Below are 49,611 nucleotides of genomic sequence, written 5' to 3' on the forward strand. Positions count from 1 at the left end.
CTGGTGGCCCCGCCCCACCCCCGCCCGATAGCGTGGGCGCATGCCGGACTACCTCGACGACCTCCGCCTCGCCCACGTCCTCGCGGACGCCGCAGACGCCGCGACGATGGACCGCTTCAAGGCCCTCGACCTGAAGGTCGAGACCAAGCCGGACATGACCCCGGTGAGCGAGGCCGACAAGGCCGCCGAGGAACTCATCCGCAACCACCTCGCCCGCGCCCGCCCCCGCGACGCCGTCCTGGGCGAGGAGTACGGCACCGAGGGCACCGGCCCCCGCCGCTGGGTCGTCGACCCGATCGACGGCACCAAGAACTACGTGCGCGGCGTCCCCGTCTGGGCCACGCTCATCGCCCTCATGGAGGCCGGCGAGGGTGGTCACCAGCCCGTCGTCGGCCTGGTCTCCGCCCCCGCCCTCGGCCGCCGCTGGTGGGCCGCCAAGGACCACGGCGCCTTCACCGGCCGCAGTCTGACCTCCGCCTCCCGGCTCCAGGTCTCCGAGGTCTCCACGCTGTCCGACGCCTCCTTCGCGTACTCCTCGCTCAGCGGCTGGGAGGAGCAGGGCCGCCTTGACGGCTTCCTGGACCTGACCCGCGAGGTGTGGCGCACGCGCGCGTACGGGGACTTCTGGCCGTACATGATGGTCGCCGAGGGGTCGGTGGACATCTGCGCCGAGCCCGAGCTCTCCCTCTGGGACATGGCCGCGAACGCCATCATCGTCACGGAGGCCGGCGGCACCTTCACCGGCCTCGACGGCCGCCCCGGCCCGCACAGCGGCAACGCCGCGGCGTCCAACGGCCGGCTCCACGACGACCTGCTCGACCACCTCGGCCGGCGCCGCTGAGCCGGCACGCCGAACCGCCCCCGCACGCCCGCCGACTCGCCCTCCGCGCCCCCTTGTTGACCCCCGCTTTACCTGCCACTCTGAGAGTCCCCCCACTTGTGAACTTGTGAATCCATGAACTAACTCATGGATCACCGGCAGGAGGTGGCTCCACCCATGCTCGTCCGCGAAGCCATGAGCTCGGTCGTCCTCATCATCGGCCCCGCCCACACCCTGCGCCAGGCCGCCGCGCTGATGTCCGCCCGCCGCGTCGGCGCGGCCGTGGTGCACGACCCCGACGCCGGCGGCATCGGCATCCTCACCGAACGCGACATCCTCAACTCCCTCGGACGGGGCCAGGACCCGGACACCGAACGCGCCCACGCCCACACCACCACCGACGTCGTGTTCGCCGCGCCGTCCTGGACCGTGGAGGAGGCGGCCGGGGCGATGGCTCACGGCGGCTTCCGCCATCTCATCGTGCTCGACCGTGACGAGCCCGTCGGCATCGTCTCCGTCCGCGACATCATCCGCTGCTGGGCGCCGGTCAGGCAGGCACCGGCACAGCAGGTGCCCGCCTGACCGTGACACGCGAAACGGGCCGGACCCCCGTTCCCGGGGATCCGGCCCGCCGCCACGACAAGCGGTCCAGTGCTGGACGTCAGCCGCGCAGGGCCTGGACCGCGGCCTCCAGCCGCTTGCCGAAGTCGCCGTCCGCCTGACGGAAGTTGTTGATCGCGCGGTCGACGATGTCCTCGCGCGAGACCTGGGAGATGGCGCCGGCCAGGTTGCCGACCAGGCGCTCCTTCTCCTCGTCCGTCATCAGCCGGTAGAGGTTGCCCGCCTGGACGAAGTCGTTGTCCTCGGCGTGCACCGGGGCCACGGTCTCACCGGTGACGCCGGAGACCGCGACCGGCTGCCACAGCGCCCGGTCCGTCTGGAACGGGCCGCCGAAGCTGTTCGGCTCGTAGTTCTTCGCACCCTTGTGGCGGCCGTCGTACAGGTAGCCGTCGCGGGAGTTGGTGCGCGCCTCGGTGGCGTGCGGGCGGTTCACCGGCAGGTGGTCGGCGTTGATGCCGACGCGGTAGCGGTGGGCGTCGCCGTAGGCGAAGAGGCGGCCCTGGAGCATCTTGTCCGGGGACGGGCCGATGCCGGGCACGAAGTGCGCCGGGGAGAAGATCGACTGCTCGACCTCGGCGAAGATGTTCTCCGGGTTGCGGTTGAGCTCCAGCTTGCCGAACCAGACGATCGGGTAGTCCGCGTGCGGCCACACCTTGGTCAGGTCGAACGGGTTGAAGCGGTAGTCCGCGGCCTCGGCGACGGGCATGATCTGCACGCCGACGGTCCAGGACGGGAAGTCACCGCGCTCGATGGCCTCGCGCAGGTCGCGCTGGTGGGAGTCGGGGTCCTCGCCGGCCAGCTTGTCGGCCTCGGCCTGCGTGAGGCACTTGATGCCCTGGTCGGTCTTGAAGTGGTACTTGACCCAGAAGGCCTCGCCGGCCGCGTTGTTCCACTGGTAGGTGTGCGAGCCGAAACCGTCCATGTGGCGGTAGGACGCCGGGATGCCGCGGTCACCGAACAGCCAGGTCACCTGGTGGGTGGACTCGGGCGACAGGCTCCAGAAGTCCCAGACGTTGTCCATCTCGGTCGAACCCGTGTAGGGGTCGCGCTTCTGGGTGTGGATGAAGTCGGGGAACTTGATGGCGTCCTTGATGAAGAACACCGGGGTGTTGTTGCCGACGAGGTCGTAGTTGCCCTCTTCGGTGTAGAACTTCAGCGCGAAGCCACGCGGGTCGCGGACGGCGTCCGCCGCACCCAGGTTGCCCGCCACGGTCGAGAAGCGGAGGAAGGTCTCCGTCTCCTTGCCGACCTCGGAGAGGAAGGCGGCGCGCGTGTACGGGGTGACATCGGCGGTGACCGTGAAGGTGCCGTAGGCGCCGGCGCCACGGGCGTGCACGACACGCTCCGGGATGCGCTCACGGTTGAAGTGGGCGAGCTTCTCGAGGAGGAGCTGGTCCTGGACGAGCACGGGGCCGCCGACGCCCGCGGTCTCGCTGTTCTGGTTGTCGGCTACCGGAGCACCGGCTTCCGTAGTGAGCGGTCCCTGAGTCACGTACGCCTCCTGCGCCAATCCTGCAAAACCTGTCCCTTGGCTAATGCCGAACACGATCCTACAATGGACAATGTCTAAGTCAAGTAAGGCTCCAAAGTCACACCCGTTCGGGACCTGGTCCCCCTTGCTGTTAGGCTGGTCTGTATGAGTGACCTACTGGAACGCCTGCGTGGTCGCGGATGGCGCATGACCGCGCAGCGACGGGTCGTGGCCGAGGTTCTCGACGGCGATCACGTCCATCTGACCGCGGACGAGGTGCACGCCAGGGCGGTCACGAAGCTGCCGGAGATCTCCCGGGCGACCGTCTACAACACCCTGGGCGAGCTGGTCTCGCTCGGTGAGGTGCTGGAGGTCGCGACGGACAAGCGCGCGAAGCGGTACGACCCGAACGCGCACCGGCCGCACCACCACCTGGTGTGCGCGCAGTGCGGCGCGATCCGCGACGTCCACCCGACCGGCAATCCGCTGGCCGATCTCCCCGACACGGAGCGCTTCGGCTTCACGGTCTCCGACGTCGAGGTGACGTACCGCGGCACCTGCCCGAACTGCGCCGCGGCGTAGCACGGTTCACGCGAGAGCCCCGGCACCGATGGGTGCCGGGGCTCTCGCGTTGCGCCGGGCACGGGGCAGCCGCACGCCGAACGCACCGAGGGCCGGAACCCTTTCGGATTCCGGCCCTCGGCCTTCAGTAGCGGGGACAGGATTTGAACCTGCGACCTCTGGGTTATGAGCCCAGCGAGCTACCGAGCTGCTCCACCCCGCGTCGATGAATGGAACACTACGTCACTCCCACGACAAGAAGCAAATCGCCGCTGCTCCCGGGCCCCGGAACGGGTCCGGGCCCAGCGCGGAGCTAGGCCGAGAGCTCCTGCCGCAACGCGTCCCGCAGCCGGGCCGCCCGCTCCGCCACCTCCCGCGGCCCCAGCGACACCGCCCGGTCGGCCCACCGCTGCCCCTCGTCCAGCTCGCCCCGGCGCGCACACACCAGCGCCAGCCGCAACGCCGCCCGCCCGTGCCCGGCGTCGGCGGCCCGGCGCCACCACACGACGGCCTCGGGTTCGCTGCCCTCCCGGGCCAGCAGCAGCCCCAGGTTGAAGGCGCCGTTGCGCGAGCCGGCCTCGGCGGCCTCCCGGTACCACCGCGCCGCCTCCACCACGTCGCCCCGGGCCGCGGCCAGCATCCCGACGCGCACCTGGGCCCGGCGGTGCCCCTGCGAGGCCGCCCGCTCGTACCACTCCTCGCACTCGGTCTTCTCGTGCGCGGGCTCACCCAGCTCGTGCGCGGGTGCCGGCGGCCGGCGCGCGTCGAGCAGCGTGGCCAGGCGGTACGCGGCCTCCGGGCTGCCGCCTCCCGCCGCGCACCGCAGGAACCGCTCCGCCTCCGGCTCGTCGCCGTCCCGCAGCCGCGCCATCCCGACCTGCAGCGCCGCCTCGGTGTGCCCGGCGGCGGCGGCCCGCTCGTACCAGCGCAGCGCCGCGGTGTCCTCGCCCCGTCCGGCGTGCAGGATCCCGAGGTTGAAGGCGGCGTCCACGCTGCCCGCCTCGGCGGCCTTGGAGAACCAGGGCTCGGCGCCGACCGCGTCACCGCCCCGGAGCAGCAGGATGGCCAGCGCGTTCGCGGCCTCCCGGTGCCCGGCGTACGCGGCGCGGCGGTACCACTGCTCGGCCTGTGCCGTGCGTCCCTGCTCGGCGCAGAGCAGCCCGAGGTTGTAGGCGCCGTTGTCGTCCCCGGCGTCCAGCGCGGCCCGGTACCACCGCTCGGCCGTCTGCGGCTCGCCGCGCTCGGCGTGCAGGGCGCCCAGCGCGTTGGCCGCGTTGCCGTCGCCGTCCTGCGCGGCCCGCAGCCACCACACGGCGGCGCTCTCGGTGTCCCCGGCGTCGCGCAGCAGGAAGCCCAGCGCGCAGGCCGCGCGCGGTTCGCCGTCCTTGGCGGACGTCAGGTACCAGCGCCCGGCCTCCCTGAGCTCGCCCCGCCGCTCCAGGATCGCCCCGAGGTGCAGCGCGGCCCGCCGGTGTCCGCGCGCGGCGGCCTGCCGGTACCACTGCTCGGCCTCCTCGCTCCCTTCGGCCGGGCCGGCCCGGTCGGTCACGGAGCGCAGGACACCGTCACCGCCGTCGCCGTCGCCGTCGCCGTCAAGGTCCCGGCCTGCCCGCCGGTCCAGCGTCCGGGCCAGCCGGTACGCGGCTTCCCGGTGCCCCCGCTCGGCCGCCGCCCGCATCCACCGCTCTGCTCCGGCGGCGTCGGCACGGTGCTCCAGCAGGTCGGCGAGTGCGTAGGCCCCCAGCACGTGTCCCTGCTCGGCGGACTGGCGGAGCCAGTACTCGGCCGCGGGCTCGTCCCCGCGCTCGCGGAAGTGCCGCCCCAGCGCGTGGGCGGCCGCGCAGGAGCCGGCGACGGCGGCGATCCGCCACCATCCGGCGGCTTCGTCGGCGTAGCCGCGCTGGTGCAGCAGGACTCCCAGGTTGTTGGCGGCGGCGCGGTCACCGGCCGCGGTGGCGGCACGCAGGTGGGACTCGGCCCCGTCGAGATCACCACGGCGCAGCAGCATGGCCCCGAGCACGCTCATCGCCTCGACGTCGCCGGCCTCGGCGGCGATCCGCCGGCGCACCTCCTCGGCGGCCTCGTCGGCGGCTTCCTGAGCCTCGTCCCCGGTTTCCTCCCGGCCGGACGGCTGTACAAAACGCCCCGTCTCGAACAGATTTGCCATGTCCCCCATAACGTCCATCGTCGCACCACCCGCAACCCGGGTACACCTGGTATACCGCAGCCATTGAGGTCACTTCAGCGTTTTGTCGACATGCCCACAGGGAGACAAGTCAAACACGGATCGCCCCAACTCCCCCTATCGGCGCGGCCGTCACGGCGATCGGCACATGCGTTCGCACATCACGAAGGCCCGGATCCCTCGGGGGGATCCGGGCCTTCGTTGTCGTCGCACGTAGCTCACGACTTCAGTAGCGGGGACAGGATTTGAACCTGCGACCTCTGGGTTATGAGCCCAGCGAGCTACCGAGCTGCTCCACCCCGCGCCGTTGTGTTCACCATCGTATCACGGCGCGGGATGGCGTTTGACCAGCTCAGCCGCTGCCCGACGCTCCGGCGCTGCCGGTCGGGGACGGGCTCGGACTCGCCTTGCCGTCCGGGCTGTTGCCGCCCTCGTCCTGGCCGGTGCTCTTGTCGCCGTTCTTGTCGCCACCGCTCCGGCCGGCCTGCGCCTGCGCGTCCTCGGCCTGCTGGAGGGCCTTCTCCAGGTCCTTCTGCGCCTTGCCGTACGCCGTCCAGTCGTTCTGCTTGAGAGCTTCCTGGCCGGCCTCGAAGGCCTTCTGGGCGTCGTTCAGCGCGTCCTGGACCGTGGGGTTGGTGGACGTCGGCGGCGGTGTGGTGGTGTCGTCGTCCTGGTCCGGCGGCTCGGTGGCCGAGCCCTTCGCCCCGAAGACCTTGTTCAGGGCTTCGTCGAGGGTGTCCTCGAAGGCGGTGTTGCCGCCGTAGGACACCAGCACCTTCCGCAGCAGCGGGTACTTGAGGTCACCACCGCGCACGTAGACCGGTTCCACGTAGAGCAGCCCGCCGTCGAGCGGCACCGTCAGCAGGTTGCCGTACTCGACCTCCGAGTCGCCGCCTCTCAGCAGCCTGATGGACTCGGCGATGTCCTGTTCGGAGTTGAACTGGCTCTGGACCTGTTTGGGTCCGTTCACGGTCGTGCTGGTCTGCAGCTTCAGGACTCTGATCTTGCCGTAGTCCTTGGTGCCCGCTTCCGCGTCGACCGCCATGAATGCGCTGAGGTTGTCGCGCCCGATCGGCGTGAACGTCGTCGTCAGCGAGAACGCCTGCTGCTTCTGGTCCGGCATCTTCATGCTCAGGTAGTACGGCGGCACCGCGTCGCCCGACTTGTTGGTCGGGTCGTCCGGCACCTGCCACACCTCGCTGCCGCTGAGGAACGTCGTGGCGTCCTTCACGTGGTAGCGGGTGAGCAGCTCGCGCTGGACCTTGAACAGGTCCTGCGGGTAGCGCAGATGGGACATGAGCGCGTCGGAGATCTCGCTCTTGGCCTTCACCGTGTTCGGGAACGCCTTCATCCAGGTCTTCAGGACCGGGTCCTGGGTGTCCCACTGGTACAGCTTGACGTCGCCCGTGTAGGCGTCGACGGTCGCCTTCACCGAGTTGCGGATGTAGTTGACCTGGTTCTGCTGGGCCACCACCGCACGCGAGTCGTTGCGCGCGGTCAGCGAGTCGGCGGTCGTGTCGCCGAGCGTCGTGCGGGAGGCGTACGGGTAGCCGTTCGTCGTCGTGTAGGCGTCCACGATCCACTGGATCCGGCCGTCCACCACGGCGGGGTAGGCGTCGCCGTCGATGGTCAGCCAGGGGGCGACCGCCTCGACGCGCTCCTTCGGCGTGCGGTTGTAGAGGATCTTCGACCCGTCGCCGATGGCTCCGGAGTAGAGGATCTGCGGCTCGCTGAACGCCACCGCGTACGCGGCCCGGTTGATCGGGTTGGACAGGTCCACCCCGCTGTCGCCCTTGTAGCTGGTGGTCTTCTCACCGTTGTCGTCGGAGTAGTCGATCTCCTTCTGGGGACCGCCGACGATGGAGTAGGTGGTGGTCTTCTCGCCGTAGTAGACCCGCTGTTCGTACGTCCCGAGGTCGCCCTTGGACGGCAGGTCCGACTCGGTGAAGACCGGGCGTCCCTCGGAGTCGACCTGGGTGCCCTTGGCGGCGACCACTCCGAAGCCGTGGGTGTAGCGGAAGTGGTTGTTGATCCAGTTCTTCTTCGGGATGCCGGCCAGGTTCAGCTCGCGCAGACCGATGACCGTGTCCTGGTCCTTGCCGTCCTTGGAGTAGCGGTCGACGTCCAGGTTGTTCGGGAACGCGTAGTAGTTACGCATCTGCTGGAGCTGCTGGAACGTCGGCGAGATGATGTTCGGGTCCATGATCCGGATCGATGCCGTCGCGTCGACGTCGTCGCGGAGCTGGGTCTTGTCCCCGGTCTTGCTCTCGCCCGCGTACTCGGTGACCTGGGTGCCCTCGATGTCGTAGGCCTTGCGCGTCGCGTCGAGGTTCTTCTCGACGTACGGCGCCTCCTTGGCCTGCTCGTTGGGCTGCACCTCGAACTTCTGGACCAGCGCCGGATACAGACCGCCGATGAGGATCGCCGACAGCACCATCAGGCCGAAGCCGATGACGGGCAGCTGCCACGTGCGCCGCCACAGGGTGGCGAAGAACAGCAGCGCGCAGATGACGGCGATGCAGAACAGGATCGTCTTGGCGGGCAGGTAGGCGTTGGCGTCGACGTACCTCAGGCCGGTCCAGTTGTCGGTGGCCTTGAAGTCGCTGGACTTCACCGCCAGTCCGTACCGGTCGAGCCAGTACGCGACCGCCTTGAGGGCGACGAAGACGCCGATGAGCACGGACAGGTGGCCCGTGGCCGCGGCCGTGGCGCGCGCTCCCGGGCTGGTGACGCGCAGCCCGCCGTAGAGGTAGTGGGTGAGCGCGGCGGCGATCACCGAGATGATCACGGTCGCGAAACCGAAGCCGAGCAGGAACCGGTACCAGGGCAGGTCGAAGGCGTAGAAGGAGACGTCCAGCTTGAACTGGGGGTCCTTCTGCCCGAACGGCACGCCGTTGACCCACATCAGCCACGTCCGCCACTGGCCGGAGGCCGACGCGCCGGCGATCAGTCCGACCAGGGCGGTGACGCCGAGCAGCAGCCACTTCTTGTACGGGGCGATGCCCATCCGGTAGCGGTCGAGGTTCTGCTGCTCCATCGACATGGCGCTCAGCGGCGGGCGGAGCCGGTGGGCCAGCCAGATGTTGAGGCCGACGGCGAGCGCCATGAGCAGGCCGAAGACGAAGAAGAGCCCGATCTTGGTCCACAGCGTCGTCGTGAACACGGACGAGTAGTGGACCGACCGGTACCACAGCCAGTCCGTCCAGAACCCCGCGAACATGGTGAACGCCATGCCGAGCACGGCGAGGACACCGAGCGTCAGCAGCAGGGTGCGGACACGCCGGGACGGGCGGCCCACTCTCATCCGTGGCCCCGTCGGGCCTCCGCCTCGGTCCGGCATCTGGAAAGCCAAGGTGCGCACCTCGAAGTCGCTGTTGATCCGTCAGGCCCTCGGGTTCGCGGGCCCCCCGTGCGCCCCCGCAGTCGTGGGCCCACACCTATGCAACTTACTCATCGTTTACTCGGTTCCCGATTCGGCCCAGGAACGAGGCAGGATTGTGACCATGTCCAACACCCCCATGGCAGCGAGCCCCCTCACCCGGGCCGTACTGGAGATCGACGAGTACGTCTCCGGTCTCGGCTGGGACCAGCCCGCACGCCTCTTCGCCCTTGTCGACACCGCACGGCTGCGGGCCGACCAGCCCACCCTCGCGGACCGGCTCGGTCTGCAGGAGGAGACGGAGAGCTCCGGCCTCACCCCGATCGAGCAGGACGAGATTCCGACGGACCAGCCGCTGGACGAGTTCCTGGGCACCATCGCCTGGCCCGACGCCGTGGTCGGCTGCGCGCTGGCCGTGGAACGCCTGATGCTGCCGCCGTCCGCCGAGGCCCAGGTGCCGGCGGACCTGGACGGGGCGAAGCTCACCCGGTGGGTGGCGGAGCACCCGGACCGTCAGGAGGTCCGCATGACGGTCGCGGTGCTGCGTGACGGCGCCCGCGAGTCCGCTCTGCGGCTGCGGGAGAAGGATGCGGCCACCGAGGTCCTCACGGGGTCCGATCTGGTGCCCGGTCTGGCCCAGGCGCTGACGGCGACCTTCGAGGAGTAGTCACGGGCGGTCTCGGGCGGCTCGTCGGGCCGCCCGGGGCGCCGTCTACCCGGCCGTGCACTTCGGCAGGTCGGCGGTCTTCCCGGCGCGGATGTCGTCGAGGGCGCCGATGGCGTCGTCGATCGTGTCCACCTTCACGAGGGTGAGCCCGTCCGGGGTGTCCTCGGCGGCGGACGCGCAGTTGTCCGCGGGCGTCAGGAAGTACCGGGCGCCCTTCTCCCGCGCACCGATGGTCTTCATCCCGATGCCGCCGATCGGACCGACCTCGCCGGCGTCGTCGATCGTCCCGGTGCCGGCGACGAACGTGCCGCCCGTGAGGCTGCCCGGCGTGAGCTTGTCGTAGATGCCGAGCGCGAACATCAGACCGGCGCTGGGTCCGCCGACGTCGGCGAGCTTGATGTCGATGGCGAACGGGAACGTGTGGTCCGTGCCGGCGCTGATGCCGACGACGGCACGCTTCTCGCCGGCGTCGTCGGAGGTCGCGGTGGTGATCGTGACCTTCTCGGTCTTCGTCGGCGTCCGCCCCTCCTTCTCCGCGGCGGCCTGCTCCTTGGCGGGCACGACGGTGAAGACCACGTCCTGGCCGGGCTCGTGCTTCGTCACCAGGTCGGCGACGTCGCCGGGCTCCTTGACCGTCTTGCCGTCCACGGCCCGGATCACGTCACCGGCGTGCAGTTCGCCCTGGGCCGGGGATCCCTTGACGACCGTGGAGACGATCACCCAGGACTTCACCGGGATGTCCAGTGCCTTCAGGGCGGCGACCTTCGCGCTCTCCTGGGACTGGCTGAACTCCTCGGCGTTCTCCTGGGTGGCCTCCTCCTCGGTCTTGCCGTCCGGGTACAGCGTGTCGTGCGGCACCACACGGTTGTCGTGCGAGAACCACCCGTAGACGGCTTCCACCAGGTTCATCCGGTAGTCGGCACTGGTGACCCGGACCGTGGTCATGTTCAGGTGACCGCTCGTCTCGTACGTCTTGTGCCCGGAGATCTGCAGCACCGGCTCGCCGTCGTGGTCCCCGAGTGTGTTCACCGTCGGCCCCGGTGACATCTCCGAGTAGGGCACGGGGATGAACACACCCGCGCACAGGAGCGCGATCAGCATCAGGGTGGAGGCGAGCATCGTCGCGGTGCGGCGTGGCATGGGACGACATTACGGGACGCGGCTGTCGGGGCACCGTCAGGGCGGTGTCCGTCAGGCTCCGGTGCGGGACTTCTCCATCGCCTCGCGGAACCGGGCGTACCCGTCGAGCTCGGGGCCGTCGCTGCGGACCTTGCGGGTGCGGTTGGCCCAGCTTCCCCACAGCCCCGCGGCCACCGCCGACACCAGCGGAATCAGCAACCAGGCGAGCGCCGCCATGCCGACCTCCCAACCCCATGAGCTCCGCTACTGACTGATCAGCAGATTAACCATCCGCAGTGACAACGCTCACGCCGGGGGGCCGGTTACGCAACCGGAGTCGGGAGGGGGCCGGCGGGGCCGCGGGCCTCAGCAGGCACCCACCCATTCCTCGGTGCCGTCGGAGAAGGTCTGGTGCTTCCAGATGGGCACCTCGTGCTTGAGGTCGTCGATGAGCTTCCGGCAGGCGTCGAAGGCCTCGCCCCGGTGCGGGCACGAGACGGCGACGACCACGGCGAGGTCCCCGACCTCCAGGTCCCCCACGCGGTGCAGGGCGGCGAGCGCCCGTACGGGGTGGTCGGCGGCGACCTTCTCGGCGATCCGCCGCATCTCGGCCTCGGCGCTGGGATGGCACGAGTAGCCGAGCCGGTCGACGTCGGTGCCCCCGTCGTGGTTGCGCACGGTCCCGACGAACAGCGCGGTCCCGCCGGCCGCGTCGTCCCCGACCGCCCGGAAGACCTCGTCCACGGAGAGGGGTGTCTCCCGGATGCCGATCAGCTTGACGGGGTCCGGGGCGGCCTGCTCACCGGGGTGGTCGTTCGTGGATGCCATACGCCCATCGTGCCCCAGGGTGCGCACGGCGCGGAATAGCGTCATCGCCCTGCACGCGCGCGTACCGCCTTGGAGCCTCCTACAGGACGGCCCGTCTCAGATCCGCCGCCGGGCCTTCCGCGCCCGCCGCACCACCGCCGCCGCGCCCAGCAGGGCGACCGTCGCGCCCGCGGCCCCGGCCGCCGTCGCGTCCTTGCGTCCGAGGCGCCGCCCGGCGACCGTGTGGCGCCCGGCGACCTCCTCCAGCAGCTCCGCGAGGACCTCCTCGTTGGTGTACTTCGGCCGCCACCCGGCGTCGTGCAGCCGGCTGCCGCTCACCACCCACGGGTACATCGTGTAGGCCAGGTCCCCGGCCGGGGAGGGCGTCAGTCCGATCCGGTGCAGGCGGGCCGCGGCGCCCAGGGCGACGGCCGACGGAAGTTCCATCCGCCGGATCCCGCTGAGCTCCTCGACCTCCTCCTGCTCCAGCCAGCCGTCGCACCCGACGGCCAGCTCCCCCTCGGCCTTCTCCAGGACGGCGTACTCGAGGGCGCTGCACAGGTCGTCGACGTGGCAGAACTGCCAGGCGGGCCGCGACCCGGCCACCACGAGCAGCCGGGGAGACTCGAAGTACCTGGTCAGCGCGGTGTCCATGCCTCCGACCAGCACCCCGGGACGGACGACGGTCACGTTCAGGCCGGGGTGGGCGCGCGGTGCGCGGCGCGCGAGGCGCTCGATCTCCAGCAGGTCCCCGACCCCGGTGGCCTCGGCCGTGGCCCGCAGCTCGGCGTCCTCGGACAGCGGCAGCTCGTTGTCCGGCAGCGCGCCGTAGACCATCGCGGAGGTGCACAGCACGACACGGTGCACTCCGGCCGCCGCGGCGGCGGTCAGGACGGTCTGCGTCCCCCGGACGTTGTAAGCCGTCCGGGCAGCCGCGTCGGTCTCCAGGTCGAGGTCCAGGGCCAGGTGCACGACGACGTCCGCGCCGCGCAGTTTCTCGGCGATGGCGGGGTCCCGCACGTCCAGGATCTGCCAGCGCGCGTCCGCGCAGTCGCCGCGCCGCTCGTCGATGGCCACGACCTGTCTGACCTCGTCGGACGCGGCCAGCCGTGCCGTGAGCAGGGCACCGATGCCGGAAGCGGCACCGGTGACCGCGACGACGGGTCCGCGCGCACCGGGGGCGGCGGAGCTGGTTGACTGGTTTCGCGCTGCGCGAACCTGCGGATCTGGGGAACTCACCGGGCGTCTCCAGTGGTTGTCTTCAGTACGGGCGCGAGTGACGCGTACGTACCAGGTGGCATCCATCCTGCCGCAGGCCGTCAGTCGGCGAAGCACCGAGGCCCGAACCGCCGCGGGTGTCTACGCTGGGTGGTGTTGTCGGGCAGCCGTGCCGCCGGAAAGAACCGGTGGCCCTACCAGCCGAGGAACCCCGTGAGTGACACCCCATTCGGATTCGGCCTTCCGCCGGAGGAGCCGGACGACGGCGACGAAGGCAAGAAGAAGGACCAGCAGAGCGGCGGTGGTCAGGGACCGGCCAACCCGTTCGGTTTCGGGCTGCCCGGGGCCGGTGGCCTCGGTGGCCCCGGTGCGGACAACCCGTTCGCCGCCATGTTCGGTTCCATGAACCCCACCGACCTGGGCGCCGCCTTCCAGCAGCTGGGCCAGATGCTCTCCTACGAGGGCGGCCCGGTGAACTGGGACATGGCCAAGCAGATCGCCCGCCAGACGGTCGCCCAGGGCACCCCGGACGGCACGAAGGACGCGAGCGTCGGCCCCACCGAGCGCAGCGCCGTCCAGGAGGCCGTCCGCCTGGCCGACCTGTGGCTGGACGACGCGACCGCGCTGCCCTCCGGCGCGGGCTCCGCGGTGGCCTGGAGCCGCGCGGAGTGGGTCGAGGCGACCCTCCCCGCCTGGCGTGAGCTCGTCGACCCGGTCGCCGAGCGGGTCGGCACCGCCATGGGCGACGTGCTGCCCGAGGAGATGCAGGCCATGGCCGGCCCGCTGATCGGCATGATGCGTTCCATGGGCGGTGCCATGTTCGGCACCCAGATCGGTCAGGCCGTCGGCGTGCTCGCCGGCGAGGTCGTGGGCTCGACCGACGTGGGTCTGCCGCTGGGCCCGGCCGGCAAGGCCGCGCTGCTGCCGGTGAACATCGAGGCGTTCGGCAAGGACCTGGGCGTCCCGCAGGAGGAGGTGCGGCTGTATCTCGCCCTGCGCGAGGCCGCCCACCAGCGCCTGTTCGCGCACGTGCCGTGGCTGCGCTCGCATCTGTTCGGCGCGGTCGACGGCTACGCCCGCGGGATCAAGGTCGACACGGCCAAGCTCGAGGACGTGGTCGGCCAGTTCGACCCGCAGAATCCCGAGCAGCTGCAGGAGGCACTCCAGCAGGGCATGTTCCAGCCGGAGGACACCCCGGAGCAGAAGGCCGCCCTGGCCCGTCTGGAGACGGCTCTGGCGCTGGTCGAGGGCTGGGTGGACGCGGTGGTGCACGCCGCCGCCAAGCCGCGCCTGTCCTCCGCGGACGCGCTGCGCGAGACGCTGCGCCGCCGGCGCGCCTCGGGCGGTCCGGCGGAGCAGACGTTCGCCACGCTGATCGGCCTGGAGCTGCGCCCGCGCCGCCTCCGTGACGCCTCGCGTCTGTGGGCGTCCGTGACGGACGCGCGCGGTGTCGACGGCCGGGACGCCCTGTGGGCCCACCCGGACATGCTGCCGACCGCCACCGACCTGGACGACCCGGACGGTTTCGTGCACCGCGAGCAGCTGGACTTCTCCGAGCTGGACAAGATGCTCGGCGAGGCCGCGGGCCGGACCGACCTGAAGAAGAAGGATGAGAAGGGTCAGGACGAGGCCGACGGCAAGGGCGACGGCGCCGAGTGAGCCTCCACGACGACGCGGTCCTGGTCCTCAAGGACCACGAGGGCCAGGACGAGCTGCGTCAGGTCTACCTGGACCACCTGGCGGCGCATCCGGACGGCATGTGGAAGGCGTGCGCGGACGGGCACGTCACGGCGAGCGCGCTGGTGATCGACCCCTCGCGCGAGCGGGTGCTGCTCACCCTGCACAAGAAGCTGCGGATGTGGCTCCAGATGGGCGGCCACTGCGAGCCGGTCGACGAGGCGCTGGCGCGCGCGGCGCTGCGCGAGGGCACGGAGGAGTCGGGCATCGCCGGGCTGACCCTGCTGCCCGGCGGTCCCGTGCGGCTGGACCGCCACCACACGCCGTGCGCCTGGCACCTGGACGTCCAGTACGCGGCGGTGGCGCCCGAGGGTGCCGTGGAGGCGATCAGCGACGAGTCCCTCGACCTGCGCTGGTTCCCGTACGGCGAGGTCGCGGCCGTGGCCGACGACTCGGTCGTACGGCTGGTGGAGGCGACCCGGGCCCGCCTGTGACCGGTGAGGGGTGACCGCGTCGGCGGTCACCCCTCGGCGGACCGCGCCCGCGGCCCGGCGTTCAGCTCCAGACGTTGCCCTGGTTCTGCCCGCGCGCTCCCTGCTGGCCCATGCCGTACTGGGCGGCGAGGCCGGAGCCGATCTGGGCGTTCTGCGGCGGCAGCAGCTCGCTGGGCTGCACGAGCGCGAAACCGCTGCCCATGAAGCTGAGCTCCCACCCCTCGCCGGTGTTCCCGCGGCGCCGCCACACCCCGGAGGAGTGCGTCTGGGCCTGCATCTGCACGCGCAGACCGGTGGACCAGGCGACGATCGCGTCGGCGTCGCAGTTGACGTACTTGTCGGGCGTCACCTGCATCAGCAGCGGGGCGCCGGAGGTCATCAGCGCGACCCTGCCCCGGCCGGTGATGTTGAGCTGGTACTTCCCCGAGCCGGAGATGCCGTACAGGCTGTCGACGGCGATGACCTCGTGGTGCAGCGACGAGTCCATGGCCAGGACGTAGCCGCTGTCCACGGTGAGACCGTCCTGCTCGACCTCCATCACGTGGATGTACTGGGCGAGGTTGGCGAAGTAGACCGTGCCCTGCCCGTGGCAGCGCATCAGGTCCAGGCCCTCGCCGGTGTGCGCACGCGCGCGCGACTGGTTGCCGCTCCGGTACTCGGCGTCGAACTCGACGAGGCCCTGGTAGGCGACCATCGTGCCCTTGCGGGCGAGCACGTCGTCGTGGCCCTCGAGGGCGACGCGGAGCATGTGCTTGTTCTGCAGGCTCCAGCGTTCCTGGGTCTGCTGGTCGTTGTAGGCGAAAAGCGGGCTCTGCATGTTCTGGTTCCCCCTCAGCCCCGGACCCGGAGGCGGTCGGTGCTGTCCTCGCTGGGCTGGACGACGACGATGCCCTGACCGGAGAAGGCCATCTGGTAGGCCTCGCCGCTGCCACGGCCGATCAGCGACTGCGCCTTGAAGCTGCGCTTGCCCTTCACCTTGAGGTTCGGGGACCAGGCGACGAGCGCGTCCGGGTCGACGTAGGTCTCGTCCTCGCCGCCGCCGCAGTCGACGACGATCGGCTTGCCCCGGGAGGTGAGCGCGACCCAGCCCTGTCCGGAGATCCTGGTGTTCCACAGGCCCTGGCCGGCGAACTTCGCCAGTCCCTTGACCCGCTCCACGCCCCAGCTGAGGTGGGCGTCGAAGGCGAGCAGGTTGGTGGCGTTGACGCTGATCCCGTCACCGTTGAGGTTGATCACGACGACGTTGGCGCCGTAGTCGGCGAGGTAGAGCAGTCCGTCGCCGGAGCACTTCATCAGGGGCGCGCCCTCGCCGGTCATCCAGTCCTTGGCGATCTGGCGCACGGCCGGCGGGTTGGGCTCGTACTGGACGAAGCCTTCGTAGGCGACCATCGAGCCCACGCGCGCGAAGAGGTCGTGCCCGGTCTGCATGGCGACCTTCAGCATGTGATTGCCGTGGTTCTCCATGCGGGCGGTGACCGGTGCGGGGGCGTAGCCCGCGAGCGGCTGGTTCATGTCGGGCTCTCCCTCAGATCTCGTACGGCTGGACGACGACGAAGCTGCCGGGCGCGGCCCGGAACTGCAGGTTGACGCTCTCGCCCGTGTCGCCGGCGTAGGAGTTGCGGCGCATCCGGACCTGGCTGGAGACGACGACCTGGGCGGCGGCGGACCAGGCGACGACGGCGTTGCAGTCGGCGAACGTCGTGGGCGTGACCGGCAGCACCACGGGCACGCCGTGGGTCTTGACGACGATCGTGCCGGTGCCCTGGAACTGCATCGTGAACAGCGCGCCGCCGGGGATGCCGTGCCCCTCGATGCGGCGGACCTCGTACTGGAGGCTCTCGTCGAAGGCGAGGACGTTCTCGGCGGAGACGCACAGGGCGTCGCCCTGGAGCTCGATGGGGTGCAGCATCGCGGAGTTGTCGGCGAGGAACACCTGTCCCTTGCCGGAGCAGCGCATCAGCTGCATCTCCTGGCCGGTCGCGTTGCCCACGACGCGGCCGGCGAATCCGGCGCCCTTGTAGCTGAAGTCGACCTTGCCCTGGTAGAGCACCATGCTGCCCTGCCGGGCGAGGACCGGCTGCCCTTCGGCGCCGAGGTCGACGCGGACCAGCTTCTTGTTCTGCTGGGTCCAGCGCTGCCCGGTCGCCGTCTCGCGGAACTGCTGGAGCGCGGCGGCCACACCCGGGCCCTGCGGGGCGCCCTGGGGCATGGCCTGGGGTGCACCGTAGGGCGCCTGCTGCCCGTAGCCGGGGGGCGGGGTCGGCTGACCGTAGCCGGGCGGCGGGGGCGGGGACTGGGGGGCCTGGGGGTAACCGGGCGGCGGCGGGGCGGTCTGGCCGGGGACCTGTCCGTAGGGCTGCTGCTGACCGGGCTGTCCGTAGGGCGCGGGTGCCGGAGCCGGGGGCGGCACCTGGGAGCCGCCGGGCGGGGTGTGCAGGGGCGCGACGATGGTCGGCGCCGCGTGCACGTTGGGGACGGGCGCCGGGGGCGGCGTGGCTCCGGGCGGCGGCGCGAAGCCCTGCGGGGCGGGGGCGGGAGCCGGGGCGGGCGCGGGGGCCGGGGCGGGCGCGGGGGCCGGGGCGGGTGCGGGGGCGGCGGGGGCGCCGAAGGCCGGGGGTGCCGATGCCTGGGCGGGCGGGGCGAAGCCCGGGGCGGCACCGGCCTGCGGCTGCTGCGCCTGCTGCGGCGCGGGCGCCTCGTCCTCGGCCACCTCGCCGCCGAAGTTCCTCAGCAGCGCCTCGAGCCCGCCGTCGAAGCCCTGCCCGACGGCGGCGAAGCGCCAGACGTCCTTCAGATAGAAGTCGCCCAGCATCACCGCGCGCTCGGTGGAGAACTCCGACCCGCTGAACGGATACCGGGCCACCTCCTCGCCGCCCGCGACGATCCGGATGTAACCGGGGCCGACCTGCGACATCTGCCCGGCGCCGTCGATCGTCGCCGTGAACGACAGCTTCTGGATCTGCGGCGGGATCCTGTCCAGGGTGACCCGGAAGGACTCCGTGTCACCCGCCTGCGCACCCAGGAGCTGGATGGACTCCTCGGGGGTCTTCGGCTGGTTGAAGAAGACGAAGTACCGGTCGTCGGAGAGCCGTTCGTCGGCGTCGAGCCCGAAGCAGCTGATGTCGAAGGTCAGACCGGGGGCGGAGATCTGCACGCCTACGTACAGATCCGTGCCCGCGGTGAGGTCACTGATCCTGGCCTTGTGGCCGCGTTGGAATTCCCTGGCCATGCGTTACGACCGTCCCCCATCCGAATGCGAGTGCGTCGCGTCAGGCTAACGGCAAACCCTGACACCGGACGATGTCGGTACAGAGCCGGTACAGAACCCCCGCGCGCCCGTGCCGGACGCCTTCCGCGGCCGGGTCACTCGCTCCTGGCGCCGGGCACGTGCGGCAGCCGGTCGGCGGCGACCACGCCTTCGAGGTACCCGCGGGCCCGCTCGGTCCGCGGGTACGCCTCCAGCAGCCGCCAGAAGCGGGGCCCGTGCCCGGGGACGAGCAGATGCGCCAGCTCGTGGAGGAGTACGTAGTCGACGACGTACTCCGGCATGCCCTGGAGGCGGTGCGACAGGCGGATGCTGCCCTCGGCGGGCGTGCACGAGCCCCACCGCGTGTTCTGGTTGGTGACCCAGCGCACCGAGGCGGGCCGGGCCCGGCCGTCGAAGTACTGGGCCGACAGCCGTCGGGCGCGCTCGGCCAGCTCGGTGTCGCCGAGGACGCGCTTGCTCTCCTGGGCGGCCAGCTTGTCCAGCATGACGCTCACCCAGCGTCGTTCCTCCGCCTCGGACATCCGGGCGGGAATGAGCACGACGGTGCGATCGCCCTCGCGGTAGGCGGAGACCGTCCGGCGTCGGCGGGTGCTCCGGCGAACCTCGATCGCGCTCGCCCCCGTGCCGCTCGGCGGCGGACTCGTCGGCGGGCGCTGGGGCGCTCCGGCGCGGTGCAGTGGGTCGGCGGACACGCCCCGACGTTACCCGCTGCACACGGGGAAGTCCCGGCTCCGGGACGGTTCCGCGCCGATCCGTACGACAGCTCGTACGACAATCATCCACCGCCTGTGGACAACTTTCGGCGCCCCGCGGCGAGTCCGGGCATGCTGGCAGTCGCCGGCGGACGTGTGACCGACCGCACAGCCGCTTCACGTCCGGTCACCGCCGGCGCACGGGGACGTTCGAGGACTCACGGGGGTTCTGTCATGCATCCGATGGTGAAGCCCGCGCTCAGGCGCGGCTGGCGCGATCTCGACACCGTCCAGTTCGGGATGACGCCGGCGCACGCGCTCACGCTCCGCCCGGTGGACACGGCGACGGGCAGCTTCCTCGACCTGCTCAACGGCACCCGCGGGCCGGCGCTGCTGCGCGAGGAAGGGCACCGCATGGACCTGCCAGACGGCCATGTCGACCGGCTGGTGGAACGACTGGCGGGGGCCGGGCTGCTCGACGACTCCCGGGGCGGCGGGCCCGCCGCCGACGCGCTGCGGGAGAAGAAGGAGGTCCTCGACCGGCTCCGTCCCGACCTCGCGTCCCTGTCCCTGACGACCTCCCGGCCGGGGGACGCGATGCGGCACCTGGCCGCCCGCCGCGCGATGCGGGTGCGGGTGCGGGGCGCGGGCCGGGTGGGCGCGGTGCTGGCCTGCCTGCTGTCGGGAGCCGGCGCCGGCGAGGTCGACGTGCGGGACATCGGACGCGTCGAGCCGTGGGACGTCGCGCCGGGCGGGCTGCCCGCCGAGGCCGTCGGCGACCGCCGGGACGAGGCGTCCCGGCGGGCCGTGCGACGGTCCGCCCCGGACCGGCCGCCGCGCCGGGTCCCCACGTCCCCGCCCGAGGACGGCGGTCCGGGCTTCTCCCTGGTGGTCCTCGCCCCGCGCGACGACGTCGCGACGCACGCACCTGATCCGGCGCACGCCGACTCCCTCATGGCCTCGGGCACACCCCACCTGTACGCGGGAGTCGTGGAGGGAACGGGCGTCGTCGGCCCCCTCGTCCTGCCCGGCGAGACGGGCTGCGCCGGCTGCCTGCACGCGCACCGCACCGACCGCGACCCCACCTGGCCACGACTGGTCGCCCAGTGGCGCTCCGGCCGGCAGCGTCAGGTGCCCGCCTGCGATGTGACACTGGCCACGACCGTGGCCGGGCTGGCGGCGGCCCACGCCCTCGCCTTCCTCGACGGCCGGACCCCCTCCAGCGCCGACGCGCGCTGGGAAGTCTCGCTGCCCGCTCTGCGGTGGCGTGCGCGACCGGTCCGGCCGCACCCGGCGTGCCCCTGCGGAGCCGCCCGGAAAGGTAAGCGAGAACACACCTCCGGGAACGGGGGCGGGCGCGCGACAATGGCTGGGCAATGGCCGTCAGCCGAAGCCCGCCGTGAGGCAGCCGCGGCGCGGCCGGCTGGGACTTGGAGGGCGCATGTCTGATCTTCCCCGGAAGGCGGTCACCCGGACCGCCAAGCTCGCCGCGCTCCCGCTCGGCTTCGCCGGGCGGGCGACCTGGGGACTCGGCAAGCGGATCGTGGGCGAGTCCGCGGAGATCGTCGGCCAGCAGCTCCAGCAGCGCACGGCGGAACAGCTGTTCAAGGTGCTCGGCGAGCTCAAGGGCGGCGCGATGAAGTTCGGGCAGGCCCTGTCCGTGTTCGAGTCGGCGCTGCCGGAGGAGGTCGCCGGTCCCTATCGGGCCGCGCTGACCAAGCTGCAGGAGGCCGCTCCCCCGATGCCGACGCGCACGGTGCACTCCGTGCTCGCGCAGCGGCTCGGCGAGGACTGGTCCGACCTGTTCCTGGAGTTCGAGGACAAGCCCGCCGCGGCGGCCTCGATCGGGCAGGTGCACCGGGCGGTGTGGCACGACGGCCGCGAGGTGGCGGTCAAGGTGCAGTACCCGGGCGCCGGCGAGGCCCTGCTGTCCGACCTGAACCAGCTCAGCCGCTTCGCCCGTCTTCTCGGCCCGCTCGTGCCCGGCATGGACATCAAGCCGCTGATCACGGAGTTGAAGGACCGGGTCTCCGAGGAGCTGGACTACGACCTGGAGGCCCAGGCCCAGCGGGCCCACGCCGAGGAGTTCGCGGGCGACCCGGACATCGTGGTGCCGGACGTGGTCCACGAGTGCGAGCAGGTCCTGATCACCGAGTGGATCGACGGCATCCCGATGTCGGAGATCATCGCGGACGGCACGCCGGAGCAGCGGGACCGGGCCGGCCAGCTCCTGGCCCACTTCCTGTTCTCCGGTCCGGCCCGCACCGGCCTCCTGCACGCCGACCCGCACCCGGGCAACTTCCGGCTGCTGCCCGGCGGGCCGGAGGGCGACGACGACTGGCGGCTGGGCGTTCTGGACTTCGGCACGGTCGACCGCCTCCCGGGCGGGCTGCCGGAACCGATCGGCGCGGCGCTGCGCATGACGCTGGACGGCGAGGCCGAGGCCGTCTACGAGATGCTCTGCGCGGAGGGCTTCGTCAAGGAGTCGATAGAGCTCGACCCCGACGCCGTCCTCGACTACCTCCTGCCGATCATCGAGCCGGCCCGGGTCGACGAGTTCACCTTCACCCGCGGCTGGATGCGCAGCCAGGCGGCCAGGATCGCCGATCCCCGCTCCCCCGCCTACCAGCTGGCCAAGCAGCTCAACCTGCCCCCGGCCTACCTGCTGATCCACCGGGTGACCCTCAGCACCATCGGGGTGCTGTGCCAGCTGGGCGCGACGGTGCGCCTGCGTGAGGAGCTGGAGGACTGGCTCGTGGGTTTCGTCCCCGAGGACGACGGCGAGAGCGGAGCCGACGCCGAGTACGAGGAGCAGACGGACGAGGTGGAGGAGGCGGCGGAGGCGTGAGCCGCCGGGGCTGAACACGCCGTGGGGGCCGGTCCGTTCGGACGGACCGGCCCCCACGGGGAAGGCTTCGCCTCCTGGACGGAGGCCACCGCTTCGGGTGTGGTCGGTTACTGCATGACCGCCATGGCGAGCGCGCGCCGGGCGCGCAGCGAGGCGCGCTCGGCCCGCCGCTGCATCCGGCGAGCGGTCACCAGGCGCATGGCCCGGCGTTCCTGCTCGGCGCCGTGCAGGCGGTCGTGCATATGCGCACGTGCCAGGGCTTCTGGGATGAGTTGCATCTCGCGGGTCCTGTTCTGACGCGAGTCCTTCGCGCCGCTGGTGGTGAAGTCTTCAGGCGTGGTGCCTGCGATCTCGTCGGTGGACGGCTTCATCGGGGCCTGCTTCTTGGGGTCGTGCGTGAGGGGGCGGTCGATCGTTCCGGTGATGTTCATGCTGTGACCGGGTTCTTGCGCGGGCGACCACGGGGCCGCTTCCGGGCGACGACGACACCCTGGACGAACAGCTCGCCACCCCAGACGCCCCAGGGCTCACGCCGCTCCTTGGCGCCGGCGAGGCAGGCCTCGATCAGCGGGCAGGTGCGGCAGAGGGACTTGGCGTACTCGACGTCCGCCGGGGACTCCGCGAAGAAGACCTCCGGGTCGTAGGAACGGCAGGGGACGGGCACGCCGAGGTTCTCGATGGCGTCGTCGAGCGCGGTGAGCGCGGTGAGCGGGGTCAAGGTGGGGTCCTCCGTGAGGCCGGGCTTGGGGATCGTGTCGGAAGGCGGTACGGACGGGGCGTGCGCTTCGAGTTGCACGGTTGGTCTTCCTCGTCTGGTCGTTCCGGCCGGTCGGCCGGGTGCGGCTGGGTACCGGGTTCTTTTCTTGTCCCGAGGCTCCTTCGTGCTGTCGTCCCCGTTCGGGGAAAACAGAAGGGCCGCGGATCCCGGGTGGGGTTCCGCGGCCCTGAAGGCGCCGGCCTGATCGAGATCAGGCTGGATCACTCCAGGGTTCTGGCCCACGGAAGGCCCACATCAGGTGGTGCTGCGTCGTCTGCTTCCGGAATCCGGCACCGGTCGCCGTAAAGGCATAGGCATGGGCCTGCGCCTCTACTGCTGCTTCCAGTGCCTTGGTCGGTCGCTCATTGCGCTCACGGACGGGAAGGCCCGCGGGAGCAAGGGAGGCAGCCGGACGCGCGGCACGAATGCCGGACAGACCGGTGCCCGGGTTGGAGACGCCGAGCGTGCGCAGGGAGACGGCCGAGCGATCGGTCAGTTTGGCGGTGGAACCGGCGGTGGTGCTGACGTTGATGCTGATCACTGGACTCGCCTCCTCTCGGCGTCTCGGGAGACCGGTGCGAACCGGTCCACGGATATGCAAGTACAACACGGATCCAGGGCCTCCGGGAAGGCCGCTGTTCCCCGTGACCAAGAACCTATGGGGATTCCCGGGGCATGCGCAAACTATTTTTTCGACGAGTTGGGATCAGTCGCCGTCGTCAAGCCCGGCAACGTCTTGGCCTGCGCAGATGGCCAGAACATCGGCCCCGTACCGGCGGAACTTGCGTGCGCCGACCCCCGGGATCCTCGCCAGCTCGTGCTCGTCCTCCGGCACGGACTCGGCGATCGCCATCAGGGTCTTGTCGGTGAACACGCAGAACGCGGGCTGCCCGCTGCGCCCCGCCTGGACCGCCCGCCACTCGCGCAACCGCTCGTAGAGGCCCTCGTCCATGTCGGACGGGCAGTCCTCGCAGCGCATCAGCTTCATCTCACCGGCCTCGGTGAGGGTCCGGCCGCAGACGCGGCAGCGGGCCGGGGTCCGCTGCGTCCGCCGCGGCGGGGCGGCCGTGGGGCCGCGTCCGAAGCCGCGCTCCACACCGCCGGGACCACCGGCCGACGTGCGGGCGCCTGTCGGGGCCGAACCCGGCCGCAGACCCTTGAGGAAGCGGCTGGCGCGGCGGTTCGGGCGGCCGCCGGGCGAGCGGGCGAGCGCCCAGGAGACGTGCAGGCGCTCGCGGGCGCGGGTGACGCCGACGTAGAGGAGGCGGCGTTCCTCCTCGATCTGCTCGTCGGTCTTTGCGTAGGTGATCGGCATCATGCCCTCGGCGACGCCCACCAGGAAGACGACGTCCCACTCCAGGCCCTTGGCGGAGTGCAGCGAGGCGAGGGTGACGCCCTGGACGGTCGGCGGGTGCTGTGCGCCGGCCCGCTCGTCCAGTTCCGCGACGAGGTCGCCCAGGGTGGCGCCCGGCCGGGCGGCGGCGAAGTCCTGGGCGAGGGAGACCAGGGCGGCCAGCGACTCCCAGCGCTCCCGGACGGCCCCGGACCCCGCCGGGGGCTGGGGCGTCCAGCCCTCCCCCGACAGCACGGCGCGCACCTGCGAGGGCAGGTCGACGGCGTCGTCGAGGAGGCGGTCGTTGCCGCCGAAGCGCGCGGCGGCCCGCAGGGCGCTGCCGGCCTTGCGCACCTCGGGGCGGTCGAAGAAGCGTTCCGCGCCGCGCAGCTGGTAGGGGACGCCGGCGTCGGCGAGCGCCTGTTCGTAGGTCTCGGACTGGGAGTTCGTGCGGAACAGGACCGCGATCTCGGCGGCGGGGACCCCCGAGTCGACGAGCTCGCGGATGCGGCGGGCCGCTCCCTCGGCCTCGGCCGGCTCGTCGGTGTACTCGGTGTAGACGGGCTCGGGGCCCGCGGGGCGCTGGGAGACCAGCTCCAGACGGTGGTCGGCGGCCCGGCCGCGGGCCTGGGCGAGCAGACCGTTGGCGAGGTGGACGACCTGGGGGGTGGAGCGGTAGTCGCGGACCAGCTTGACGACGGTGGCGCCGGGGTGGCGGCTGCGGAAGTCGAGCAGGTGGTCGGGCGTTGCTCCCGTGAACGAGTAGATCGTCTGGCTGGCGTCCCCGACCACGCACACGTCGTCGCGGTCGCCGAGCCACAGCTCCAGCAGACGCTGCTGGAGGGGGCTGACGTCCTGGTACTCGTCGACCACGAAGTGCTGGTACTGGGCGCGGACCTGCTCGGCGACGTCGTGCCGGTCCTGTAGAACGGCCACCGTGAGCAGCAGCACGTCCTCGAAGTCGATGACGCCGCGCCCTCGCTTGAGGTCCTCGTACGCGGAGTACAGCTGGGCGATCTCCGCGGCGTCGCGGGGCGTCTCGCGGCCGGCCTTGGCCGCGGCGGGGGCGTAGTCGGCGGGAACGGTCTGGGTGACCTTCGCCCACTCGATCTCGGCGGTGACGTCGCGCAGCTCGCCCCGGTCGAGTCGCAGCCGGCAGGCGGCGGCCGCGTCGGCGACGAGCTGGATCTTGCGGTCGACGAGCCGGGGCAGGGAGCCACCGATCGCTTTCGGCCAGAAGTACTGGAGCTGGCGCAGCGCCGCCGAGTGGAAGGTGCGGGCCTGGACACCGGCCGCGCCGAGCTGGCGCAGCCGGCCGCGCATCTCTCCGGCGGCGCGGTTGGTGAAGGTGACGGCGAGCACGCTGGACGGCTGGAGGATCCCGGCACGCACCCCGTAGGCGATGCGGTGGGTGATCGCCCGGGTCTTGCCGGTACCGGCGCCGGCCAGCACGCACACCGGACCGCGCAGGGCGGTGGCCACCTCGCGCTGCTCGGGGTCGAGCCCTTCGAGCACCGCGTCGGCCGAGTCCGGTACCTGCGGGAAAAGGGTGGAGTGCGTTGCTGCTGTCACACCGCCATGCTGCCAGGTCGGGGGAGACGGGTGCGTCGGTTGTCCACAGGCACGGGCTGATGGTCGTACTGGTGCGACCGGCGTCACGTGCCGGGAATGGTGGCGCCGCCACGGACGTTCCCCTCCTGCGACCTCATCCCCGAGCCGCCGAAGGAGCGCGAGAGACATGCCGGGCACTGTGACGATGTACAGCACCACGTGGTGCGGCTACTGCCGTCGGCTGAAGAGCCAGATGGACCGCGAGGGCATCGCGTACACCGAGATCAACATCGAGCAGGACCCGGATTCCGCCGCGTTCGTGGAGAAGGCGAATGGCGGAAACCAGACGGTTCCCACCGTGCTCTTCGCCGACGGCTCGACGCTGACGAACCCGTCGCTGGCGCAGGTGAAGCAGAAGATCGGCGCCTGAGCGGCTCGGTGTGTGACGGAAGGGGCGGCTCCCCCGCGGGGGAGCCGCCCCTTCCGTCGTGTTCCGTGGCGTCAGACGAAGCTGCGGGTCGGCAGCGGCTTGCCGTACCAGAGTTCGATCAGGCGGGCCGCGATCGAGATGCCGTAGGGCGGGAGCACCTCGCCGGACTCGAAGGCGGCGCCCAGCTCGTCGCGGGAGAACCAGCGGGCCTCGTGGATCTCGTCGCCGTCGACGTCGATCTCCGTCGAGGTGGCGCGGGCCATGAAGCCCAGCATGAGGCTGGACGGGAAGGGCCAGGGCTGGCTGGCGACGTACTCGACGGGGCCGACGGCGATGCCGACCTCCTCGTGGACCTCGCGGCGCACCGACTGCTCGATGGACTCCCCGGGCTCCACGAAACCGGCGAGCGTCGAGAAGCGGCCCTCGGGCCAGTGGACCTGGCGGCCGAGCAGGATGCGGTCGTCCGCGTCGATGACGGCCATGATCACGGCGGGGTCGGTACGCGGATAGTGCTCGGCGCCGCAGGCGGGGCAGCGGCGGATGTGGCCGGCCGCCGCGATGACGGTGCGCTCGCCGCAGCGGGAGCAGAACCGGTGCAGGCGCTGCCAGTTCTCCAGGGCGACCGCGTGGACCATCAGGCCCGAGTCGCGGGGCGACAGGAGCAGGCCGGCCTCGCGCAGCCCCGCGGGGCGCGCGGACTGGTCCATGCGGCCGGGCAGGGAGTCCTTCTGGAGGGCGAAGTAGCTGACGCCGTCCTCGTCGGTGCCCAGGAAGTACCGGTGCGCCTCGGTGAGCGGGGCCTCGAAGGACGGGGTCATGACCAGTTCGGTGTGTCCGTCGGGTGCCTCGTCGATGAGGACCTGACCGCCGGAGACCACGAAGCAGCGCGTCGAGGGGTGGCTCCACGCCGCCGCGAGCCAGGCCTCGTCGAGCCGGTGGTGGGCGGCTCGGTCGACGCCGTTCGGGGCGGTGAGCGAGATGGGACGGTCGGCGGTGTGGTCGGTCCAGGTGGTCACGGGTGCTTCCAACTCCCCCGGTGAGCGGTTGTGGTTCGGCAGGCGGTTCAGCGGGTCGTACGGCGGGTGGCGACCGGGCCCGGGAGGGATCGGCGGTGCGGGGCGGCCCTTTCAGTGTGCCGCGCGCGATGCCGGTCCGGATCCGGGCCGAACGGGGGCTCAGGGTGCGTGGCGCCAGTGCTCCGCCAGGTCGCCCCACAGGTGGGCGGATGTCTCGACGCCCTTGAGGAGCAGGTCGAGCTCGACCTTCTCGTCGGGGGCGTGCCAGCCGTCGGACGGGACGGAGATGCCGAGGAAGAGCACCGGTGCGCCGAGGACCTCCTGGAGGTCGGCGGCCGGTCCGGAGCCGCCTTCGCGGGTGAAGCGGACCGGCTTCTCGAAGGCGCGGCCCATGGCGCGGGCCACGGACGTGAGCGCCGGGTGGTCCAGCGGTGTCAGGCACGGGCGCGTGGCGGATCCGAAGGTGATCTCGCAGCGGATACCGGCCGGCACCTGCTCGGCGGCCCAGGCGCGGACCGCCTTCTCGATGTGGTCGGGGTCCTGGCCGGCGACCAGGCGGAAGGAGAGCTTCACCATGGCGGACGACGGGATGATCGTCTTGCTGCCGGGGCCCTGGTAACCGCCGGCGATGCCGTTGACCTCGGCGGTGGGACGGGCCCAGATGCGCTCCAGGGTGGTGTGGCCGGCCTCGCCGTGGGCGGCGTACGACTTGGCCGTGCGCAGCCACTGGTGCTCGTCGAAGGGAAGCTCGGCGAAGAGCTCGCGTTCGCGCGCGGTGAGTTCGATCACGCCGTCGTAGAAGCCGGGGACCGCTACGCGCGCCCGGTCGTCGTGGAGGGCGGCCACCAGGCGGGCGGCGGCCGTGGCCGGGTTGGGGACCGCGCCGCCGAAGGAGCCCGAGTGGATGTCCTGGTCGGGTCCGTGCAGGCGGATCTCGCACTCGGCGAGGCCGCGCATGCCGGTGCAGACCGTGGGGGTGTCCTCGGACCACATGCCGGTGTCGGAGACGATCACCGCGTCGGCGGCGAGCCGCTCGGCGTGTTCCTCGACGAGCGCTCGGAAGTGCGGGGAGCCGGACTCCTCCTCGCCCTCGATCAGCAGCTTGAGGTTGACCGCCGGTGCGGTGCGGCCGGTGGCGGCGAGGTGGGCGCGGACGCCGAGTGTGTGGAAGAACACCTGGCCCTTGTCGTCGGCCGCCCCGCGCGCGTAGAGGCGGCCGTCGCGGACGACGGGCTCGAAGGGGTCGCTGTGCCAGCCGTCCTCGCGGGCCGCCGGCTGCACGTCGTGGTGGCCGTAGACGAGGACCGTCGGTGCCGCGGCGTCGCCGGAGGGCCACTCGGCGAAGACGGCCGGGGCGCCCGCGGTGGGCCAGACCTCGGCGGTCGGGAAGCCGGTCTCCTTCAGCTTGGCGGCGAGCCAGTCGGCGCTGCGGCGTACGTCGGTCGCGTGGTCGGGCTGGGCCGACACGGACGGGATGCGCAGCCACTCGGCGAGGTCGTCGAGGAAGGTGGCGCGGTGGTGCTCGATGTACGTACGGACGGCGCTGACGGCATTGTCAACGGTGTGGCTCATGCTCACGAGCCTATCGGCCCGCGCGGGCACCCTGATCGTGCGGTTCGTCACCGACCGGCTCGCCGAGCAGCAGGCGCTCCAGTGCGGCACGGTCCGGCAGGCCGTCGGGCCGCACGGCCTCGCCGCTGCGTACGTACAGGAAGGTGGCCGTGACGGATTCCAGCGGCACCCGCTGCTGCTCGGCCCAGGCGAGGCGGTACACGGCGAGCTGGAGCGGGTCGGCGGTGCCGTCGCGGCTGGTCTTCCAGTCGACGATCTCGTACGTCGCCGCCGGTCCCTCGCCCTGCTTGTAGACGGCGTCGATGCGGCCGCGGACGACGCGTCCGGCGAGCGTGAGCTGGAAGGGCGTCTCGACGCGGTACGGGGTGCGGTGCGCGTACCCCGTGCGTTCGAAGGCGTCCTTGAGGAACTCCAGGTCGCGTTCGTCGGCGATCTCGGCCTCGCCGCCGGGCAGCTCGTCGGGCTCCAGCATGGGCAGGGTCAGTGCTTCGAAGCGGGACTCGACCCAGGCGTGGAAGCGGGTGCCGCGGCGGGCGGCCGGCTGGGGCGGGCGGGGCATGGGGCGGGCCAGCTCCTGGGCGAAGCCGTCGGGGTCGGCGGCCAGGCGCAGCAGCTGGGAGGCGGTCAGTGACGCCGGGAGGGGCACCTCGGTGACGCTCCGGCGGGCCCGCAGCAGCTCGCCGGCGAGGGCGTCCAGGTCGCGGTCCCAGGAGGCGACGGTGCGGGCCTCCTCGGGCGTGAGGCGGGAGGCGGCGGTGTCCCGGGGGGTGGGACCGGACGGCTGCCCCTGGGGTCGGGGGATGCCGGTGCGGCGTGGCTGCGGCGGGGGCGGCGCCTGGTGCGGGACCGTCGGGCGCGCGGCGGGGCGGTCGGTCGTCCAGGAGTCCCAGTCCGCGGAGTCCTCCGGCAGGCCGGGGTCCTCGTCGTGCCCGGGGAAGGGCTCGTCGTGCCCGGGGAAGGGCTCGTCGTCCTCCGGGAAGGGCTCGTCGTCCTCCGGGAGGGGCTCGTCGTCCTCGGGGGGCGGCGGCCAGTCCGGGTCGTCGTAGACGTCCGGGTCGTGCGCGGCGGCGGGCCGGCCGCCGGCCGGGGCGGAGAGGGCGTCCAGGTGGGCGAGGACCGTCTCGGCGGCGGACCGGCGCAGGGCGAGGGCGCTGTCGTCCAGGGGCAGGGGCCAGGCCCGGTCCGCGGTGTCCTCGAGGAGGGCGGGGTTCTCCTCGTCCTCGGCGGGCTCGTCCGCCCATGCCTCGATCTCGCCGTACCCGGCGGCGCAGTGGTCGTACAGGGCCTGCAGGAAGGCGGACGGTCCGCGGGGCTTCTTCTGGCTGGGGCCCCACCAGTGGCCGGAGCCCAGAAGCAGGGAGCGGGGGCGGGTGAAGGTGACGTAACCGAGCCGGAGTTCCTCGGTGTGCTGGTGCTCCTTCATGTCCTCGTGGAAGGCCTTCAGGCCTCGTGAGTCCCAGGACGCGACGTCGGGCAGGGTGTCGGCGTCGCCGCGCAGTCCGTGCGGCAGCACCTTGCCCTGGGCGGTCCACTTCTCCCGGCCCTGCCCGCTGGGGAAGGTGCCGGTGACCAGCCCCGGGACGGCGACGACGTCCCACTCGAGGCCCTTGGACTTGTGCGCGGTGAGCACCTTGACGGTGTTCTCGCCGCCGGGCAGGGCGTTGTCGAGGCCCTTCTCGTACTGGGCGGCGGTGCGCAGGAAGCCGAGGAAGGCGAGCAGGGTGGCCTCGCCGTCGCTCGCGGCGAAGGAGGCGGCGACGTCCAGGAAGTTCGACAGGGTCTCGCGGCGGCGGGCGGCGAGGGCGTGCGGGGACGCCGACAGCTCGACCTCCAGGCCGGTGGTGGCGAGGACCCGGTGCAGGACGTCCATCAGGGGGTCGGACAGGGCCCGGCGCAGGTCGCGCAGCTCGGTGGCCAGGCGGGCGAAGCGCACGCGCGCGTCCGGCGAGAAGGGCAGCCCGTCGTCGTCGCCGGTGCCGTCCAGCGGCGTCTCCAGGAAGGTGTCGAGGGCGTCCGCGAGGGAGATCACCTCGGACGGGTCGACGCCCTCGACGGCCTCGGCGAGACGCCGGTCGGGGTCGTCGTCGCCGTCCACGCGCGCGTGGCTCACGAGCAGCCGGGCACGGCGCCCCAGCAGGGCCAGGTCGCGCGGGCCGATGCGCCAGCGCGGGCCGGTGAGCAGGCGGACCAGGGAGGCGTTGGCGCCGGGGTCCTGGAGGACCTCGCAGACCGCGACCAGGTCGGCCACCTCGGGCAGGTGCAGCAGCCCGGACAGGCCCACGACCTCGACGGGGACGTCGCGGGCCACCAGCGCGCCCTGGATCGTCGCGAAGTCGGTCGCCGTGCGGCACAGCACGGCGATCTCGCCGGGCGCCTTGCCGGTGCGGACCAGGTGGGCGACGGAGTCTGCGAGCCAGTCGATCTCCTCGGCGTGGGTGCGCAGGAGGGCGCAGCGGACCGTGCCGTCGCGTTCGGCGCCGGGTGCGGGGCGCAGGGCCTCCACGCCCGCGTGCATGGCGCGCAGGGGTTCGGCGAGGCCGTTGGCGAGGTCGAGGAGACGGCCGCCGCTGCGGCGGTTCTCGCTGAGCGTCTGGCGGGTCGCGGGGCGGCCGTCGGCGTGCGCGAAGTGCTCCGGGAAGTCGTCGAGGTTGGCGACGGAGGCGCCGCGCCAGCCGTAGATCGCCTGGCAGGGGTCGCCGACCGCGGTCACGGGGTGGCCGGTGCCGCCGCCGAACAGGCCGGCGAGGAGGATGCGCTGGGCCACCGAGGTGTCCTGGTACTCGTCGAGCAGCACGACCCGGAAGTCGTCGCGCAGGACGCGGCCCACCTCGGGGAGCCGGGCCAGTTGGGCGGACAGGGCGATCTGGTCGCCGAAGTCGAGGAGGTCGCGTTCGCGTTTGGCGGCCCGGTAGCGGATCACCAGGTCGGCGAGTTCCCGGCGGGCGGCGGCGGCCTCGGGGACCTTGCGCAGGTCGGCGTTGGAGAGCTTGGCGCCCTGGAGGGTGGTCAGGAGGTCCGCGTCCCAGGCGCGCAGCTCCTCGGGACGTACGAGGTGTTCGGCGAGTTCGGCGTCGAGTGCGAGGAGGTCGCTGACCAGGTCGGCGAAGGAGCGGGTGAGCGCCGGATACGGCCCGGGCGCCTCACGCAGCACGCGCGCGGCCAGCTGGTAGCGGGTGGCGTCGGCGAGCAGGCGGGACGTCGGCTCCAGGCCGAGACGCAGGCCGTGGTCGGTCAGCAGGCGGCCGGCGAAGGCGTGGTACGTGGAGATCACCGGCTCGCCCGGCGGATCGTCCGGGTCGATGACGTCGGGGTCGGTGACGCCGGCCCGGACGAGGGCCTTGCGGACGCGTTCGGCGAGCTCGCCCGCCGCCTTGTTGGTGAAGGTGAGGCCGAGCACCTGCTCGGGGGCGACCTGGCCGGTGCCGACCAGCCACACCACGCGCGCCGCCATCACCGTCGTCTTGCCCGACCCGGCTCCGGCCACGATCACCTGCGGGGCGGGCGGCGCGACGATGCAGGCCGTCTGCTCCGGGGTGAAGGGGATGCCGAGGAGCTCCTTGAGCTGCTCGGGATCGGTGATACGGGCGGGCACGTCGAAGAGGCTAGCGGCGGACACTGACAGCGGATGCCGGATGCGCTTCGCGGGCAGGAAGAAGCGCAGGTCAGCACGTGTGGTGCGACTGGTCACACCGTCACCGTCGCGCCACGGCCGACGTCCTCGGACCCGGACCGCCCTACTCCACGACGTGCCGTCCCTCGGGCCGCGCGCTGCACGAGGCGCGGAAGGCGCAGTGCGTGCAGTGCTGGCCCGCGGTGGGGGTGAACCGTTCGTCGAGGACCTTGCCGGCGGCCGTGGCCAGCAGGTCCCCGACCCACTCCCCCTCCGGTCCCGCCAGGGAGTCCTGCGCCTGCACCTTGGGCAGCGTCTCGCCGCCGTCGCGCTTGGCCGCGCCCTGGCGCAGCTGGACGAGTTCCGCGCCGCCCGGTTCGGGGCGCACCCCGTCGAAGGCCTCGTCGACGGCGCCCTCGCGGACGGCGAGCTGGTAGACGGCGAGCTGGGGGTGGCGGGCCACCTCGGCCGAGCTGGGTGCCTGTTTGCCGGTCTTGAAGTCGACGACGTAGGCGCGGCCGTCCGCGTCGGCCTCGACGCGGTCCATCTGACCGCGGATGCGGACCTCGTAGTCGCCCGCCTCCAGGGTCACGTCGAAGTCGTGCTCGCTCGCCACCGGTGTACGCCCGGCGCGGTCCATGACGTGCCACCGGAGGAAGCGTTCGAGCGCGACGCGCGCGTTGGCCTTCTCCTGCGCCGACTTCCACGGCGCGTCGAAGGCGAGCGCGTTCCACACCGAGTCCAGGCGCTCCATGAGGACGTCGAGGTCGGCCGGGGTGTGCCCGGAGGCGACCTCGTCGGCGAGGACGTGCACCACGTTGCCGAAGCCCTGCGCGGCGGTGGCGGGCGCGTCCGCCTTCACCTCCCGGCCGAGGAACCACTGGAGGGCGCAGGTGTTGGCGAGCTGGTCGAGGGCGCTGCCGGAGAGGGTGACGGGCCGGTCGCGGTCGCGCAGCGGCACCTTGCTCTCGGTCGGGTCCCACATGCCCCACCAGCGGTAGGGATGGGCGGACGGCACCAGCGGGCGGCCGTCCTCGTCGGCGAGGGCGGCCAGGCGGGCCAGGCGGCGGGCGGCGGCCTCGCGCAGGGGGCCGGAGACGCGCGGGTCCACGGTGGTGGCCCGCAGCTCGGCGACGAGGGCCGCGACGGCCAGGGGCCGGCGCGGGCGGCCCGTCACGTCGGAGGGGTCCACGCCGAGTTCGGTCAGGAACCGGGAGGGCTGGTCGCCGTCGTCGGCCGGTGCCTTCACGGCGGTCACGACGAGGCGTTCACGCGCGCGCGTGGCGGCCACGTAGAACAGGCGGCGCTCCTCGGCGAGCAGCGCGCCGGGGGTCAGGGGCTCGGCGAGTCCGTCGCGGCCGATCCGGTCGGCCTCCAGCAGAGAGCCGCGGCGGCGCAGGTCCGGCCACAGTCCCTCCTGGACGCCCGCGACGACGACCAGCCGCCATTCGAGTCCCTTGGAGCGGTGCGCGGTCATCAGGCGGACGGCGTCGGGGCGTACGGCGCGCCGCGTCAGGGTGTCCGCGGCGATGTCCTCGGCGTCGATCTCCTCCAGGAAGTTGAGCGCGCCGCGTCCGCCCGTGCGCTCCTCCGCGCGGGCGGCGGTCGCGAACAGGGCGCACACGGCGTCCAGGTCCCGGTCGGCGTTGCGGCCGGCGGCGCCGCCGCGCCTGGCCGAGCGTTCCAGGCGGGTGGGCCACGGGGTGCCCTCCCACAGGTCCCACAGTGCCTCCTCGGCGCTGCCGCCCGCGGCGAGGCGCTCCCGGGCCGTGCGGAGCAGCGCGCCGAGGCGCTGGGCGCCGCGCGCGTACGCCGGGTCGTGCACCGCGAGGCGCTCGGGCTCGGCCAGGGCGCGGGCCAGCAGCTCGTCCGAGGGCGGCGGCAGCGGGTTGCCGGCGGCACGCTCCTCGTCGCGCAGGGCGCGTCCGAGGCGGCGCAGATCGGCGGCGTCCATGCCGGCGAGGGGGGAGGTGAGCAGGGTGAGGGCGGTCTCGGTCCCGAGCCAGCAGACGCCTCCGGCGGAGCCCTCCGCGATCCCGGCCCCGGGGGTGTCGTCGGGGCGGGGCTCGGCGGCGGGGGCGTCGCCGGGGGCGGGATCCACGGCGGGCACGGCCGCCGAGTCGGCAGCGGGCAGGGCAGCGGAGCCGGCAGCGGGCGGGACCGCGGAGCCGGGCCCGACCTCGGGCACGTCATCAGGGCCGGGCTCGGCACGGTGTACGTCGCCGAGGCCGGCAGCGGGCACGGCCGCGGGACCGGACCCGCCCTCGGGCACGCCGCCAGGGCCGGCCGCGGCATCGAGTCCGTCACCAGGGGCAGCCGCGGCATCGGGTCCGTCGCCGGGGCCGGGCTCGGCGGCGGGGGCGTCCCCGACCTCGAGCACGTCGCCGGGGCCGGGCTCGGCGGCGAGGGCGTCCTCGGGGGCGGCCGCGGATTGGGGTGCGTCGGCGCGGGTGGGCCCGGCATCCGCCCCGGAGGCCGGTCCGGCGTCCGGCTCGGGCTCCGTGCCCCGCTCGGCTTGAGCGGCCTCCTCGGCGCGGGTTCCCGGCCGGTCGTCCGCCGCCGCCGTCGCCACCGCGCGCAGCGCCGTCAGCAGCGGTGCCACCGCCGGTTCGTGCCGCAGGGGCAGGTCGTCGCCGTCGACGTCCAGCGGGACCCCGGCCGCGGTGAGGGCACGGCGCACCGCCGGGATGGTGCGCGAGCCGGCCCGCACGAGGACGGCCATGTCACTCCACGGCACCCCTTCCTCGAGGTGGGCCCGGCGCAGGATGTCGGCGATGTTGTCGAGCTCGGTACCGGGCGTCGGGTACGTGTAGACCTCGACGCGCCCCCCGTCCCGTACGGGGGCGAGCTCACGGTGGGCGCGTACCTTGCCGGCGGGCAGGCGGGTCAACGGCATGCGCTGGGTCAGCAGCCGGGTGGCGGTCAGCAGGGCGGCCCCGGAGCGGCGCGAGGTCCGCAGCACCTCCACCGGCGCCGGGCGGCCGTCCACGCGCGGGAAGGCGTGCGGAAAGTCGAGGATGCCGTTCACGTCCGCGCCCCGGAAGGCGTAGATCGACTGGTCGGGGTCGCCGAAGGCGACGAGGGTGCGTCCGCCGCCCGCCAGGGCGTGCAGCAGCCGGGTCTGGGCCGGGTCGGTGTCCTGGTACTCGTCGACGTACACGGCGTCGTACCGCGCGGCCAGCTGCGCGGCGACCTCGGGGCGGCGGGCGAGCAGCACCGCGCGGTGGACGAGTTCCGCGTAGTCGAGCACGCCCTGCAGGTCGAGCACGTCGAGATACTCGGCGAGGAAGGTGGCGGCGGCGCGCCAGTCGGGGCGGCCGATGCGCCGGGCGAACGCCTCCAGGGCGTCCGGGCCGAGCCCCAGTTCGCGGCTGCGGGCGAGGACCGCGCGGACCTCGTCGGCGAACCCGCGGGTGGTCAGGCAGGCGCGCAGCTCGTCGGGCCAGCGCACGTGCGCCAGGCCGAGCCGCTCCAGGTCCGCCTGGCCGGCCAGCAGCCCGCGGACCGCCACGTCCTGTTCGGGGCCGGACAGCAGCCGCAGCGGCTCCACGAACAGCTCGCTGTCCTGGTGGGCGCGGACCAGGGCGTAGCCGAAGGAGTGAAAGGTCGTCGCCCGGGGAGCGCGCGCGGCGCCCATGCGCAGCGCCATCCGGTCGCGCAGCTCGACGGCCGCCTTGCGGCTGAAGGTCAGGACCAGGATCCGCTCGGGGTCGCCGCCGCGGGCGATCCGGTCCGCGACGGACTCGACGAGCGTGGTGGTCTTGCCGGTGCCCGGGCCGGCGAGGACGAGCAGCGGCCCGGACCGGTGGTCAACCACGGCACGCTGCGCGGCGTCCAGACGAGGGGGAGCCACCCGCGGCGGCGGGGTACGCACCAGTCGGTAGGCGCCGGCGCTCCCCCGTCGCACTCGGGGGTGCGACGGGCGTCCGGTGGAGGAAGAGGAGCTCACGTGGTTCGCCGGTCCTGGTGGGTGTGCTGGTGGGCTGTCCGTCCCGCGGTGACGGCGGTGGCCGCCGTATGAGAGGGACGCGCGCGGCCGACGCTACGCCAGGGAATCAGGCGGAAGCAGGTCTTCCTCTTCTTCCCTCGGGTCACCCGCGACGCGTGTGTCCCCCGCCCCTCGAACGTACGTCATGCCACGAACGTGTCCGATGTGCCCGGTTTCCCTCATACGGATCACGGGTCACACACCGGCCCGTCCGATGGCGGAAGCTGTCAGGTGTGACCCTGCGCGCCTTCGCCGCCGTCCCACCGGGCCCGTCTCAGATCGATGCGCGGCAGATGGCCTTCGGCGGCTCTGCTCGCCTCCCTCAGGGGCGTGCCCTCCGCCCGGTAGTGGCCGAGCGCCTCCAGCTCGTGCCCCGCGAGCAGGACCCCGTCGGCGCGGACGATCCGCCACCAGCCGACGCCCCCGCCGTAGAGGGACATGACCCGGCCGACCTGCCGGGGCCCGCCCTCCTCCAGGTACTCGGCGACGTCCCCGTACGTCATGACGCGACCCGGCGGAATCAGTTCGGCGACGTCCAGGACCCGCTCGGCGTATTCGGGCAGCGCGTCCGCGTACTCCGGAGGGACGTCGTCCGGAAGGCTCTGCTCGCTCATCCGCCCCATCCTGCCCCACCCCACCGACAACGCGACGCGCTCCCGACGGTGCGCGTCCCTCGCCCGCGAGCGGCGCTTCGGGCAGACTGTGCCGCCCGCACAGGCACCCTGATGCCCCCGGCTGTCGGTCCGGCATGCCACCATCGTGCGGTCGGTGACCAGTGATACGAGAGCAAGAAGAGGCGATGAAGCAGCAGGGTGTGCACCCCGAGGACGCCGAGGGCACCTCTGACTCTTCCTCGCGCCCGGACGCAGCCACCGGCGGAGCCGAGCCCGTCGACGGCGACGACAAGTCCGCCGGCGACGACAAGCCCGTCGGTGACGGCGAGAAGTCGGCCGGTGACGACGACAAGTCCGTCGGTGACGACGAGAAGTCCGCCGACGGTGGTGAGCGGTCCGCCGGCACGCGCGCGAAGAGCACCGACGGCGGCGAGCAGGCCACCGGGAAGGCGGTCGACGGCCCGTCGGCGACCGCCGCCGACCCGGAGGACGTGGCACACATCGACGAGGTGGAGGGTGACGAACCGCTCCTCCCCGCGCGCGTGCACCGTCCGTCCGACCTGATGCGGCTGCTGGTGGGCGTGCTCGCGGTCGTCGTGCTGCTCGCCGTGGCGGCCTTCGCGCACGGCACCACCTCGGGTCTCGAACAGGACATCAACAAGGGCACCGGGCAGGCACCCGATCTGCTGATCAAGGTCGCGGGACTGGCCTCCAGCATCGCGATCCTGCTGGTGCCCGTGGCGTTCGCCGTCGAGCGGCTGATCAAACGGGACGGACTGCGGATCGCCGACGGCGTGCTCGCGGCGGTCCTCGCGCACGGGGTGACGCTCGCCACGGACCTGTGGGTGGCGAAGGCGGCCCCCGGTTCCATCCAGGAGGCGCTCACCCAGCCCTCACCGGGCGACATCCACGCACTCACCGACCCCGTGCACGGCTACCTGGCACCAGTCATCGCCTACATGACGGCCGTCGGCATGTCCCGCAGACCCCGCTGGCGGGCGGTGCTGTGGATCGTGCTGCTCCTCGACGCCTTCTCCATGCTCGTCACCGGCTACACGACGCCGTTCTCGATCATCCTGACCGTCCTCATCGGCTGGACCGTGGCCTACGGAACGCTGTACGCGGTCGGCTCCCCCAACGCCCGCCCCACCGGCCGCACGCTGATGGCCGGCCTGCGGACCGTCGGCTTCCGTCCCGTGACCGCCGCCCGCGAGGAGGCGCCGCCGGAGAACGCGGAGACCGGCGACCGGGGCCGGCGCTACTTCGTCACGCTGGAGGACGGCCGCCCGCTGGACGTGACGGTGGTGGACCGCGAGCAGCAGGCCCAGGGCTTCTTCTACCGCGCCTGGCGCAACCTCACGCTGCGCGGCTTCGCCACCCGCAGCAGCCTGCCCTCGCTGCGGCAGGCGCTGGAGCAGGAGGCACTGCTCGCCTACGCGGCGATCGCGGCCGGGGCCAACGCGCCGAAGCTGATCGCGACGTCCGAGCTCGGCCCGGACGCCGTGATGCTCGTCTACGAGCACACCGGCGGCCGCACCCTCGACTCCCTGCCCGACGAGGAGATCACCGACGGCCTGCTGCGCGAGGCCTGGGAGCAGGTGCGCGCCCTGCAGTCCCGGCGCATCGCGCACCGCCGGCTGGTGGGCGACGCGATCCTGGTGGATCGTTCCGGCACCGTGATCCTCACCGAACTGCGCATCGGCGAGATCGCCGCCGGTGACCTGCTGCTGCGCATGGACGTCTCCCAGCTCCTGGTGACGCTCGGCCTGCGGGTGGGCGCCGAACGCGCGGTCGCCTCGGCCGTGGACGTGCTCGGCCCCGACGCCGTGGCCGACTGCCTGCCGATGCTCCAGCCCATCGCGCTCAGCCGCTCCACCCGCGCCACCCTGCGCAAGCTGGCCAGGGAGCGGGCGGAACGCGAACGCGAGGCGGTCCTCGAGGCGTCCCGCCACGCCAAGCTGGCCCGCTCCGAGGCGGCCGGCGCGGACGAGGCCGCCGTACCCGGCAAGCCCGACAAGAAGGCCGCGCGCGCGGAGCAGCGGGCGGAGAAGCGGGCCCTGGACGATGCGCTGGAGGAGGCCCGCGAGGAGGACCTGCTCACGCAGATCCGGCACGCGGTGCTGCGGATCAGGCCGCAGGCCCCGGTCGAGCCGGCCCGGCTCGAGCGGGTGCGCCCCCGCACACTGATCAGCTTCATCGCCGGTGCGATCGGCGCGTACTTCCTGCTGACCCAGCTCACGCACATCGAGTTCGGACCGCTGATCGCGAACGCCCAGTGGGGCTGGGTCGCCGCGGCGGTGCTGTTCTCGGCGGCGAGCTACGTCGCCGCGGCGATGGCCCTGCTCGGTTTCGTGCCCGAGCGGGTGCCCTTCGTACGGACCGTGGCCGCGCAGGTGGCCGGATCGTTCGTCAAGATCGTCGCTCCGGCGGCGGTCGGCGGCGTCGCGCTGAACACCCGGTTCCTCCAGCGGGCGGGGGTGCGGCCGGGGCTCGCGGTGGCGAGCGTCGGCGCCTCGCAGCTGTTCGGGCTCGGCTGCCACATCCTGATGCTGCTGTCCTTCGGCTATCTGACCGGCACCGAGAAGACCCCCTCGCTGTCGCCCTCCCGGACGGTCATCGCCGGTCTGCTGACGGTGGCGGTGCTCGTGCTCGTCGTGACGTCGGTGCCGTTCCTGCGGAAGTTCGTCGTCACGCGCGTGCGATCGCTCTTCGCCGGCGTCGTGCCGCGCATGCTGGACGTGCTCCAGCGGCCGCAGAAGCTGGTCACCGGCATCGGCGGCATGCTGCTGCTCACCGCCTGCTTCGTGATGTGCCTGGACGCCTCGATCCGGGCCTTCGGCGACGACTCGTCGTCGATCAGCCTGGCGAGCGTCGCCGTCGTCTTCCTCGCGGGCAACGCACTGGGCTCCGCGGCGCCCACGCCGGGCGGTGTCGGCGCGGTGGAGGCGACCCTGACGGTCGGTCTGATCGCCGTCGGCCTGCCCAAGGAGGTGGCCGCGCCGGCGGTGCTGCTGTTCCGGCTGCTCACCCTGTGGCTGCCGGTGCTGCCGGGCTGGCTGGCCTTCAACCACCTGTCCCGGAAAGAGGCACTGTAGGGCGCCTGCCGGGGAGCCGCGCCGCCCCGTACCTCGTACGGCCCGCGCCCCGGGCGCACCGGCCCGCCCGGCCGCACGATGGGGGCATGCCGATTCCCGCCCGGCTGCGCGCCGCCGCCCTCACCGCCACCGCCGTACTGCTGTCCGCCCTCCTCGCGGGCTGCGGCGACGGTCCGCGGGACGACGAGGACCTGACGGAGCAGAAGCTCGCCTGGGAGGACTGCCCGGCGCCGTCCCAGGCCGAGGGCGGCGGCCCCCCGCCCTCCCCGCTGCCGAACGGCGGCGACTGGCAGTGCGCCACCATGAAGGCCCCGCGCGACTGGGACGACCCCGAGGGCGACACGATCGGCCTGGCCCTGATCCGGGCGAGGGCCAGCGGCGCGGCCGACCGGCGGATCGGCTCGCTGGTGTTCAACTTCGGCGGCCCCGGCGGATCGGGCGTCACCACCCTGCCCGCCTTCGGCGACGACTACGCGAAGCTCCGCACCCGCTACGACCTGGTCAGCTTCGACCCGCGCGGCGTCGGCCGCAGCGCCCCGGTGGAATGCCTGGACGACGAGCAGCTCGACACGTACTTCCAGCAGGACGCCACCCCGGACGACGCGTCCGAGCGCACCGAGCTGCTGGACAACACCAAGGGATTCAACGCGGCCTGCGAGAAGCACTCGAAGACCATGCTGCCGCACGTGGCCACCACCGACGCGGCCCGCGACATGGACCTGATGCGCCAGGTCCTCGGCGACGACAAGCTGTACTACTTCGGCATCTCCTACGGCACCGAACTCGGCGGCGTCTACGCCCACCTGTTCCCGAAGAAGCTCGGCCGGGCGGTCTTCGACGCGGTCGTCGACCCCACGCAGAACGCCGAGCAGAGCTCGCTCGGGCAGGCGGAGGGCTTCCAGCTCGCCCTCGGCAACTACGCCGAGGACTGCGTGTCCAAGGTCGAGGACTGCCCCGTCGGCGACAGCGTCCAGGACGTCGAGAACCGCGTCGCGCGGCTGCTGAAGGACCTCGACCGCAAGCCGATCCCCGGCATCTTCCCCCGCGACCTCACCCAGTCCGCCGCGACCGGCGGCATCCTCCAGGCGCTGTACTCCAAGGACTTCTGGGAGTACCTCACCGAGGGCCTGGACCAGGCCTACGACGGCGACGGCAGGATCCTCATGGTGCTGTCGGACTCGCTGAACGGGCGCAGCGAGAACGGCGATTACAGCAACAGCACCGCGGCGAACATCTCCATCAACTGCGCCGACGACAAACCCCGGTACGACACCGCGTACGTGGAGGGGAAGCTGCCCGAGTTCCGCAAGGCCTCCCCGCTGTTCGGCGACACGCTCGCCTGGGGCCTGGTCAGCTGCACCGACTGGGCGGTGGCCGGCGCCGCCGAGCACCCGGACGTCAGCGCGCCCGGTGCGGCGCCGGTCCTGGTCATCGGCAACACCGGCGACCCGGCGACGCCCTACGAGGGCGCGGCGAGGATGGCCGCCGCGCTCGGCAAGGGCGTCGGGGTGGAAGTCACCTACAAGGGGCAGGGGCACGGGGCCTACAACAGCGGCAGCAAGTGCGTACAGAACGCGGTGCACGGCTATCTGCTGGACGGGAAGGTACCGACGGCGGGCACCGTCTGCACCTGACCTCGTCCGCGCTCCACCTTTCGACCGAACCCGCAGGTCACAGCGTTTTCCACAGGGATCGGCGGGCATCGAGCCCGGCGCCTACCATGTTTTGACCGCCATCCGCCGCACGGCGCGGACGGCCAGCGAGGGGGGATTGCCCATGGCACGTCTCGTACGGTGGACGGCTCTGACCGCCGCCGCCGCACTGCTGACGGCGGGCTGCAGCGGCGGCTCGTCCGGGGACGACCAGGACGACAGGGACACGAGCAGTGCGCGGCCGTCCACGGCGGCGCCCGCCGGGGTGCCCGAGGCGCTGGCCTCCCAGAGGCTCGACTGGGGCCGCTGCAAGAGGACCGCGGACGCTCCCGCGCCGGGCGGCGACTGGCAGTGCGCCACGCTCGAGGCACCGCTCGACTGGGCCGAGCCGGAAGGCAGGACGATCGGGCTCGCCCTGATCAGGTCCAAGGCGAGCGGCGATCGGCGCGCCGGCTCCCTGCTGTTCAACTTCGGCGGGCCCGGCGGCTCCGGCGTGTCCACGATGCCGTCCTACGCCGACACCGTCTCCGAGCTGCACGAGCAGTACGACCTGGTCAGCTGGGACCCGCGGGGGGTGGCCGCCAGCGAGGGCATCCGCTGCCGCGCCGACGAGGCGATCGAGGACGCCGAGTCGGTGGACGCGACGCCGGACACCCCGGCCGAGGAGCAGGCGTTCTTGGAGGACGCCACCGACTTCGGCAAGGGCTGCGAGAAGGCCGTCGGCAAGCTGATGGCGCACGTCTCGACGGCGGACACCGCCCGCGACATGGACCTGATGCGGCACGTGCTGGGCGACGAGAAGATGCACTACTTCGGCATCTCCTACGGCACCGAACTCGGCGGCGTCTACGCCCACCTTTTCCCCGAGCACGTGGGACGGATGATCCTCGACGCGGTCGTGGACCCGAGCGCCGACACCATGGGCCATGCGGAGAACCAGACGCGGGGCTTCCAGCGCGCGCTGGACGACTATCTGAAGTCCACGGGGCAGGACCCCGAGCAGGGCACGCGCAGAATCGCCGATCTGCTGCGGCGGATCGACGCGGAACCGCTGCCGACGTCGTCCGCGGGGCGGAAGCTGACGCAGACGCTCGCGATCACCGGCATCGTGCTGCCGCTGTACAGCAAGGACGGCTGGCCCACCCTGACGAGTGCGCTGGCGGCGGCCCAGGACGGTGACGGCTCCCAGCTGCTGGCCCTCGCCGACGGCTACAACGAGCGCGACGAGTCCGGGCACTACGGCACGACGACCCACTCGCAGCGGGTCATCTCGTGCCTCGACGGCAAGCAGCGGCCGACGGCGGAGGAGACGAAGAAGCGGCTTCCCGAGTTCGAGAAGATCTCCCCCGTCTTCGGACCGTTCCTCGGCTGGGACACGGCCGGCTGGTGCCACGACTGGCCGGTGCCCGGGCAGCACGACACGCCGGAGGTGAGCGCGCCCGGCGCGGCGCCGGTCCTCGTGGTCGGCAACACCGGCGACCCGGCCACGCCCTACGAGGGCGCGCGCAGGATGGCGGACGAGCTGGGCAAGGACGTCGGCGTGGTGCTCACCTGGAAGGGCGAGGGCCACGGGGCGTACGGCAGCGGCAGCGACTGCGTCGACTCCGCGGTCGACGCGTACCTCCTGAAGGGGACGGTGCCGAAGGACGGCACGGTCTGCTCATGACGACGGCGGGGGTATCGGGCACCTGCGGTGCGCGAAACCCCCGCCGTTCGGAGACCGGGGCGAGCGGAGCCCGGGCTTCCCGAGCCGGTGACGGCTCAGTACACCGGCTTCTCCGGCTCGATCTGGTTGACCCAGCCGATCACGCCGCCGCCGACGTGGACGGCGTCCGAGAAGCCCGCGGACTTCAGGACCGCCAGGACTTCCGCACTGCGGACACCCGTCTTGCAGTTCAAGACGATCTTCTTGTCCTGCGGGAGGCTCTCCAGGGCGGAGCCCATGAGGAACTCGTTCTTCGGGATCAGGCGGGCGCCCGGGATGGAGACGATCTCGAACTCGTTCGGCTCGCGGACGTCGATGAGCTCGATGTTCTCGCCGTCGTCCATCCACTCCTTGAGCTGCTTGGGAGTGATCGTGGAGTCGGCGGCCGCCGCCTGGGCCTCTTCGGACACGACGCCGCAGAAGGCCTCGTAGTCGATGAGCTCGGTGACGGTGGGGTTCTCACCGCAGACCGCGCAGTTCGGGTCCTTGCGGACCTTGACCTGGCGGTACTGCATCTCCAGGGCGTCGTAGATCATCAGGCGGCCGACCAGCGGCTCGCCGATGCCCGCGAGGAGCTTGATGGCCTCGTTGGTCTGGATGGAGCCGATGGACGCGCAGAGCACGCCCAGGACGCCGCCCTCGGCGCAGGAGGGGACCATGCCGGGGGGCGGGGGCTCCGGGTAGAGGCAGCGGTAGCAGGGGCCGTGCTCGGACCAGAAGACGGACGCCTGGCCGTCGAAGCGGTAGATCGAGCCCCAGACGTAGGGCTTGTTCAGCAGCACGCAGGCGTCGTTGACCAGGTAGCGGGTCGCGAAGTTGTCCGTACCGTCGACGATCAGGTCGTACTGGCTGAAGATGTCCATCACGTTGTCGGCCTCGAGCCGCTCCTCGTGAAGGACCACGTTCACGTACGGGTTGATGCCCTTGATGGTGTCGCGGGCGGACTCGGCCTTGGAACGGCCGATGTCGGCCTGGCTGTGGATGACCTGACGCTGCAGGTTCGACTCGTCGACCTCGTCGAACTCCACGATGCCGAGCGTGCCGACACCGGCTGCCGCCAGGTACATCAGGGTCGGCGAACCGAGGCCGCCCGCGCCCACGGCGAGCACCTTGGCGTTCTTCAGCCGCTTCTGCCCGTCCATCCCCACATCGGGGATGATCAGGTGGCGGGAGTACCTGCGGACCTCGTCTACGGTGAGCTCGGCGGCCGGCTCGACCAGGGGTGGCAGCGACACGGGGACTCCGTTGGTCGGTCAAACATTACGGTTGTTCTCTCGTAACACTGCCACGGCCTTTTTCATTCCGAGACACCTGTCCCGATACGCGAGACGATGTCGTCCCAGTAGCCGGGCATCGTCTCCCAGGGGTCCACTCGCCCGGACCGGTCGGTGCGGTCGGTGAAGTAGATCGTCGCGGCGCCCTGCCAGCGGGCGATGCGCAGCGCCTCCTCCAGATGGCCGCGGGGGACGCCGTGGACGAAGTGGCAGAAGCGCTCGGGCGGGTGGTCGGCGCTCCACTCGGCCGCCTGGGACCACCGGTAGTCGCTCCAGGCGCCCGAGAACGTGACGAGCTGGTCGGCGCACTCGGCATAGCCGGGATACGGGTGGGTGCCGTGGCCGAGGACGATATGGGCGTCGTCACGCAGGACGCGGAGCGTGCCGACCGTGCGGCGGACCTCGGGCAGCGCGGCCCGTTCGGACGGGCAGCGGTCGATGAGGAAGCCGTCGGCCCGGTACCAGTCGAGGTACCGGTGGGCGTCGGAGACCAGTTCCCCGAAGCCGCGCGCTCCGTACGCGGCGTCGAGGCGGCCGAGGACGCGGACGCCCGCGTTGCGCAGCCGGCCGGACGCCTCCAGGCAGTGCGGGTCGGGCTGGGCGCCGGGTCCGTCGGCGATGTCGAGGACGACCCAGTGCAGGGGGAGGCCGGGCCCGGTGAGGCCGGCCCACTCGTCGGGGGCGACGAGGGGGTGGGCGAGGCCGGGGACACCGATGCCGGTGCGCACGCCGGTGCTCGTGGTGCCCGTCTGCGCACTGGTCAGATGCGGCATGCCGCCTCCATCCAGATGTCGGCGAGGGACTCCTCCAGGTTGATCCGGGGCCGCCAGCCGAGCCGGTCGCGCGCGGTGCGCACGTCGGCCTGCTGCCAGCCGCCGCAGCCGTCGGGGTAGGGGTGGGCGACCGGGGCCGCGTGCTCGGCGTCGGCACGGTGGTCGGCGCGGTGCACCGGGGAGTCCGGGCGGTGGTGGCCGACGGACTCGGCACGGTGGTGGGCCAGGGCGTCCACGCGGTGGCCGACGGATTCGCTGCGGGGGTGGCCGATGACCGGCCGCAGCGCGCCGGGCGGTGCGTCGAGTTCGTGCAGGGCGCCGCCGTAGCCGGCCACCCGGGCGAGGGTGGCGGCCGCGTCGCGGAGGCGGACGGCACGGCCGGAGCCGATGTTGATGACGCCCTGTGCGGCGGAGAGCGAGGCGGCGTGGACGGCACGCGCCACGTCGCGGACGTCGACGAAGTCGCGTTGGGCGCCGAGGCCGCCGAGCCTGAGCTCGCCGTCGCCGGACTGCATGGCGCGGCGCATCGCTTCGGCGAGGCGTCCCAGCGGGGAGCCGGCGGGGGTGCCGGGGCCCGCGGGCGAGAAGACGCGCAGGACGACCGCGTCCAGACCGGAGCCGAGCACCAGTTCCGTGGCGGCGAGTTTGCTGACGCCGTAGGGGCCGCCGGGCCGGGGGACGGCGTCCTCCGCGGTGGACGAACCGGGCTGGCTCGGTCCGTACTCGGAGCTGCAGCCGATCTGCACCAGGCGGGCGCCGCAGCTGCTGCGGCGCAGGGCCTCGCAGACGGTGGCGACGGCCACGGTGTTGTGGCGGGTGAGTTCGCGGGCGCCGCCGCGGGTGGCGCCGGCGCAGTTGACGACGACGCCCGGGTGGACCGCGTCGAGGAAGCGGGTGAGGGCGCCCGGGCTGCCGGTCGCGAGGTCGAAGCGGACGTCGGCGTCGTCGCCGCGGCCGAGGGCGGTGAGCTGGACGGCCGGGTCGGCGAGCAGACGGTCGGCGACGAACCGGCCGATGTAGCCGTTGGCCCCGATCAGCAGGACTCTCATCGCGCGGCTCCCGGGGCCGAGGCGTCCGGTCGGGAGGTGGTCATCTGGGGGTCTCCTTCGGGGGGTGGTGCGGGAGGTGGGTGGGGGGTTGCCCGGAGCGCGCGGTCATCGCGGCTGCTCCGTGGGTGCGTGGGCGGACGCTCTGGTGAGGCGGCGGGTCGCGTGGACGAGGAGGACCAGGGCGCCGGTGCCGCAGGCCGCCGTCGGTACGCCGGCCGGGCCCCAGGCGGCCACGAGGGCCTCCACGGGGGCGGACAGGAAGCCGCAGCCGGGGAGGCGGCCGGCGAAGAGCACGGCGACGGCGGCCGCCTCGGCTGCCGCCGTGGCGTTGAGGACGAGCCGGGAGGCGTGGGCGAAGCCGTGGACGGCGAGGAGACGGGCGGACAGCAGGAGCGCGCCGAGGGTGAGCGCCTGCGGGTAGGCGGCGGGCTCGCCGAGGACCGCGCCGGTCAGTGCGAGCAGGGCCGCCAGAGCTCCCAGGAACAGGGCGAACGTGCCGAACAGCAGGGGGCGTACGGAGGCCGAGAAGTCCGTCAGCCCGCGGCTGGCGGCCAGTTTGCGGCGGGCCCCGGCCGCGAACAGGTGGGCGCTCCCGGCGGCGGGCGCGCAGGCCAGGGCGAGGGCTACCACGGGGGCGACGGTGACGGGCCAGGGCCCGTCCGCGGTGCCGTCGGGCAGACTGTCGGGGCCTCCGGCGAGGGCTTCGCCCAGCAGGCCGTCACCGAGGAGGGCGTAGCCCATGAGCCAGCAGGCCGAGGTGCAGCCGGTCTCGGTGGCGGCGCGCAGCGGGCCCCGGCGCAGCAGGGCGCGCAGGGCCAGGGCCGCCGCGAGGGCGGCGACGACGACCACGGTCGGCCGCCACCGTCCGCCGGTGAGGCGCAGGCCGGCCACGGCGGCGGCGCACAGCGTCCCGGGCAGCAGGGCGAGGACGATCCAGGTGGCGCGCACCCGGGGCGTGGCCGGTGCGTCGGGATGCGCGGGGGCGTCGGCGTCGCGCGGGACGCGGGCGAACATCTCCTCGGCGAGGGAGAAGACGTCCCGGTGGCGGAAGCGGGCCGCGGTCCGGTCGGTGACGCCGTGCGCCTCCAGGCCGGCCGCGATCTCCAGCGGGTCCACGGCGCGTTCGCAGAGGTCGCGGTGACGGTGCATCAGGACCTTGACGGGGTCGGCGGCGCGGCGGGCGGCGGGGGCCGGCTGCTTGGCGTCCGGGGCCACCCCTCCGGCACGCCCTGCGCCGGGCCGTCCGCCGGTTGGCGCCCCCGCACCGGGCCGTCCACCGGTTGACGCCCCCGCACCGGGTCTCTCCTCGTCCAGACACTCCTGTGAGCGCTCGTCCCAGGCCCCCGGGCTGCTCGGGGTCTCGGGGCGGTCCAGTTCGCCCAGGCCGCTCATCGGGCCCCCTCGGTCGTGGAAGCCGCGGTCGCGGTCGTGGCGCGGACGGGGGCGCCCGTCGCCCAGGCGGGGCCGCCCCGGGCCACGACCCGCCCGGCGGGACGCGTCCAGCGGCCGGAGACCTGTGCCTCGGCGGGAACGGCGAACGGCAGCGGCTCCCCGGCCTCGTCGAGGACGACGCGGCTGACCGGCGTGCACGACAGGACGTCCAGGTAAATGCCGTGAAATGCCGCGACGTTCTGTTCGACGGTGAAGAGTTCCAGCGCGCGGGCGCGCGCGGCGGCGCCCAGGCGCTCACGGCGCTCGGGGTCGCGCAGCAGGGCGACGCACGCCTCGGCGAGCGCCCTCGGATTGCGCGGGGGCACGACGAGTCCGGTGCCGCCGATGGCCTCCACGACGGCGCCGACGTCCGTGGACACCGTCGCCCGGCCGCAGAACATGGCCTCGACCAGGCCGGCCGGGAATCCCTCGACGACGCTGGAGAGGACGACGAGGGCGCCCGAGGCGTAGGCGTCGGCGCGGGAGGGCAGTTCCGGTCCGCCGGTCTCCTCGAAGGACACCGGGTTGTCGCCGACCGCGTGCGGACCGGCCGCCTCGTCGGGGAAGAGCTGGGCGGCCAGGGCCTTGCAGTGGGTGAGGTAGGCCGCGCCCTCGGGGCCGGCGGGGCCGCCGACGATCCTGAGCCGCGCCGCGGGCTCCTGCCTGCGGATCTCCGCGAAGGCGTGCAGCAGCGAGACCAGGTCCTTGGCGGGCTCGACGCGGCCGACCCAGACGAGGGTGTGCGGGTCGGCGCACTCCGGCGACTCCCCCGCCTGAGCGAAGGGCGTCGCGTCCATGCCCGGGGGGACCGTGCGGAGTTTGGCGCGGTCGGCGCCGCAGCGCTCCTGCCAGCGGCGGGCGTGCGCGTTGCCGGGCGTGATCACGGCCGCGCGCCGGTAGGTCTCGGCGGCCAGCCGGCCGTGGAAGGCGGCCAGCAGGGACCGTATCGCGGGCGGCGCACCGTGGTCCGTGAGGTAGTGCGTCCGCAGCCGCACGCCGTATTCCGTCACCAGCAGGGGCACGCCGTGGAAGTGCCGGGCGAGCAGGCCGGGCAGGGCCGCGGTGCCGCCGGAGGCCGCGTGGCACAGGTCGACGGCACCGAGCCCGTCGGCGTCGTACCAGTCGAGCGACAGGGGGCGCAGGGCGCGTTCGATGCGTGCGGCGACGGTCAGCAGCTCGGGGACGCGCGCCGCGCGGGCCGTGCGCGGGGCGCCGGGCGCGCGACAGGCGCGTTCCAGGGCGCGCACGGCGGTCTCCGAACGGAGGGCGCCCGCCAGTCCGTCCTCGTCGCGGGCGAGTTCGGCGAGACCGTACAGCGCGCTGGCGAAACGGTCCGCCTCGACGGCCGGCGCCTCCGCCGGCGCACCGGACGGGTCCTGCGGAGCGGACGTGCACAGGGCCGCGGCCAGCTCGCCGTAGCACTCGGCGAAGCGCCGGCGCGCGCGCCGTCCGTACGCCCAGCGGCCACCGCGCGTCACCCTCCCGGCGATCCCCTTGGGGCCGCCCCCGTGGCCGTCGTCGTCCCACAGCGGCGCGGTGAGCACCCGGGTGACCTGGGGCGGCAGCGGGACCCACCCTTCGCTCTCCTGATGCCGGCTGCGGCTGAGCGCGTAGACGTCGAACTCGTGCTGCCCGAGCCCGCGCACGAGCCGGTCGCACCAGAGTCCGGCCTCACCGCTCACGTACGGATAGCCACCCTCCGTCAGCAGTCCGATGCGCACGCGCGCACCCCCGATCTCCCGTCTGGGGAGCCGCCGTTGGCCCGGCGGCTCGCAGCGGGAAGAACGTATGCGGACAAGGCGGTGGGGGGGGGGGGGGGGGGGGGGGGGGGGCGCCCCCCCCCCGGCGCGCGGGGGGGGGGAAAGACTAGTGCGGGGGGGGGGGGGGGGGGGGCGCGGCCCGCGGACGCGAGGAGGCGCGCCCCCCCCCCCCGG

The 49,611-nt window shown here is 72.9% G+C and carries 37 protein-coding genes and 2 tRNA genes; 12 read left to right on the forward strand and 27 right to left on the reverse strand.

From position 1 onward, the window contains the following. Positions 1–40: 40 nt before the first annotated feature. Both hisN and ACGF3H_RS27340 read left to right on the forward strand, forming a co-directional pair. The gene (gene hisN / locus ACGF3H_RS27335; protein ID WP_362486837.1) at positions 41–841 is read left to right on the forward strand and encodes a histidinol-phosphatase; all 801 of its coding nucleotides are present in this window, start codon (positions 41–43) and stop codon (positions 839–841) included. A 156-nt stretch (positions 842–997) separates the two neighbouring features. Continuing rightward, a complete protein-coding gene (locus ACGF3H_RS27340; RefSeq protein ID WP_362486838.1) occupies positions 998–1,402 on the forward strand; it encodes a CBS domain-containing protein in 405 nt (134 codons plus the stop codon). A 79-nt stretch (positions 1,403–1,481) separates the two neighbouring features. On the opposite strand, the gene ACGF3H_RS27345 is transcribed toward ACGF3H_RS27340, so the two are convergent. Then, positions 1,482–2,933: a catalase gene (locus ACGF3H_RS27345; RefSeq protein ID WP_362486839.1), complete on the reverse strand. Its 1,452-nt coding sequence runs from the start codon at positions 2,931–2,933 to the stop codon at positions 1,482–1,484. Between the two features lie 144 nt (positions 2,934–3,077). On the opposite strand from ACGF3H_RS27345, the gene ACGF3H_RS27350 reads away from it, so the two are divergent. After that, the gene (locus ACGF3H_RS27350; RefSeq protein ID WP_189228749.1) at positions 3,078–3,494 is read left to right on the forward strand and encodes a Fur family transcriptional regulator; all 417 of its coding nucleotides are present in this window, start codon (positions 3,078–3,080) and stop codon (positions 3,492–3,494) included. A gap of 128 nt (positions 3,495–3,622) precedes the next feature. Here the strand turns inward: ACGF3H_RS27350 and ACGF3H_RS27355 are convergent. The 4 genes from ACGF3H_RS27355 to ACGF3H_RS27370 all read right to left on the reverse strand — a co-directional run bounded on the left by ACGF3H_RS27355 (position 3,623) and on the right by ACGF3H_RS27370 (position 8,998). Beyond that, a tRNA-Met gene (locus tag ACGF3H_RS27355) sits at positions 3,623–3,696 on the reverse strand. A gap of 90 nt (positions 3,697–3,786) precedes the next feature. Beyond that, the gene (locus ACGF3H_RS27360) at positions 3,787–5,649 is read right to left on the reverse strand and encodes a tetratricopeptide repeat protein (protein WP_362486841.1); all 1,863 of its coding nucleotides are present in this window, start codon (positions 5,647–5,649) and stop codon (positions 3,787–3,789) included. A gap of 239 nt (positions 5,650–5,888) precedes the next feature. Then, positions 5,889–5,962 (reverse strand) — tRNA-Met (locus ACGF3H_RS27365). A gap of 48 nt (positions 5,963–6,010) precedes the next feature. Further along, a complete protein-coding gene (locus tag ACGF3H_RS27370) occupies positions 6,011–8,998 on the reverse strand; it encodes a UPF0182 family protein (RefSeq protein WP_362487219.1) in 2,988 nt (995 codons plus the stop codon). Positions 8,999–9,161: 163 nt separating this feature from the next. On the opposite strand from ACGF3H_RS27370, the gene ACGF3H_RS27375 reads away from it, so the two are divergent. Then, positions 9,162–9,704, forward strand: a complete 543-nt coding sequence (locus ACGF3H_RS27375; RefSeq protein ID WP_362486842.1) for a PPA1309 family protein — start codon at positions 9,162–9,164, stop codon at positions 9,702–9,704. Between the two features lie 45 nt (positions 9,705–9,749). On the opposite strand, the gene ACGF3H_RS27380 is transcribed toward ACGF3H_RS27375, so the two are convergent. From ACGF3H_RS27380 to ACGF3H_RS27395, 4 genes are all read right to left on the reverse strand, one after another. Then, entirely contained in the window at positions 9,750–10,844 is a 1,095-nt protein-coding gene (locus tag ACGF3H_RS27380; RefSeq protein ID WP_362486844.1) for a PDZ domain-containing protein, read from the reverse strand. Positions 10,845–10,895: 51 nt separating this feature from the next. After that, entirely contained in the window at positions 10,896–11,060 is a 165-nt protein-coding gene (locus ACGF3H_RS27385; RefSeq protein WP_362486846.1) for a hypothetical protein, read from the reverse strand. 129 nt (positions 11,061–11,189) lie between these two features. Beyond that, positions 11,190–11,651, reverse strand: a complete 462-nt coding sequence (locus ACGF3H_RS27390) for a molybdenum cofactor biosynthesis protein MoaE (RefSeq protein ID WP_362486847.1) — start codon at positions 11,649–11,651, stop codon at positions 11,190–11,192. Between the two features lie 96 nt (positions 11,652–11,747). Continuing rightward, a complete protein-coding gene (locus ACGF3H_RS27395; RefSeq protein ID WP_362486849.1) occupies positions 11,748–12,869 on the reverse strand; it encodes an SDR family oxidoreductase in 1,122 nt (373 codons plus the stop codon). 192 nt (positions 12,870–13,061) lie between these two features. Here ACGF3H_RS27395 and ACGF3H_RS27400 point away from each other — a divergent pair, with 192 nt between their 5' ends. Next, complete coding sequence (locus tag ACGF3H_RS27400) at positions 13,062–14,507, forward strand: zinc-dependent metalloprotease (RefSeq protein ID WP_362486851.1); 1,446 nt, start codon at positions 13,062–13,064, stop codon at positions 14,505–14,507. Further along, positions 14,504–15,019, forward strand: coding sequence for an NUDIX hydrolase (locus tag ACGF3H_RS27405; RefSeq protein WP_362486853.1), 516 nt, complete (start codon positions 14,504–14,506; stop codon positions 15,017–15,019). Before ACGF3H_RS27400 ends, ACGF3H_RS27405 begins: the two co-directional genes overlap by 4 nt. 61 nt (positions 15,020–15,080) lie before the next feature. Here ACGF3H_RS27405 and ACGF3H_RS27410 read toward each other — a convergent pair whose 3' ends face one another. The 4 genes from ACGF3H_RS27410 to ACGF3H_RS27425 form a co-directional block, all read right to left on the reverse strand. Beyond that, positions 15,081–15,836, reverse strand: coding sequence for an AIM24 family protein (locus tag ACGF3H_RS27410; protein WP_362486855.1), 756 nt, complete (start codon positions 15,834–15,836; stop codon positions 15,081–15,083). Between the two features lie 14 nt (positions 15,837–15,850). Then, complete coding sequence (locus ACGF3H_RS27415; protein ID WP_362486857.1) at positions 15,851–16,531, reverse strand: AIM24 family protein; 681 nt, start codon at positions 16,529–16,531, stop codon at positions 15,851–15,853. A 13-nt stretch (positions 16,532–16,544) separates the two neighbouring features. Next, a complete protein-coding gene (locus ACGF3H_RS27420) occupies positions 16,545–18,248 on the reverse strand; it encodes a TerD family protein (protein WP_362486859.1) in 1,704 nt (567 codons plus the stop codon). Positions 18,249–18,382: 134 nt separating this feature from the next. Beyond that, on the reverse strand, positions 18,383–18,979 hold the full coding sequence (locus tag ACGF3H_RS27425; protein WP_362486861.1) for a M48 family metallopeptidase: 597 nt from the start codon (positions 18,977–18,979) through the stop codon (positions 18,383–18,385). 234 nt (positions 18,980–19,213) lie between these two features. Between ACGF3H_RS27425 and ACGF3H_RS27430 the strand changes: the two genes are divergently transcribed. Then, the gene (locus ACGF3H_RS27430) at positions 19,214–20,428 is read left to right on the forward strand and encodes a TOMM precursor leader peptide-binding protein (protein WP_362486863.1); all 1,215 of its coding nucleotides are present in this window, start codon (positions 19,214–19,216) and stop codon (positions 20,426–20,428) included. After that, positions 20,421–21,827 (forward strand): AarF/ABC1/UbiB kinase family protein, encoded by a 1,407-nt coding sequence (locus ACGF3H_RS27435; protein WP_362486865.1) that lies wholly within the window; start codon positions 20,421–20,423, stop codon positions 21,825–21,827. Before ACGF3H_RS27430 ends, ACGF3H_RS27435 begins: the two co-directional genes overlap by 8 nt. 107 nt (positions 21,828–21,934) lie before the next feature. Here ACGF3H_RS27435 and ACGF3H_RS27440 read toward each other — a convergent pair whose 3' ends face one another. The 4 genes from ACGF3H_RS27440 to ACGF3H_RS27455 form a co-directional block, all read right to left on the reverse strand. Beyond that, positions 21,935–22,258: a hypothetical protein gene (locus tag ACGF3H_RS27440; protein ID WP_362486867.1), complete on the reverse strand. Its 324-nt coding sequence runs from the start codon at positions 22,256–22,258 to the stop codon at positions 21,935–21,937. Further along, positions 22,255–22,623 carry a WhiB family transcriptional regulator gene (locus ACGF3H_RS27445; protein ID WP_161166992.1) on the reverse strand — a complete coding sequence of 123 codons (369 nt, stop codon included), beginning with the start codon at positions 22,621–22,623 and terminating at the stop codon, positions 22,255–22,257. Before ACGF3H_RS27445 ends, ACGF3H_RS27440 begins: the two co-directional genes overlap by 4 nt. 172 nt (positions 22,624–22,795) lie before the next feature. Then, entirely contained in the window at positions 22,796–23,125 is a 330-nt protein-coding gene (locus ACGF3H_RS27450; protein WP_362486869.1) for a hypothetical protein, read from the reverse strand. Between the two features lie 165 nt (positions 23,126–23,290). Beyond that, positions 23,291–25,489, reverse strand: coding sequence for an ATP-dependent DNA helicase UvrD2 (locus ACGF3H_RS27455; protein WP_362486872.1), 2,199 nt, complete (start codon positions 25,487–25,489; stop codon positions 23,291–23,293). Between the two features lie 166 nt (positions 25,490–25,655). On the opposite strand from ACGF3H_RS27455, the gene ACGF3H_RS27460 reads away from it, so the two are divergent. Continuing rightward, positions 25,656–25,898: a mycoredoxin gene (locus ACGF3H_RS27460; RefSeq protein WP_362486873.1), complete on the forward strand. Its 243-nt coding sequence runs from the start codon at positions 25,656–25,658 to the stop codon at positions 25,896–25,898. Positions 25,899–25,969: 71 nt separating this feature from the next. Here ACGF3H_RS27460 and nudC read toward each other — a convergent pair whose 3' ends face one another. The 5 genes from nudC to ACGF3H_RS27485 all read right to left on the reverse strand — a co-directional run bounded on the left by nudC (position 25,970) and on the right by ACGF3H_RS27485 (position 36,698). Further along, positions 25,970–26,914 carry an NAD(+) diphosphatase gene (gene nudC / locus ACGF3H_RS27465; protein WP_362486875.1) on the reverse strand — a complete coding sequence of 315 codons (945 nt, stop codon included), beginning with the start codon at positions 26,912–26,914 and terminating at the stop codon, positions 25,970–25,972. A gap of 159 nt (positions 26,915–27,073) precedes the next feature. After that, entirely contained in the window at positions 27,074–28,486 is a 1,413-nt protein-coding gene (locus ACGF3H_RS27470; RefSeq protein ID WP_362486877.1) for a dipeptidase, read from the reverse strand. Positions 28,487–28,496: 10 nt separating this feature from the next. Beyond that, a complete protein-coding gene (locus ACGF3H_RS27475; protein ID WP_362487221.1) occupies positions 28,497–32,078 on the reverse strand; it encodes an ATP-dependent DNA helicase in 3,582 nt (1,193 codons plus the stop codon). Positions 32,079–32,220: 142 nt separating this feature from the next. Next, positions 32,221–36,045, reverse strand: a complete 3,825-nt coding sequence (locus tag ACGF3H_RS27480; RefSeq protein WP_393816540.1) for a UvrD-helicase domain-containing protein — start codon at positions 36,043–36,045, stop codon at positions 32,221–32,223. 266 nt (positions 36,046–36,311) lie between these two features. Continuing rightward, the gene (locus tag ACGF3H_RS27485; protein WP_362486881.1) at positions 36,312–36,698 is read right to left on the reverse strand and encodes an MGMT family protein; all 387 of its coding nucleotides are present in this window, start codon (positions 36,696–36,698) and stop codon (positions 36,312–36,314) included. A gap of 185 nt (positions 36,699–36,883) precedes the next feature. On the opposite strand from ACGF3H_RS27485, the gene ACGF3H_RS27490 reads away from it, so the two are divergent. The 3 genes from ACGF3H_RS27490 (at position 36,884) to ACGF3H_RS27500 (ending at position 43,111) form a co-directional block, all read left to right on the forward strand. Further along, positions 36,884–39,793, forward strand: a complete 2,910-nt coding sequence (locus ACGF3H_RS27490) for a lysylphosphatidylglycerol synthase transmembrane domain-containing protein (RefSeq protein WP_362486883.1) — start codon at positions 36,884–36,886, stop codon at positions 39,791–39,793. Positions 39,794–39,879: 86 nt separating this feature from the next. Next, positions 39,880–41,427 carry an alpha/beta hydrolase gene (locus tag ACGF3H_RS27495; RefSeq protein WP_362486884.1) on the forward strand — a complete coding sequence of 516 codons (1,548 nt, stop codon included), beginning with the start codon at positions 39,880–39,882 and terminating at the stop codon, positions 41,425–41,427. Positions 41,428–41,569: 142 nt separating this feature from the next. Beyond that, positions 41,570–43,111 (forward strand): alpha/beta hydrolase, encoded by a 1,542-nt coding sequence (locus ACGF3H_RS27500; protein ID WP_362486886.1) that lies wholly within the window; start codon positions 41,570–41,572, stop codon positions 43,109–43,111. Positions 43,112–43,206: 95 nt separating this feature from the next. On the opposite strand, the gene moeZ is transcribed toward ACGF3H_RS27500, so the two are convergent. The 5 genes from moeZ to ACGF3H_RS27525 all read right to left on the reverse strand — a co-directional run bounded on the left by moeZ (position 43,207) and on the right by ACGF3H_RS27525 (position 49,398). Further along, positions 43,207–44,385 (reverse strand): adenylyltransferase/sulfurtransferase MoeZ, encoded by a 1,179-nt coding sequence (gene moeZ, locus ACGF3H_RS27505; RefSeq protein ID WP_362486888.1) that lies wholly within the window; start codon positions 44,383–44,385, stop codon positions 43,207–43,209. 62 nt (positions 44,386–44,447) lie between these two features. After that, entirely contained in the window at positions 44,448–45,197 is a 750-nt protein-coding gene (locus ACGF3H_RS27510; protein ID WP_393590469.1) for a spherulation-specific family 4 protein, read from the reverse strand. Then, the gene (locus ACGF3H_RS27515; protein WP_362486892.1) at positions 45,185–46,246 is read right to left on the reverse strand and encodes an NAD-dependent epimerase/dehydratase family protein; all 1,062 of its coding nucleotides are present in this window, start codon (positions 46,244–46,246) and stop codon (positions 45,185–45,187) included. Before ACGF3H_RS27515 ends, ACGF3H_RS27510 begins: the two co-directional genes overlap by 13 nt. A gap of 105 nt (positions 46,247–46,351) precedes the next feature. Further along, the gene (locus ACGF3H_RS27520; protein ID WP_362486893.1) at positions 46,352–47,638 is read right to left on the reverse strand and encodes a hypothetical protein; all 1,287 of its coding nucleotides are present in this window, start codon (positions 47,636–47,638) and stop codon (positions 46,352–46,354) included. Continuing rightward, positions 47,635–49,398 carry a DUF3492 domain-containing protein gene (locus ACGF3H_RS27525; protein WP_362486895.1) on the reverse strand — a complete coding sequence of 588 codons (1,764 nt, stop codon included), beginning with the start codon at positions 49,396–49,398 and terminating at the stop codon, positions 47,635–47,637. The genes ACGF3H_RS27520 and ACGF3H_RS27525 overlap by 4 nt, the downstream gene beginning before the upstream one ends. Between the last annotated feature and the right edge of the window lie 213 nt (positions 49,399–49,611).

The organism is Streptomyces sp. NPDC048185 (assembly GCF_043202495.1).
In the GTDB taxonomy this organism is placed as follows: Bacteria; Actinomycetota; Actinomycetes; order Streptomycetales; family Streptomycetaceae; genus Streptomyces.

Excerpts from the sequence above, each read along its gene's own strand:
- ACGF3H_RS27385 (WP_362486846.1), bottom strand. The coding sequence starts at position 11,060 with ATGGCGGCGCTCGCCTGGTTGCTGATTCCGCTGGTGTCGGCGGTGGCC.
- ACGF3H_RS27340 (WP_362486838.1), top strand. The coding sequence starts at position 998 with ATGCTCGTCCGCGAAGCCATGAGCTCGGTCGTCCTCATCATCGGCCCC.
- hisN (WP_362486837.1), top strand. The coding sequence starts at position 41 with ATGCCGGACTACCTCGACGACCTCCGCCTCGCCCACGTCCTCGCGGAC.
- ACGF3H_RS27360 (WP_362486841.1), bottom strand. The coding sequence starts at position 5,649 with ATGGGGGACATGGCAAATCTGTTCGAGACGGGGCGTTTTGTACAGCCG.
- ACGF3H_RS27420 (WP_362486859.1), bottom strand. The coding sequence starts at position 18,248 with ATGGCCAGGGAATTCCAACGCGGCCACAAGGCCAGGATCAGTGACCTC.
- ACGF3H_RS27485 (WP_362486881.1), bottom strand. The coding sequence starts at position 36,698 with ATGAGCGAGCAGAGCCTTCCGGACGACGTCCCTCCGGAGTACGCGGAC.
- ACGF3H_RS27460 (WP_362486873.1), top strand. The coding sequence starts at position 25,656 with ATGCCGGGCACTGTGACGATGTACAGCACCACGTGGTGCGGCTACTGC.
- ACGF3H_RS27375 (WP_362486842.1), top strand. The coding sequence starts at position 9,162 with ATGTCCAACACCCCCATGGCAGCGAGCCCCCTCACCCGGGCCGTACTG.
- ACGF3H_RS27470 (WP_362486877.1), bottom strand. The coding sequence starts at position 28,486 with ATGAGCCACACCGTTGACAATGCCGTCAGCGCCGTCCGTACGTACATC.
- ACGF3H_RS27490 (WP_362486883.1), top strand. The coding sequence starts at position 36,884 with ATGAAGCAGCAGGGTGTGCACCCCGAGGACGCCGAGGGCACCTCTGAC.
- ACGF3H_RS27435 (WP_362486865.1), top strand. The coding sequence starts at position 20,421 with ATGTCTGATCTTCCCCGGAAGGCGGTCACCCGGACCGCCAAGCTCGCC.
- ACGF3H_RS27440 (WP_362486867.1), bottom strand. The coding sequence starts at position 22,258 with ATGAACATCACCGGAACGATCGACCGCCCCCTCACGCACGACCCCAAG.
- ACGF3H_RS27370 (WP_362487219.1), bottom strand. The coding sequence starts at position 8,998 with ATGCCGGACCGAGGCGGAGGCCCGACGGGGCCACGGATGAGAGTGGGC.
- ACGF3H_RS27430 (WP_362486863.1), top strand. The coding sequence starts at position 19,214 with ATGCATCCGATGGTGAAGCCCGCGCTCAGGCGCGGCTGGCGCGATCTC.
- ACGF3H_RS27515 (WP_362486892.1), bottom strand. The coding sequence starts at position 46,246 with ATGAGAGTCCTGCTGATCGGGGCCAACGGCTACATCGGCCGGTTCGTC.
- ACGF3H_RS27380 (WP_362486844.1), bottom strand. The coding sequence starts at position 10,844 with ATGCCACGCCGCACCGCGACGATGCTCGCCTCCACCCTGATGCTGATC.
- ACGF3H_RS27520 (WP_362486893.1), bottom strand. The coding sequence starts at position 47,638 with ATGAGCGGCCTGGGCGAACTGGACCGCCCCGAGACCCCGAGCAGCCCG.
- ACGF3H_RS27350 (WP_189228749.1), top strand. The coding sequence starts at position 3,078 with ATGAGTGACCTACTGGAACGCCTGCGTGGTCGCGGATGGCGCATGACC.
- ACGF3H_RS27495 (WP_362486884.1), top strand. The coding sequence starts at position 39,880 with ATGCCGATTCCCGCCCGGCTGCGCGCCGCCGCCCTCACCGCCACCGCC.
- ACGF3H_RS27415 (WP_362486857.1), bottom strand. The coding sequence starts at position 16,531 with ATGAACCAGCCGCTCGCGGGCTACGCCCCCGCACCGGTCACCGCCCGC.
- ACGF3H_RS27390 (WP_362486847.1), bottom strand. The coding sequence starts at position 11,651 with ATGGCATCCACGAACGACCACCCCGGTGAGCAGGCCGCCCCGGACCCC.
- ACGF3H_RS27510 (WP_393590469.1), bottom strand. The coding sequence starts at position 45,197 with ATGCCGCATCTGACCAGTGCGCAGACGGGCACCACGAGCACCGGCGTG.
- ACGF3H_RS27500 (WP_362486886.1), top strand. The coding sequence starts at position 41,570 with ATGGCACGTCTCGTACGGTGGACGGCTCTGACCGCCGCCGCCGCACTG.
- ACGF3H_RS27410 (WP_362486855.1), bottom strand. The coding sequence starts at position 15,836 with ATGCAGAGCCCGCTTTTCGCCTACAACGACCAGCAGACCCAGGAACGC.